This window comes from Streptomyces nigra, from assembly GCF_003074055.1.
GTDB lineage: Bacteria > Actinomycetota > Actinomycetes > Streptomycetales > Streptomycetaceae > Streptomyces > Streptomyces nigra.
In genome coordinates this window covers 6,163,690-6,219,860 of record NZ_CP029043.1, presented here as the reverse complement: position 1 = coordinate 6,219,860, position 56,171 = coordinate 6,163,690, and the positions used below count along the sequence as shown (strand labels likewise).

Below are 56,171 nucleotides of genomic sequence, written 5' to 3'. Positions count from 1 at the left end.
GCGGCGCCGCCCTGCCCGGCCGGATGCCCGTACCCCCGGAGTGAGACACCTGAGACCTGCGCGGGAGGGACGCTCTACCGCGGGGTGATGCTGTACGACGCCGACAAGGTACGGGCCGCCGCGTCGGCCGGCCGGGAACAGGACCTGTACGAGGCGCAGTTGGGCGTCTTCCTCGATCCCGAGGACGCCCGGGTGCGGCTGGCCTGCGAGCGGGCCGGGATGGCGGAGGACTGGCTGGACGCGGCCCGCCGCTCCCCCGTACGCGCGTTGATCAGCACGTACCGGGTGGCGCTGCCGCCGCACCCGGAGTACCGGACGCTGCCGATGGTCTGGTACGTCCCGCCGCTGTCGCCCCTCGTGGACGCGCTCGCGGAGCAAGGTCACGACGGTGACGTCCTGTTCGGTGCCGTCGACACGCTGCGCATCCCTCTGGAGCGGCTGGCGGACGTGTTCACGGCCGGTGACGTGGGCCCCGTCCGATCGGCGCTGGAGCGGCTCACCGCCATGCGGTCCCATCTGCGCGCGGTCGACCTCGGGGAGGAACCCGACCCGTCGGTGCCCGCCGCCGTGGGCCTGGGCGCCTACGCGCTGGAGGAGCTGTACCGGCTGCTGGCGACCGCCCCGGACGAGGAAAGGACCGTGGTACCCGCGACGGCGGAGCCCTCCGCCGTCCTTCGTACGACCCGCACACCCGAGGCCGAGGAGAAGTGATGTCCTCCTACGAGGTGCTGTACCAGGCGGCCGCGCTCTGCCTGACCTACCCGGACGACGACTTCCGGGCACGGCTGCCCCTGTTGCGTGAGGCCGCCCCCCAGTTGCGCGCGTTCACCGACCACGCGGCGGTCACCCCGCCCCGCGAACTGGCCGCGCACTACGTCGAGGTGTTCGACCTGGCGCACGGGCACAGCCTGTATCTGACGTGGTGGCGCGACGGGGACGCCCAGCGGCGCGGGATCTCGCTGGAGCGGCTGAAGGAGCTGTACCACGCCAACGGTCTGGAGTTCACCGGCGAGGAGCTGCCCGACTTCCTGCCCGCCGTCCTGGAGTTCTCGTCCCGCACCGGCACCGACGACCTGCTGCGGGAGCACCGGGACTGTCTGGAGCGGCTGCGGGCCCGCCTCACCGAGGCCGGCACGCCGTACGCGTCCGTCCTGGACGCGGTCTGCGCCACCCTGCCGACCGCGTCCAGTCACCTCTAGGTCGTGTCCGTAAAGTCGCGTCGTCCGCCCGTAGGGCGGGCCGAGCGGCGTCCGGTGCGTGCTCTGGGGGTACCCCCTGCTCGAAGAGCTGGGGGGAGTGCCGGACGGGCTCCCGCGTACTGGTTGTACGCGGGTGGCCGGCCGGTGCGGCGAGTGGGCGTGCCGGGCGTCGCCCGGCAGGCGGGACTTTGCGGACACGGCCTAGGGCGTGTCCTTCGCGTCCTTGTCGTCGTCGACGATCTCGGCGTCCACCACGTCGTCGTCCTGCGGCGGGCTCTGTTCCGTGCCCGGTCCCGGGCCGCCGCCGTCGGTGGGGGTCTGCGCGGTCCGGGCGTACATGGCCTGGCCCATCTTCTGGCTGACGGTGGCGAGTTTCTCGACGCCGGTGCGCAGGTCGTTCGTGTCGGCGTTGCGCTCCAGCAGCTCCTTGAGCTCGGTGACCGCCGGTTCGACCTCGGCGCGGATCTCGGCGGGGATGCGGTCCTGGTTGTCGCCGAGGAACTTCTCGGTCTGATAGACGAGTTGTTCGGCCTGGTTGCGGGTCTCCGCGGCCTCCCGGCGTTTGTGGTCCTCCTCGGCGTACTGCTCGGCCTCCCGCATCATACGGTCGATGTCGTCCTTGGGCAGGGCCGAGCCGCCGGTCACGGTCATCTTCTGCTCGCGGCCCGTCGCCAGGTCCTTCGCGGAGACGTGCATGATCCCGTTGGCGTCGATGTCGAAGGCGACCTCGATCTGCGGCACGCCGCGCGGGGCCGGGGGCAGCCCGGTGAGGTCGAAGACGCCGAGCTTCTTGTTGTACGCGGCGATCTCGCGTTCGCCCTGGTAGACCTGGATGCCGACGGAGGGCTGGTTGTCGGCGGCGGTGGTGAAGATCTCCGAGCGCCGGGTCGGGATCGTCGTGTTGCGTTCGATGAGCTTCGTCATGATGCCGCCCTTGGTCTCGATGCCCAGGGACAACGGGGTGACGTCGAGCAGCAGGACGTCCTTGACGTCGCCGCGGATGACTCCGGCCTGGAGGGCGGCGCCGAGGGCCACGACCTCGTCGGGGTTGACGCCCTTGTGCGGGTCCTTGCCGGTGAGTTCCTTGACCAGGTCGGTGACGGCCGGCATCCGGGTGGAGCCGCCGACGAGGATGACGTGGTCGACGGCGGACAGCTTGATGCCGGCGTCCTTGACCGCCTGGTGGAAGGGGGCCTTGCAGCGGTCGAGGAGGTCCGCTGTGAGCTCCTGGAACTGGGCGCGGGTCAGCTTCTCGTCGAGGTGCAGGGGGCCCGCGGCGGAGGCGGTGACATACGGAAGGTTGATCGTCGTCTCGGTGGAGCTGGACAGTTCGATCTTGGCCTTCTCGGCGCCCTCGCGCAGCCGCTGCAGGGCCATCTTGTCGGTGCCGAGGTCGATGCCGTTCTCGGCCTTGAACTTCTTCACCAGGTACTCGACGATCCGCTGGTCCCAGTCGTCGCCGCCGAGATGGGTGTCGCCGTTGGTGGCCTTGACCTCGATGACGCCGTCGCCGATCTCCAGCAGGGACACGTCGAAGGTGCCGCCGCCGAGGTCGAAGACCAGGACGGTCTGCTCCTCGCCACGGTCGAGGCCGTAGGCGAGGGCGGCGGCCGTCGGCTCGTTGATGATCCTGAGGACCTTCAGGCCGGCGATCTCCCCGGCCTCCTTGGTGGCCTGGCGCTGGGAGTCGTCGAAGTAGGCGGGCACGGTGATCACCGCGTCGGTGACGTCCTCGCCGAGGTAGGACTCGGCGTCCCGCTTCAGTTTCTGCAGGACGCGGGCGGACAGCTCCTGCGCCCGGTACCGGGTGCCGTCGACGTCGCCCTTCTCGGGGAAGCGCCAGGACGTGTCGCCCATGTGGCGCTTCACGGAGCGGGCGGTGCGGTCGACGTTGGTCACCGCCTGCCGTTTGGCGACCTCGCCGACGAGCACCTCGCCGTTCTTGGCGAAGGCCACGACCGAGGGGGTGGTCCTGGCCCCCTCGGCATTGGCGACGACCGTGGGTTCGCCGCCCTCCAGGACGGCGACCACCGAGTTCGTGGTCCCGAGATCGATCCCGACCGCGCGTGCCATCGCTGTCCCCTTCCGCCCGGGAGCCCCCTGAACTCCAGCACAAGGCGCGAGCGGGCCCTTGTCAATGGGACGGGGACCCGGGCGGAAGAGCGCCGCACGGCACTGAGCGGGCGCTCAGCGCGGTGTCAGGCCAGCTTCGCCGACAGCGTGATCGTGGTGCCGGTCAGCGCCTGGCTCACCGGGCAGTTGGCCTTGGCGTCCTCGGCGGCCGCGACGAAGGCGTCGTTGTCGATGCCCGGCACGGTGCCCTCGACGGTGAGGTGGATGCCGGTGATGCCCTCGCCCGGCTGGAAGCTGACGTCCGCCGAGGTGACGAGCTTGGTGGGCGGGGTCCCGGCACCGTTCAGGGCGTGCGAGAGCGCCATCGAGAAGCAGCTGGAGTGCGCGGCGGCGATCAGCTCCTCGGGGCTGGTCTTGCCGTTCGCGTCCTGGGAGCGGGAGGCCCACGTCACCGGCTGCGCCGCGATGGCACCGGACGAGTCGAAGTTGACGACACCGCTGCCCTCGGTCAGGCTGCCTTCCCAGACGGTGTGTGCGGAGCGCGTGGTAGCCACGGTTCTTCCTTTCGCGTTTGGGCCCGCGTTCTTCCGGGGCCCGTGGCCCCCATCCGATCACACTCCGGCTCAACTCACTCGGAAGACCGGTCCACGGGGGGTGAACGGCAGCCGCCGCCCCGGCGGGATCAGATACGCGTGCTCGCGCCGCACCCGCAGCACATCGCAGTCGGCGTCGGTGATGACGAGCAGGGGCGCGCCGGGCGGGAAGTCGTCCGCGCGCTGCAGCAGATCGATCCCGGGCTGCAGGACCGTGCCGCCCCGGCCGCGCACCCGGACCCGGCCCGCGATCTCGGTCACCGCCAGATACCCGGCGTCGTACGGCCCGGCGTCGCAGAAGACGACCCGGGCCGCCGGGACGTCCCGGGCCTCGGCGTACGAGGCGATCGCGCCGAGCGCCTTGCCGAGCAGGCCCGCGCTCATGGAACCCGAGGTGTCCAGGACGACACCGAACGTGCACCGGGCGACCTCCTCGGGCGGGAACCGGCGTCCGGCGCGCGGGATGTCCGGGGTGGACGCCTGCCGGCGGGCTGGGCGGGCATAGCTGCGCAGCGGCTCGGGGCGGGGCACGAACTCGTCGAACCAGCGGGCGAGCCGCGCGTCCCACGGCAGCGGCGGATGGCTGAGCGCGCGGATCTCCTGGACCAGGTCGCCGGGGAGGAAGCCGCGTTCCTGGCGCTGGTGCAGGTCGAGGCCCTGCGCGAGGCCGCGCCGGTAGAACTCGTCGAGGTCGCAGTACGCGCCGGGCGGGCCGAGCGGGGCGCCGAGCACGTCACCGGCGCCCTTGCCGCGCAGGGTGGCCATCCGGCGCATCCGGCGCGGGTCGCCGGCGATCCGGTCGTACACCTCCTCGGCGGACTGGCCGGCGAACCGGGCGTCGTACAGCAGCCCTTCGGGCATCCGCCCGACCCGCATGTCCCGCAGCCAGCCGTTGACGACGTAGTCGCAGGCGACGTTGAACAGGTAGGGGTCGCGGGGGCCGCAGCGGTCGCCGTGGCGCAGGGCGGCGTGCAGCATCTCGTGGGCGAGGATGAACCGCCACTCCTCGTCCTCGAACGTCCGCAACGGGTTGACGTAGATCTCGCCGGCCTCGGCGTTCACGGCGGCGACGGAGATGCCGTGCGCGCGGGCGAGTTCGGCGTCGGCGACCAGCTTGATGCCGGCCGCGAGGCCGCCGAGCAGCGGGTAGGAGCTGATGAACCACTCCAGGGCGCTCTGCCAGGGCCGCTTGACGGCCGGTTCGCCGTCCATGGAGTCGCGGCGGCCGCCCGCCACGTCCATCGCGGTGGCGACGGTCCGGGTCAGGGCGGTGGCGAAGGCGAGCTGGTGGTCGGGGGGTGAGCCGAACCAGCCGGTCCACTCCAGGAGCAGCAGGTCGGGTTCGGGGCCGGCCGTGCCGCAGCGCTCGTAGGCGGGCGGGACGCCGTCGCGGCGCCAGCGGGCGGCCAGCTGCTCCTCGTCGCCGTCCGGGTAGGCCGCCGGCAGCTCGTCGGGGGCGGTGCCGACGGGGAAGCTGAGCAGGAACCGGTTGACGACGGTGCAGCGGGCGGCCAGATCGGCGCGGTCCGGCTGCACGGGCCTGCCCTTCCTGGACGGGACGTGCCCGAAGCCGAGGTGCAGGACGGCGTGCGCGATGGCCCAGGCCCAGGCGGCGGGTTCGGCGAGCCGGTCGGGGTGGGCGTGCAGAGCTCCGTCGGAGTCGATCCGGACGAGGCCGTCGCGGGGCGCCAGGTCGCAGTTCTCCAGGCGGCACACGGCGAACTCGACGGCGGCGAGCGCCGGGTTGGCCCGCACCAGGCGCAGGCCCTCGGTGAACGCCTCCGCGGCGAGGTCCCGTTTCTTCCTGGCCTTCGCCTTCTGCCGTTCCTGGGGGCGGCTCACCGCCGCGCCTCCACCAGCCGGGGCATGTCCCGGGCCGCCTCGACGAGGAACCAGGACGGCAGGACGGGGTTGCCGTCGGCGTCGGAGGCGATGACGGTCTGGGCGACCTCGACGGAGATCTCCGCGAGCTGCACGAGGAGCGCCTTGGCGCGGTAGGCGGTCTGGCGGCCGGTGGCCGACATGTGGTCCTTGCCGGCCGGCAGTTCCTTGATCAGCCGGCCGCGGAAGGAGTCGGCGAGGTAGTAGAGCAGGTCGCGGTCCTGCGTACGGTGCGGCCAGCGGGCGTCGCCCTTGATGATGGCCTCGATGCCGTAGCGGCTGCGCACGATCTTGACGTAGCCGCAGAACGCGGTGGCGTGCGTGGGGGTCAGGGTGCCGTGCGCCAGGACCTTCAGGGTCTCCTCGTCGAGGTCCTCGCCGAAGGAGCGCAGCGCGTCGGAGAGCATGTGCCAGGAGCGCGGCGTGGAGAACGGCTCCTCCGTCTTCGGCGGCTTGGACCACAGGTGGTCGGGGCGGTCGGTGAGGTGGTCGAGGATCCACGGGTGGATGCCGTTGCCCGCGGCCCAGGCCAGCCAGTCCTTCGCGGACGCCTCCAGGTGGATGTGGGTGAGGCGGTTGACCAGCGCTGAGGCGATGGGCCGGGCGAGCGCGTTGTCCGTGGCGCGGTTCCCGGCGCCGATGACGATGGACCCGGCGGGCAGCTCGTAGTCGCCGATGCGGCGGTCCAGGATCAGCGAGTAGAACGCCTTCTGCACATCGGGGGTGGCCGCGTTCAGCTCGTCCAGGAACAGGCAGTACGGCTCGTCGCGGGCGATCGCCTCGGGCGGGCAGAACACCGAGCGCCCGTCCCGGATCTGCGGCACGCCGATCAGGTCCTCGGGGGCGAGCTGGGTGCCCAGCAGACTCACGCACTCCAGGCCGAGGGATTCGGCGAACTCCCTGACCAGGGAGGACTTTCCGATGCCGGGGGCGCCCCAGAGGAAGACGGGCCGCACGGTGGCGAGGCCGAGGAGAAGGTCCGGGACACGGGAGGGCGTGACGGTGACGGCTGCCTGCAAGGCAGAGGCTCCTTGGGGATGTTCGAGGGAGGCGACTCGAACAGTGTGTGGCCCGGCGCCCTCGTACGCAGCCGGTTTTTCAGGCGGCCCGCTCCTCCGGCGCGGTCGTGAGCGGCACCTGGGGGCCGTCCGACTCCCGCAGCCAGCGCCGCAGTACGCGGTGCACCCGCTCGGCGCCGACCAGCTCCTCCCCGTCGCCGGCCGCCGGGGAGAAGGCCAGCGGGGACAGCAGGAACGGCTCGCCCTGCGCGCCGCCGAGCCCGCCGTGCGAGCCGATCTGCTCCTCGAAGGCGAGGACCTCGCCGTCGGCCGGGTCGTACGCGGAGTTGACCATGATGTCGGCGGTGTTCGGGAAGGAATGCGTACGGCGGACGGCGTCGGCGGCGTGCGGTCCGAAGACCTCCAGCGGGCCGGGGTCGTCGTCCAGCCGGTCCAGCGGGATCTCGGCGCCGTACGCGCCGAGCACGACACCGCCGTGCCGCTCGCTGCGCACCAGGAGGAAGCCGACGCCCGGGTGGTTGGCCAGGGTGGTCAGCAGGGCCGGGTGGCGGGCGTCGATCTCCTCCTTGGTCATGCGGTGCGGCACGTCCGGGAAGGAGACCAGGCCGAGGTTGCCGGAGGCCAGCACGATCGGCTCGGAGCGGCGCGGCGGGCGGTGCTGCCCGGCGCCCTCCTCGACGGGCCGGCGCAGCGCGGCGCGCACGGCGGCGCGGGCCTCGGCGCCGCTGTGGGTGCGCCGGGCCCGGCGGGGCACTGGCAGCCCGCAGCCCGCCCGCACCAGGTCTCCGAGGCCGAGGCCGTAGCGGGAGCGGAAGGTCTCGCCGGGGCTCTGCCCGTGGTCGGACAGCACGACGATCCGGTACGGGCGCGGAGCGTGCTCGGCGACGTTCTCGATGAGGGCGAGGGAGCGGTCGAGGCGGGCGAGGACCTTCTCGGCGTCGCCGCTGTGCGGTCCGGAGTGGTGCGCCACCTCGTCGTAGGCCACGAGGTCGGCGTAGACGGCGGTGCGCCCGGCGAGCATGTCGCCCATGACGGCGGCGACGACGACGTCCCGCTCGACGACGGTCGCGAAGGCGCGGATCAGCGGGTAGAGGCCGCCGCGGCCCACCCTGGGGCGGACCTTGCGGGCGCGGGCGCGGGTCGACTGGCCGATCTCGCGGCCGACCTCGGCGACGAACGACAGAGCGGTGCGCACGGCGTTGGCCGGGTCGGAGAAGTAGGCGAAGTAGCCGGCGCGGGAGCGGTTCTCGCGGCTGCGGCGCCGGGTCGCGATGGACAGCACGAGGGCCTGTTCGCCGGCGCCGCCGCTGAAGAGGTTCCCGCGGCTGGCGCCGTCGGCGGCGAGCAGGCCGGGGTCGCCGGTGCGGTCGACGGCGCGGCGCTGGAGCTCGGCGGCGCTGGTGGGGCGGTTGCAGACCATGACCTCGCGGCCGGCCTTCTCGTACCAGCGGAACGCGGGGACGTCGAAATTGCTGCCGTGCAGGATGCCGAGCTGGCTGGCGCCGGTCTGGCTGGACCAGTCGGTGTGCCAGCGGGTGAGCCGGTGGGAGGCGCGGGGGCCGCCCAGCCAGCGGGCGACGGTCGGCATCAGGCCCTTGTCGACGGCGGCGAGGAGGACGTCGTGGCCGACGCCGTCGAGCTGCACGAAGACGGTGCCGGGGCTGGACGGGCCGGGCGGCAGGGTGCGTCTGCGGCGGTCGGCCAGCCGGTACAGGCGCCGCCGGTAGGCGTCGTCGTCCCGGACGGCGAGGGCGGCGCCGGTCGCCGAGGCCACCGCGGACATGACGGCGGCGACGATGACGGCCGTCTCGGGGGCGGCCTCGCTGTCGCCGGAGGGCACCAGGCGCAGGGCGACGCTCAGCAGGACGCCGTTGAGCACGAAGACCAGCAGGCCGAGGACGAGGGCGGGCACGAGCAGAAGCAGACGGACGAGGAGCGGCCAGAAGACGGCGGAGAGCACACCGAAGGCGCCGGCGCCGAGGGCCGCGGTGACCGCGATGTCGGTGGCGCTGTCGCCGTCGGGCGACTGGAGCTGGAAGTCGGGCAGGATGCCGGCGAGCACGAGCATGGTGACGGTGGAGACCGCCCATACGGCGACGCTCCGCCCGATCTGACGGGCGATCCGCCGCCAGCGCCCACCACGCACGTCCCGTTCACCTCACGTCCGGCCCACCCTGGCCCCCAGCCTGACACAACGGACGTACCACCCCGCGGGTTCCCTGGTCAGCGCCGGTGCGCGGGCTCAGCGTCCGTCGTAGCCGGCCGTCGGCATGGAGAGTCTGCGGTGCACCCGGGCCTTCATCTGGGCGTCGTACGACGGCTCCGCGCCGCCCACGGTCTCCACCCGGACCCCGCGCCGGGCGCACTCGGCGGTGAACTCCTCGACGGAGGACAGGGCGCTCTCCAGGACGCGGCGGCTGGGCGCGACGAACAGGTCGAGGCCGGGGCGCACGCCCTCCCACAGGACGGTGTGGTCGGTCCGCAGCCGGCGCACCAGCAGCTCGCGCGCGACGACGTATCCGTGCTGGGCGGCCCAGTGGGCGCACATGGCGTGCTGGCTGCGGGAGTCCACCAGGAAGGGGTCGGCGTCCAGCTCCTCGAGCGGCGTCAGACTGGCGATCGCCGTGACCCGCACCGCGGTCGGCCCCATGGGCGTCCCCCCTCACCTCCGGGTTTCGCCGCCGACCCTACTCCAGCCCGTACGCTTCGGGGAGGCGCACGAAGGAGGCAAAGAGGTGCCGGTGGAGATCACGTGGTGGGGGCACGCCACCTGCACGGTCGAGGATGCGAACATACGCGTCCTGACCGATCCTCTGTTCGCACGCCGGCTCGCGCATCTGCGCCGGCGCCGGGGCGCGCCGCCACCGCCGGACGCCTTGCGCGCGGACGTCGTCCTGGTCTCCCATCTGCACGCCGACCATCTCCATCTGCCGTCGCTGGCCCGGCTCGCGCCCGGCACCCGGCTGCTCGTGCCCCGGGGTGCGCCCCGGTCGGTGCCCGGACTGCGCCGACTCCGGCATCTGCGGCTCACCGAGATGGCGCCCGGGGATGTGACGGGCGTCGGTGACCTGGCCGTACGGGCGGTGTCCGCACGGCACGACGGGCGGCGGCTGCCGGTCGGGCCGCATCGCTCACCCGCCCTCGGTTATGTGATCGAGGGCCACGCCCGCACCTACTTCGCCGGGGACACCGGGCTGTTCGACACGATGGCGAAGGAGGTCGGCCCGGTCGACGTGGCACTGCTGCCGGTCGGCGGCTGGGGGCCGTATCTGGGGGACGGGCATCTGGACGCCGGGCGGGCGGCCGAGGCGCTGGCCCTGCTCGGGCCGCGCAGCGCGGTGCCGGTGCACTACGGCACGTACTGGCCGATCGGGATGGACGCCGTGCGCCCCCATGAGTTCCATGCGCCGGGCGAGGAGTTCGAGCGGCTTGCGGCGGAGCGCGCGCCCGGAGTGTCGGTGCATCGCCCGGCGCACGGCGAGAGCGTGCGCCCGGAGGTGTTCCGGTGACGTTCCTCGCCGCTGTCACGACCACCGTGGCACCCGGCTCGACGCAGCAGGCGCTCGGCTATCCCTCGCTGTTCCTGCTGGTGCTGGTCGGGGCGCTGGTGCCGGTCGTGCCGACGGGGGCGCTGGTCAGCTCGGCCGCGGTGGTGGCGTTCCACCAGGGGTCGCCGCTGTCGCTGGCCCTGGTGTTCCTGACGGCGTCGACGGCCGCGTTCCTCGGCGACGCGACGCTGTACTGGCTGGGGCGGCGCGGCATGGGCTCGAAGAACGGCTCGCGCTGGCTGGAGGCGATCCGCTCACGCGCCCCGGAGGACCGACTGGAGCAGTCGCAGCGCAAGCTCGCGGAGCACGATGTGGCGGTGCTGGTGCTGTCCCGGCTGGTCCCGGCGGGCCGGCTGCCGGTGATGCTGGCGTGCCTGCTCGCCGAGTGGCCGATCCGGAGGTTCGCCCGGGGCAACCTCCCGGCGTGTGTGGCCTGGGCGGTGACGTACCAGCTCATCGGCATCCTCGGGGGTTCGCTGTTCCCCGAGCCGTGGGAGGGTGTCGTCGCGGCGGTCGCGCTGACGGTGCTGATCAGCGCGGCGCCGAGCGTGTGGAAGCGGCTGCGGTCGGCGGGCTGACGTCAGCCCTGGGACTCCCTGTGCGCCTCCGCCGTCCGGACGGCGGGCTCCCCCTCCAGCACCCGTGAGCCGCCCACCGGCAGGTCCCACAGGTCGGCCCGGTCGCGTCCCGCCCGCTCCCACGCGGCACGCACGCGTGTGAGCGGTTCCAGGACGGGCTCGGCCGACAGCACGAACGTGCCCCAGTGCATCGGCGCCATCCTGCGGGCGCCCAGGTCGCCGGCGGCGCGGACGGCCTCCTCCGGGTCGCAGTGGACGTCGCTGAGCCACCAGCGGGGCTCGTAGGCGCCGATCGGGAGCAGCGCGAGGTCGATGCCGGGGTAGCGCTCGCCGATACGGCGGAACCAGTGGCCGTAGCCGGTGTCGCCCGCGAAGTACACGCGCTGCCCGTCGGGCGCGGTGAGCACCCAGCCTCCCCACAGGCTGCGGCAGGTGTCGAGCAGGGTCCGCTTGGACCAGTGGTGCGCCGGTACGAAGTCGATGCGGACGCCGGACAGTTCGGCCGCCTCCCACCAGTCCAGCTCGGTGACCCGGGTGAACCGGCGGCGCCGGAACCAGGGGCCGAGGCCGGCCGGCACGAACACGGGGGTGTCGCGCGGGAGCCGGCGCAGGGTGGGGGCGTCCAGGTGGTCGTAGTGGTTGTGGCTGATGACGACGGCGTCCACGCGCGGGAGGGCGTCCCAGGGGATGCCTACGGGGGTGACGCGGGCCGGGGTGCCGAGGATGCGGCGCGACCAGACGGGGTCGGTCAGGACGGTGAGCCCGCCGATCCGTACGACCCAACTGGCGTGCCCGGCCCAGGAGACGGCGATCGTGCGGGCGTCGACGCGGGGCAGCGGGGCCGGCGCGAAGGGCAGCCGCCGGATGTCGGCGAGGCCCTCCCGTCCGGGCCGGATCGCGCCCTCTCGGGCGAAGCGGGCGAAGGCGCGCAGGCCGGGCAGCGGGGCGGTGAGCCGGTCGTGGAAGGTGCGGGGCCACACCCGGCGCTCGGCGAGCGGGCGGGGCGCGGCCAGCCGGGGAAAAGGGGAAGGGGTGGGCGCTGTGGCTTCCTTCAGGGGGGTGCGCGAGGGGATCGGGGCGGCCGAGTCGGACTGCTGCGTCATCGAGGGGTCTCCCATCGCTCGGCATCGTCACGGAGTTCGTCGAAGACCGACTTGAGGTGGGTCAACGCGCGTCGCACGTGCGGCAGTTCCAACGGCGTGGGGGACGTGAGACATTCCGCGCGCTCCTCGTCGGTACCGGAGAGCAGCGCTCCGGTGGACAGCCGGACACGCAGCTCCCCGAGGGCGTCGCCGAAGCGGTGACCGCCGGGGGCGGGCATGCCGAGCCGGCCGGCGAGAAAGTCCTCGAGGTCCTGGGCGTCCCCCACGTCATGGCCGGACAGCCCGGCGCGCAGTGGTCCGAGGTCGACGTACAGATGCCGTCCGGCCTGCGGGGGCCGGGCGACGGCACCGGCGTCCACGGCGACCGCGTACGCGACGGCGGCGAGCCGCGCGTGCAGCCGTACGGTCGCGGTGATCCGGGCGGTGACCGGCTCGGGCTCGGTCAGGGCGTACCCGGCGGCGAGCGCGACGGGGCCCGCGACGCGGGCGCCGAGGGCGGTGAGCACGTCGAGCACGCGCGCGTGCAGGCCGTCCCCGGCGGCGCCGGCGGGGAACCGGGCGACGGCCGCGGGCCAGCCGGTCGGGAGGTGGGCGCCGGCCAGGTCGGTGACGACCGTGACCCGGTCGGGGAGCATCTCGGCGGGGCTGAGCAGCACGGTCTCGTGGGGGGCGTGCACGGTGTCGCGCCAGGTCTCGTCGCTGACCAGGTGCAGTCCCTCGCCGGTGGCGGCCTCCAGGGCCTCGTGCAGCACCTCGGGCGGGGCCACGGTGGCGGCGGGGTCGTCGGCGGGCGACAGCACCAGCAGCCGGGGGTCGCCGCCCTCCGCACGGACCCGGCGGACGGTCTCCAGCAGCGCGTACGGATCGGGGACGCCGCCGGACTCGGCCGGGGTGGGCACATGGAAGACGGGTCTGCCCAGCAGCCGGGCGTACGGCGCCCACCAGGCGGCGCAGGGCCGGGGCACCAGGACGTCCCCGCCGAGCGCGGCGGTCAGGGCGAGCAGCAGCGCGGGGGCGCCGGGGGCGGCGACGACCTGCTCGGGGGCGGTCGGCAGGCCCCGCCGGTCCCAGTAGCCGCAGGCGGCCTCCAGGAGCGCGGCACCGCCGCCGACGGGCTCGCTCGCGGCGCGGCCCGCGGCGGCGGCGAGCACACCGGCCAGTTCGGGCAGGACGGGCAGCCCGTCGTCGGGCAGGGGCGGCCCGAAACGCACGGGGCCGTGGCCCTCGAGGTCCGTCCGGCGCATCCGTACCTCCGTGCTGTGCCAGCCGCCGTATGAGCCGCACGGTGTGTCGTGTACCCGTCGCGCTCTGCGTACCCATCGTCATCCGTCCCATGACCGCCGCCGGAGGTTGCGCCCGTCACACCGACGCAGCCGCCTCCGCCGGGCCGGCCGTACGGTCACTTCCGCCCCGGCCGACACCCTCCGTCCGGGCCGCCCGTACGGTCACTTCCGCCAGGCCGGCGCCCTGCGGCGCAGCCGGTACACGGCCCCGCCGGCCGCGCCGGCGATGAGGACGCCGCCGCAGACCAGGGCGGGCACGGAGTCGGTGAAGACCCCGCCCTGCCCGGCCTTCACACCACCCGGAACGGCGGGGTCGACGGGGACGGCGGAAGACTCGCAGGGCTCGGGCTGGTGGGTCTTACCGCCCTTCCACTCCCCGGAATCCTCCGTCCGCGGCCGGCTCGACGACCCCCCGCTGTCCCCCCACTCCCCGCCCCCACCCCACGAGGACCCGCTGCAACGGCCCTTGTCCCCGTCGTCGGTCTCGCGAGGCACGCTGAGTGTGGCGGCGGCGGGGTCCTCTCCCCCGCTGTCCGCCGCGAGGGTGTCGGCCTCGGACCCGCTCTCACCGGCGCCCGCCGCGAGGGCCACGTCGAACGTCGCGCTCCAGTCCGACCCCTCGGTCCCGCCCGTCGCCGGGCAGGTGCCGTCGACGGTCCAGGCGGACTCGGGCCCGGCCGCGTCGGGGTCGCCCTCGAAGTTCTCGGCCGGGGAGATCTGCGCGGCCCCCCGGTAGACGGGCGCGGCGTCCGCGCCCGCACCCCCGCTGACGCGCCGGAGCTGGACCGTGCCGTCCTCGAACGCCTGGGACACGGCGTCGAGGGTGTCGGGCGCGGTGCCGTCGACCGGATCGCAGGTGACCGAGACGGTGACGGACTCGCCGGGCGTGACGGTCGCGGGCCCGACCTCCGCCGTGGGGTCCGCGAGGGCGGCCTGGACGCCGGTGCCCAGGGCGGCACCGGCCAGTGCGGCGACGGACAGGGCGCGGACGGTGCGGCGCATGGGGTGGACTCCTTCGGCCGACGGCAGCGGGGTACGGACACTCGTGCCCCTCCGCCATGACAGCCCGCCCCCCACGCGGCCGCGCGCGGCCACACGCCATTCGCGGGACGCGACGCGTCCGAGCGGGTGATGTGACGGGAGGGCGGGCGGGGAACGGGTAGTGGGCCTCGCAGGCCACGAGGTCGGCCGTGGCGGTGAGCGTCCCAGGGGGACCCGGCGTCTCAGGAGCCGTCGTTCAGGACCTGGTCGCGGACTCGGGAGCAGCAGCGGTTGATCAAGCGGGAGACGTGCATCTGGGAGATGCCGAGTTGTTCGGCGATGCGGCTCTGGGTCATGTCGCCGAAGAACCGCATGTAGAGGATCGCGCGCTCGCGTTCGGGCAGGGCCGCCAGGCGCGGGGCGACGGCCTCGCGGTCGACGACCGTGTCGAGGGCGGGGTCGACGGATCCCAGAGCGTCGCTGAGCGAGTAGCCGTCGTCGCTGCCGGGCAGCTCGGCGTCGAGGGACAGGGCGGTGAAGCTCTCCAGTGCCTCCTGGCCGACGCGGACGTCGGCCTCGCTCAGGTCGGCGTGCGCGGCGATCTCCGCGACGGTCGGCCGGTCGCCGGAGACGGTCTGCAGGTCCTGCACGGCGAACCGGACGCGGTTGCGCAGATCCTGCACCCGGCGCGGGACGTGCAGCGTCCACATGTGGTCGCGGAAGTGCCGCTTGATCTCGCCGGTGATGGTCGGCACGGCGTAGCTCTCGAAGGCGTTGCCGAGTTCCGGGTCGTACCGGTCGACGGCCTTGACCAGGCCGAGCGCGGCGACCTGGCGCAGATCGTCCAGGCTCTCGCCGCGGCTGCGGAAGCGCCCGGCCAGCCGGTCGGCCATGGGCAGCCACGCCTCGACGATCCGGCCGCGCAGCGCGTCGCGCTCCGGGCCCTCGGGCAGCGCGGCCAGCGTGCGGAAGTCCGCGGCGGTGTCGGGCGCGTCGTCGTGCGGGTGCTTGCGGGCTTTCACTGTGGTGGGCATGTCCCCTGGCAACTCCCTAGGTCACGTGCTCCGGTGGACGGTCACCGCGGGAACCCCGAGCGCTCCGGTACCGGGCACACCCGTCCGGGACGCAGCGGTCCCACGGACGTGCCTCCGGTCCGAAGCACTGATGGTCCGCCTGCCCCCACGCGGGGTGCCCAAACGCCCGCCGCAGGTTTTCCCCCCGGGTCCGGGGTCACTCGTAGCGGTGCCGCGCCGTCCCCGGAGTCCTCTGGAGGTCCCGTATGAGCACCACGGTCGCCGACCACATCCTCGAGCGTCTGCGTGCCTGGGGGGTGGAGCATGTCTTCGGCTACCCGGGCGACGGCATCAACGGTCTGCTCGCCGCCTGGGGCCGCGCCGAGAACCGGCCGCGGTTCGTGCAGTCCCGGCACGAGGAGATGTCCGCGTTCCAGGCGGTCGGCTACGCCAAGTTCAGCGGCCGGGTCGGTGTCTGCGCCGCGACCTCGGGGCCGGGCGCGATCCACCTGCTGAACGGCCTGTACGACGCCAAGCTGGACCATGTGCCCGTGGTGGCCATCGTCGGCCAGACGCATCGCACCGCGATGGGCGGGTCGTACCAGCAGGAGGTCGACCTGCACACGCTGTTCAAGGACGTCGCCTCGGACTTCGTGGAGACGGTGACCGTCCCCGAGCAGCTGCCGAACGTCCTCGACCGGGCGATCCGTACGGCGTACGCGCGCCGCGCCCCCACGGCGATCATCGTCCCCGGGGACGTCCAGGAGCTCGAATACTCGGCGCCCACGCACGAGTTCAAGATGGTGCCGTCCAGTCTGGAGTCCGGCGCGTGGACGACGGTCCCGTCCGAGGACTCCGTCCGGCAGGCGGCCGAGATCCTCAACTCCGGTGACAAGGTGGCCATCCTGGTCGGCCAGGGCGCTGCGGGCGCGCGCGCCGAGGTCGAGCGGATGGCCGAGCTGCTCGGCGCCGGCGTCGCGAAGGCCCTGCTCGGCAAAGACGTCCTGAGCGACGAACTGCCGTACGTCACCGGCTCGATCGGTCTGCTGGGTACGCGTCCGTCGTACGAGATGATGCGGGACTGCGACACGCTGCTGACGATCGGTTCGTCGTTCCCCTACTCGCAGTTCCTGCCGGACTTCGGCAAGGCGCGGGGCGTGCAGATCGACATCGACCCGCACATGGTCGGGATGCGCTACCCGTACGAGGTGAACCTGATCGGTGACGCGAAGGCCACCCTGGAGCGGCTGATCCCGCTGATCCGGTCCGAGGAACGCGGCCGGGAGTGGTCCGAGACGATCTGCGACAACGTGACGCGCTGGCACGAGGTGATGGAGCGGCGGGCGGGGCTGTCGGCCGACCCGGTCAACCCGGAGTACGTCACCCGCGCGCTGGACCCGCTGCTGCCCGCCGACGCGATCGTCACCTCGGACTCGGGGTCGATGTCCAACTGGTACGCCCGCCATCTGACGTTCCGCCCGGGCATGCGCGGTTCACTGTCGGGGACGCTGGCGACGATGGGCTGCGCGGTGCCGTACGCGATCGGCGCGAAGTTCGCCCACCCGGACCGCCCGGCGATCGCGCTCGTCGGGGACGGGGCGATGCAGATGAACGGGCTGGCGGAGCTGATCACGGCCGCGAAGTACCGGGACCTGTGGGAGGACCCGCGGCTGGTGGTGGCCGTCTACAACAACCGGGACCTCAACCAGGTGACCTGGGAGATGCGCGCCATGGGCGGCGCCCCGTCGTTCCTGCCGTCGCAGGAGCTGCCCGACGTCCGGTACGCCGACTTCGCCCGCTCCCTCGGCCTGACCGGCATCCGGGTGGAGAAGCCGGAGGACGTCGAGCCGGCCTGGCGTACCGCGCTGGCCGCGGACGGTCCCGCGGTCGTGGAGTTCGTGACCGACCCGGCCGTGCCGCCGGTCCCCCCGCACGCCACCTGGGAGCAGATGGAGGCGACGGCGTCGGCGATCCTCAAGGGCGACGCGGACCGCGGCTCGATGGTGAAGCAGGGCGTCAAGTCGAAGCTGCAGGAGTTCCTGCCGACGCGGGAACGGCAGGACAAGGGGGACTGAGGCCGGTCGCCCCACTACCCTGGGTCCTGCGCGCACGAGGGGGCTCGAGGGATGGAAATCGAGGCGGACACCGCGACGAAAAGGGCTAGACCGAGGGTCTTCATCTCGTACGCCCATGACGACGCGGCCCACGTTACGCAGGTGGAGACGCTCTACGAGCTACTGCGCGTCAAGGGTGGTGTCGATGCCAAGCTCGACTCCTTCGCAGGCGTGCAGTCGCAGGACTGGCCCTGGTGGATGCACCGGGAGTACACGGACGCGGACTACGTCCTGGTCATCGCCTCCCCCGAGTACAAGGTTCGCGGCGAACGCGCGGAGCCGCTGGACGGGGTCGGCCGCGGAGTCTACTGGGAGACCCGCAAGATGATGACGGAGATGTACGTCGCCCCTACACGATGGCTCCACAGAGTCCTGATGGTCGTGCTGCCGGGGCGTTGCGAAACGGAGTTTCCCGATTTCCTGGGCGCAGAGCGCATCAGCCGCATCCCCGTACCGACCTTGGACGAGCGGGGCATCGAAAAGCTGGTTCGCCGCATCACCGGTCAGCCGGAGCGGGTGGAGCCGCCGATGGGTCCGATCCCGGTGTACCCACCGCAGTCGTCCTTGCTTTCGGCCCCTTCGCCCGGTCCGGCGGGCGCGGCCGGCGTACCGGACGTCGCAGGAGGTGCGGACGACGGTGCCCACGGCCTGGACGCACAGGCGTGGCGCCTGCTGGCCGACATCCTGGAGGACGTCGCTCCGCCGAGGTGGGCCGAGCAGGCCTACCAGTGGTCGTTCGGGGAGACGGGCAGCCTCGGGTGGGCCGCCGCACCGCCCGCCCCTGTGGGTGACGTCGACCTGTACGCCTGGGCACGGGATCTCGGCGAACGTCGCCACCCTCCGGGGACGGTGCCCAAGGCCGTCACCTTCGTGCACGCCCTGGCGGCCGGATTCGCGGCGGGCGAGAACCCTGACGAGCGCCGCAGGGCGCGTGAACTGAACGCCTGGGTGACCCGGTTCCTGAGTGACTGTGAGCTGCCCGCCCTGCCCGCCGTGCCGCGGATCGAGCGCACCGAAGCCACACTCACGGTCCGACTCGCGGAGCACCCCCAGCAGCAGGACAGTTTCTACGCCGAGATCTGGCGGCGCACCACGGACGGCCGGCGCCCCGAACGCCTGCGCCCGGAGCCGTCCTCGGCCCCGATCGTGGTGGACGTGGAGGGCGCCCGCCTCCTCCTGGAGGGCTGTCTGCGTCCCGACACCCTCGGTCCGGGCGTAAGACTCCAGCGGGTCGAGTTCGCCGTGTCCGACGGCCTGCTGGAGGAGGGGTTCGATCAGTGGGAGGTCCGGCTGCGCCGAGACTCACGCGCCCTGGGCAAGGTGTACGAGGTGGTGGTCCGCTGTCTGGACCAGCGCTGGGGTGCCGACCTCGTGGAGCGATGGTCCAGCCGGTGGCGGTGGCTGACCCGGCAGCGAGACGGCAGCGGCCTGGCCACTGTCTGGGTCGGGGACGAGCACGTCGACCAACTGGACGATCTCGTCGGCGAGTGGTACGAGACGGATCACCCGGTGTGTGTCGCGGTCTCCATGGCTCGAGCCCGGCCCGGTGTGGACGCCGCCCTCGACGCCGGGATGCCGGTCGTGGTGTGGCAGCGCGCATGCGACCGGGAGGATCCCACCGTGCCGGGACTGCCGAAACTGCTGGACGTGTCGAACGTGTCGCGCCTCCCCCTTGACGTCAAGGCTCTGCGCCGCGACAGGGATGTGGCCGACCGCGCGAGGGCCAGTGTGGTCCTTCTCTGGGACGACCCGGACCACCCCGTGGGCGTGGATCCGCTGAGCGACACGAACCTCATCGCCTGATCACGATCAACCGGCGTGTGCCGGACCTGACCGGAGGTGCAGTGAAAGACTGGTGGATCTACAAAGGCGCTCCCCAGGCGTCCGCCGGGGAGCGGCTCGACCGGCTGGCCCGACTAAGCCCGCCATGGCGGCAGTTCGACGGCCGGATCGACTCCGACTACCGCATCCCGTCCTTGGACGACGAGCGGTACACGGCTGACCGTCGGCGCGGAGCCGGTTACATCGCCGAAGACCATGAGATCGATCTCGTCAATACGGCGCTCCATCTGCGTCGTCCTCTTCTGGTCACGGGCGTCCCCGGGGTCGGCAAGTCGACCTTGGCGTACAGCATCGCCGAGGACCTCGGACTGGGCCCCGTGCTGCGCTGGCCCATCACGAGCCGGGCGACCCTGCGCGACGGGTTGTACCGTTACGACGCGCTGCGTCGCCTGGAGGACGCCAACCTCAACCGGCTGGGCTCCGCGACGGCTCGCCCGGCGGCGCGACGCCCCCGCTCTCACCCTGGAGGGAGCCCGACGGTCGCCGGTATCGGTAAGTACCTTCAACTCGGACCCCTGGGAACGGCGTTCCTCCCCTCGGAGCGGCCACGCGTGCTTCTCATCGACGAGATCGACAAATGTGACATCGACCTGCCGGGTGACCTTCTCACCGTGCTGGACGAGGGGCGCTTCGAAATCCCCGAGCTGGCCCGGCTGGCAGATCACCAGCGGGTGGTGACCGTCGGCACCGACGATCAGGGCGTCGGCGCACGCATCACCGCAGGGCGCGTGCAGTGCCGGGCATTTCCCGTGGTGATCCTGACGAGCAACGGTGAACGGGAGTTCCCACCCGCCTTCCTGCGCCGCTGCGTCAGGCTGACCATCGGCCGTCCCGGCGAGGACAAGCTGCGGCGCATCATCGCGGAGCGCATCGGTGCCGAGGCGACCGAGGTGGCCGGCGGCCCGGACGGTCTGATCTCGTCCTTCCTCAAGCGGCGCGAGCGGGGCGAACTGGGCACGGATCAGCTCCTGAATGCCGTACAGCTGCGGCTGGCGGGCGCGTGGACCGCTCCGGAGGACATCGATCAGCTGGTCGGGGCGACGCTGCATCCGCTCAGCGGGCCGGACGCCACGTGATCACCCAGCTGTTCCAGCTCCTGCACGAAGGTGGGGCGGACGGGGCAGGTCCGGAGGAGCTGGCGGACATCCTCTGGCTCGCCCGTCACGTACTGAGAGAGGGAGAGGAGCAAGTGGGCGAGGGCAGGGGGACGGCGACGACGGCGCCGTCCACGCCGCTGCAGGACGACGACACGGCGGAGGACTCCGAGCCGAACGGGCCCGCCAGGCGTCACGAGGCCGCTCTCCACATCCGAGCCCACTCCGAGGACGGCACCGGGGTCCCCGCCGTCCCGATCCACGTTCCCGCCGAAGCCGCTCTTCCGCACTCCCTCGAACTGACGAGGGCGCTCAGGCCACTCACGCGTAAGGTCCCCTCCCAGACCGCGTTCGAACTCGACGAGGAGGAGACGGTCGCACGGCTGGTGGACGAGAAGGTCATGGTTCCGGTCCTGCGCCCGCAACCGAGCCGATGGCTCACCCTCACCCTTGTCGTCGACACCGGCCCGTCGATGCACCTGTGGCACCAGGAGGTACGCGAGTTCCACGAGGGCCTCTCACGCCTGGGCGCGTTCCGCGACATCAGACGCTGGAACCTCTCTGGTGAGGAAGGCGGCCAATCGGTCGCACTGCGCCCGCACCCGTCGGTGGGACGCCCTCCGCGGCATCATCGGGAGATCGTCGACCCGACGGGTGATCAGCTCATTCTCGTTCTGAGTGACACGGTGGGATCGATCTGGCGTACGAGGGCGGCTGAACGTCTTCTGGTGGACTGGGCCCGGCGGTCGCAGGTGGCGCTCGCCCACCTCCTGCCCGCGAGGCTGTGGAACCGGGGCGGCGCGACACCGACACCGGTCTCCCTGCGCATCCCTCACCTCGGCGCTCCCAACGCCCGTTGGAAGACGTCCCCATCGAGCCGTCGGTCCGTGCCCACGCCGCCCGTGGTGCCCGTGCCGGTGGTCGAACTCGAACCCCGACCGCTGCGTGACTGGGCCGAGATGACGACCGGCGACGGCTGTTGGAGGCCGGCTTCGTCCCTCCTGTTGCCGCTCAATCCGAAGACGGTCCTTGAGGACGCCCGGGACCGGCCGCAGCGGCGGCCCACAGCGACCGCGCCCCTCCCCGCCGAGGAGGCGCTCCTCCGTTTCCGACTGTCGGCGTCTCCCGGCTCCTGGGAACTGGCGGGCCTCCTCTCGGCCTTGTCGACCGTGACTCTCCCCGTGGCGCGGCTAATCCAGACGGCCATGCTGGACGAGCCGTCCCGCGGCGACCTGGCGGAGCTGTTCCTCGGAGGCATCCTCCGCCGCGTCCCCGTCCCGGACGCCTCCGACGGCGGCGAACCGCGGTTCACTTTCCCGCCCGGGGTGCGGGACGCCCTGCTCAATGCCCAGTACGACGACGACGTACGTACCGTTCACGCCCTCGTACGGGATCGGGTGTCCGAGTATCTGGAGCCTCGGTACGGCAGCGCACGTGACTTCACCGCCGCGCTGACGGGTGTGGCGGACGGCCGCGTGTCGTACGCCGGGGAGCCGTTCGCCGTGCCGTCCGCCGCGGCACTGACGCGTCTCGGGCATGCGACGCGCGGTGACAGGGCGCCACGAGGTACGCGCGCCGACACGGCCGAGCGCTTCCTCCTGAGCTATGCGGCTGCGGACCGCGCCTGGGCGGAGTGGGTCGCCTGGCAACTGAAGGACGCGGGGTACACCGTCATGCTCGACGTCTGGAGTTGGGAGGCCGGCAGCACCATCCCCTCACGTCTGACCCAGTTCGGGGACAGCGACGTCGTGGTGGTCCTGCTCTCGACCGCGTATTTCGAAGCAGCGCGCTGGACCGTGCCGGAGTTGGGTGCTGCCCTGGCCGCGGGCCAGGGCAAGGTCATTCCCTTGCGCCTCGACGACACCACACCGCCGACGGTCCTGCGGTCGCTGCTGACAAGAGACTTGTTCGGGCTCGACGAGGAGGCCGCGCGACGGGCGCTTCTGGAGGCAGTGCGGGGGCCGGAGCGCCCGATCGCACCTCCCCGCTTCCCGGGCGTGGGCGAACGGCTTCCGTCCGGGAAGGCAGGCCCGCCTCTGCCAGGGGCGCTGCCGCCGGTGTGGCACCATCCGCCGCGCAACCCCCACTTCGTGGGGCGCGACGAACTCTTGCTGAAAATAAGAAAGTTGCTGGCCGATGCGGCCGCTCCGGCCGTTGTGGTGGTGCATGGCCCCGCTGGTGTCGGCAAGACGCAGCTCGCCAGCGAATACGCCCATCGCTTCGCCGGGGACTACGACGTGGTGTGGTGGGTGTCCGCGGAGGACTCCGGGACAATCCACGACGGGCTCGCCAGGCTGGCCGCAGCCATGGGACTCACGGCGCCGGCAGCACTCGGCGAGGAACTGCGTGCGCGGGGCCGCTGGCTCCTCGTCTTCGACGACGCCGAGGAACCCGGAGCGGTGGAGCCGTACCTGCCGGCCGACACCGGGCATGCGCTCATCGTCTCCCGGTCGGGCCGGTATCCCGGCGCCACGGTCCGCGTCGGCCCGCTGCGTCGTCGGGAGGCGGTGGCGCTGTTGCGCCGCAGAGTCCCCACGTTGTCCCGGAGCGACGCCGAGCGGCTGGCCGAACGGTTGGACGACGATCCGCTGTCCCTGGCTCAGGCCGTCGCGTACCTGGCCACGACCTCCGTCACCGGGGAGCAGCTTCTGACACTGCTCGGGGACGCCGAGGGGACGTTCACCGGGGCGATCCGCGCCCTTTGGGACCGCCTGGACGCAGAGGACTCGGTTGCGCTCGACTTCCTGAAGGCGTGTGCCCTGTTGGCTCCGGAGCCTTTACCCCTTCCGAGCATCACGGACGGCCCGCGCGTCCCCGGCGCACCCGTCCTGTCCAGTCGACGGGCGCGAACGCGGGTGCTCAGGGTGCTGGAGAGGCACGCACTGGCGAGAGTGTCGGACGACGGCGTCGAGGTGCACGGCCTCGTGTTCAGCGCCCTGCGCGAGGCCCTCACTCCCACTGAGCACGAACGCGCCGCGGCCTATGCCTGCCGCTTGCTGGAGGCGTCGTATCAGGAGCGTGCCGGCCGCACTCGTCCCCAGCCGCTTCCTGAGGGACTGCTCCCCCACCTGCTGGCGATCGCCCCTGCGGACCTGGTCACCAGCGGCGCCCGCCGTGCCGCATGCGAGGCGTGCCTGTCCCTCCGGGAGCTCGACCCCGTGGCCGCCCTCTCCCGATTGCGGGATCTCCACCTGTCCTGGCTCGAACGCCTCGGACACGATCACGCGGACACGCTGCTTGCCGCATCGGGCCTGGTCGGGGCCCTGACGGACAACGGTGAGACGGGACAGGCACTGGCCCTAGCCGAGGACCTGCTCGCTTCCCAGCAGAGGCTGCTGGGCGAGGACCACCCGGACTCTCTGAATCAGGCGCTCGCCGCCGCATCGCTCCTGGTCACCGTGGGCCAGGTTCAGGAGGCCGCCGACCTGCACAGGGAAACCGTGGAAAGGCTGCGGCGCGTGCTCGGAGCCGACCATCCCCTCTCTCTGGACGCGGCGCATGCCCTGGCCGAGAACCTGATCGCCCTGGGCCGCACGGGTGAGGCGAACTCGCTGGTCAGAGACACACTGAATCGGCGCAGGCGCGTACTGGGCCTCGACCATCCCGACTCGGTACGCACCGCCCGACTGTTCATGTCCCTGAACGAGTAGCGCCCTCACTGCCCAGGCTTCGGCCCTCCGACGGGACGGGGACGGGGTCCTCCGGCAGGAGCAAGTCCTCAAGGCGCCCGAGCGCCAGCATCACGCAGAGCATCAGGATCGGCAGCAGCACGGCGAGCAGTGCCATGACAGGGTCCTTCCCCAGAACGTCGCGCGGGGGGTGACTCGGGGGGTGAGACGTCCGAGTCACCCCGCTTCCGGTTCGCAAACCCCTGTGTCGGCCCCCGGTGGACGGGTACGCGGTGCGCAGCCCCGAGGATCTGGAGGGAGTCATGCAGCGAGGCAGCGACCGGCTGAGCGTCCACCGTGACGACGAGATGAAGCACGAACTACAGGGGTTGCTGCGGTCCGGGCATCCCACCCGGGCCGAGGAGTGGCACGACCCGGAGCCGTCCGCCGAGGACGATCCGCAGGTCGCGGGCGGTCCGGTGGCCCCGGGGTCGTCTGCGGCGTCCCTGGAGACGGTCCGGCTGGAACTGGCGCGCATCCTGAGCCGCCATTCCTTCCCGGCCGGCCCGCGGGAGCTCGTGGGCGAGCTGCGGCGCAGTCATGCGCCCGACGTCCTGGTGGACCCGGTGGGGCGGCTGCCGCGCTCCGAGCGGTACGCCAACGTGCAGCAGCTGGCCGAGGCGCTCACCGGCGAAGGCAGCGGCGGCGAGCGACGCCAGGGCGCGTAGCGGTCCGCCCGGCCGTGAGTGAAGGACGACGACGAGAACGTGGAGACCGTATGCGCATCGCATTTCTGACCGCACCCGAGGGCGTCGAGCAGGTCGAGCTGACCGAGCCCTGGCAGGCCGCGAAGGACGCCGGGCACGAGCCGGTGCTCGTCTCGACGCAGTCCGGTGAGATCCAGGCGTTCGACCATCTCGACAAGGCGGACACCTTCCCCGTGCAGGAGGTCGTCGGGGAGACCTCGGCCGGGGACTTCGGCGGTCTTGTCCTGCCCGGCGGGGTCGCGAACCCGGACTTCCTGCGGATGGACGAGAAGGCCGTCGCCTTCGTCCGGGACTTCTTCGACCGGGGCCTGCCGGTCGCGGCGATCTGTCACGCCCCGTGGACACTGATCGAGGCGGACGTCGTACGCGGCCGGGTCCTGACCTCCTGGCCGAGTCTGAGGACCGACCTCCGCAATGCCGGCGGCACCTGGGTCGACGAGCAGGTCCAGGTCTGCGACCACGCGCCGAGCAAGCTGGTCACGAGCCGCAAGCCGGACGATCTGAAGGCGTTCTGCCAGACGTTCCTGGAGGTGTTCGCCGCCGAGTCGCGGCAGGCCGCCTGACCGCCCCACCGGCCCGCCCCCGCTACAAGGGGCGGGCCACAGGCGCCGGAGCGAGGACGACGGGTCCCGCCCCGGCGCTTTCCGTGTGCTCAGCCGCCGGGTGCGGCGGGCGCGGTGCCGCCGTCGCGGTCACGGGCCCCCTCACGGGTGCGTCCGGCGGCCACCAGGCGGCCGGGATTGCGGCGCAGATACTCGCCCTCCAGCTGTGCCATGCGTTCGTTGTGGGCCCGCAGCGCGTCGTTCGAGCCGTACAGCAGCGTGTCGTGGCGCGTCCGGTGGATCGTCTCCAGCTCCTTCATGAGCTGCTGATCGTCCAGCCGGCCGGGGTCGACTCCGGTCATCGTGGTGCCCCGCTCGTCGTGTCCAACCATGCCGTCCGGGTACCCGCCCGCTGAGCACACAGCCCCCGAGGCGCACGGGAGACAGTCATGGACCTCGCCTTTCTGCATCCACTGTACGAACACCCCGGCCCCTGGGCCTCCGTGTACGTGGGGACCTCCCGGCATACGGAGGACACACCGCACGAGCGGCATCTGACCGCGCGGGCCCTGACCGACGACCTCGCCGAGCAGGGCTGCGACACCGCGACCTGCGCGGCCGTACGCGGTGCGCTGGAGGCGCTGGAACACTCGTCCGAGCCGAACGGGCGGGCGATCTTCGCCCATGCGGGTGAGGTGGTGCTCCAGGCGTCGCTGGCCCGTCCCCCGCAGCGCGACAGCGCCCACTGGGCGCCGCTGCCGCACACCGCTCCCCTGCTGGAGCTGGCCGGTGAGGACCCGGTCTGCGTGGTGGCCTACGTCGACCGCAAGGGCGCGGACTTCGAGCTGCGCGACGCCCTGGGCGGGCGGGACGCCGGCTCCGTCACGGGCCGTGAGCACCCCATCCACCGCACCGCGTCGTCCGACTGGTCCGAACGGCACTTCCAGCTGAAGGTCGAGAACACCTGGGAGCACAACGCGGCGGAGGTCGCCGACGCGCTGTCCGTGTGCCAGGAGGAGACCGGCGCCGACCTGGTGATCCTGGTCGGTGACGACCGGGAGCGGCGGGCCGTGCACGAGCGGCTGCCGCGGCGGCTGCGGGACGCGGTCGTCGAGGCCCCGCACGGCTCGGGCAGCAGGCTGCTGGACGACGACGTGGCCCGGATCCGCGAGGAGCACGTACGTGGCCGGGCGGAGACCGAGATGGACCGGTTCCTGGCGGCCCGCACCCCGGACGACGAGGGCCGTGCCGGAGCCGTGGAGGGCGTGCCCGCGCTGGTCGAGGCCGCCCGTGAGCACCGGATCGACGAACTGCTGATCCGCCCGGACGGGCCGGACGCGCACCGCGAGGTGTGGATCGGCGAGGACCCCGACCAGGTGGCCGTGCGCCGCACGGATCTGCGGATCCTCGGCGAGCAGAACTCCTGGTCGGCCCGTGCCGACGACGCGCTGATCCGGTCCGCGGTCGCCACGGGCGCCGCCGCGGTGTCGGTGGGCCCGGCGGACGGCGCCGCCCGCGAGGAGGCCCCGGCGGGCGGCCTGGGCGCCCTGCTGCGCTGGGCGTGAGCCCGGGTCGGGAAAACACCTGGGCCGGGCGTGGAAACCCCTAGCGCGCCCGCTCCACCCGGCGCTCGTCCCACACCGGCTCCGGTGTCTCGCGGACACGTCCGTCGCTGCCGAAGACCAGGTAGCGGTCGAAGGAGCGGGCGAACCAGCGGTCGTGGGTGACCGCGAGGACGGTCCCCTCGAACGCCTCCAGCCCTTCCTGGAGCGCCTCGGCGGACTCCAGGTCGAGGTTGTCGGTGGGCTCGTCGAGCAGCAGGGCCGTGACGCCCTCCAGCTCCAGCAGCAGGATCTGGAAACGGGCCTGCTGGCCGCCGGAGAGCCGGTCGAAGGCCTGCTCGGCCTGCTGGGTCAGCTCGTAGCGGCGCAGCCGGGACATGGCGGCGCCCCGGTCCTGCGAGTGCTCGGTCCACAGGATGTCGAGGAGCGTGCGGCCCATCAGCTCGGGGTGCGCGTGGGTCTGCGCGAAGTGGCCCGGCAGCACACGCGCCCCGAGCTTCCACCGGCCGGTGTGCGCGACGTCCTCGCCGGCCAGCAGACGCAGGAAGTGGGACTTGCCGGAGCCGTTGGACCCGAGGACGGCGACGCGTTCGCCGTAGAACACCTCCAGCGAGAACGGCTTCATCAGACCGGTCAGTTCCAGGTCCTCGCAGGTGACCGCCCGGACGCCGGTGCGGCCGCCCTTGAGGCGCATCCGGATGTCCTGCTCGCGGGGCGGCTCGGGCGGCGGGCCCGCCTCCTCGAACTTACGCAGCCGGGTCTGGGCCGCCCGGTAGCGGGAGGCCATGTCCGGGCTGTTCTCGGCGGCCTGACGCAGCGTCAGCACCAGCTTCTTCAGCTGGGCGTGCTTCTCGTCCCAGCGTCTGCGCAACTCCTCGAAGCGGGCGAAGCGCTGCCGGCGGGCCTCGTGGTACGTCGTGAAGCCGCCGCCGTGCACCCAGGCGTCCGCGCCGGCCGGGGAGGGCTCCACGGAGACGATCTTCTCGGCGGCGCGGGCCAGGAGTTCACGGTCGTGGGAGACGAAGAGGACCGTCTTGCGGGTCTCCTTCAGGCGCTCCTCCAGCCAGCGTTGGCCGGGCACATCGAGGTAGTTGTCCGGCTCGTCCAGCAGCAGGACCTCGTCGGTGCCGCGCAGCAGCGCCTCCAGCACCAGCCGCTTCTGCTCACCGCCGGACAGGGTCCGCACCTGCCGCCACTGCGCCTTCTCGTAGGGCACGCCGAGCGCGGCCGTGGTGCACATGTCCCACAGCGTCTCGGCCTCGTAGCCGCGCGCCTCCGCCCAGTCGGCGAGCGCCTGCGCGTACCGCAGCTGGGCGGCCTCGTCGTCGACCGTCATGATCGCGTGCTCGGCGGCGTCGACGGCCCGGGCCGCCTCCCGGATCCGGGGCGGCGCCACCGAGACCAGCAGGTCGCGTACGGTCGTCTCGTCCCGCACCGAGCCCACGAACTGGCGCATCACCCCGAGGCCGCCGCTGACGGTGACGGTGCCGCCGTGCGGCTTCAGCTCGCCGGAGATCAGCCGGAGCAGGGTGGTCTTGCCGGCGCCGTTGGGCCCGACCAGCGCCACCACGGCGCCTTCGCCGACCCGGAACGAGACATCGCCGAGCAGCGCCCTCCCGTCGGGGAGGTGGTACTCGAGGTGCGCGGCTTCCAGATGTCCCATGGGACCGCATTCTCCGGGGCGCCCCGGAGCGGGGGCAAACCGTTATCGCGGTGCCGGTGCGCGACGCCGGGACGATCCGAACGACAGGCCCTACACCTGCGGGTCGTCGACGGGCCGGCCGGTGGGGCCGCCGTCGCCCGCCGGGGCCACCACCGCGCCCGCCCAGGACAGCGCCTTCCAGCCCTCGCCGGGCGCGCCCTCCAGGATCACGACCCCGGTGTTCTCCAGCGGGTGGGAGGCGGCGAAGGCCACGTCGACGTTGGCGGCGCGGGCCGCGGTCCACATGCGGATCGCGGCGCCGTGACTGACCATGGCGACCGTCCCGGCCCCGCTCGCGGCGGCCTCCGCGATCACGGCGTCGTAGCGGCCGAGCGCCTCGTCGCCGCTCTCGCCGCCCGGCATGCGCAGGGCCGTGTCCCCGGCGGCCCAGGCGAAAACGGTCCGCATATAGGGCTCGGCCTCCTCGGCGTGGCCGTCCAGCAGCTCCATGTCTCCGGCGGACACCTCGCGGATGCCGTCGCGCACCCGCACGTCCAGGCCCCGCGCTGCGGCCAGCGGGGCGGCGGTGGCCTGGGTGCGGATCAGGGTGGAGGCGTAGACCGCCTCGATGTCCTCGTCGGCGAGCGCGTCGGGCAGAGCGGCGGCCTGCTGTTCGCCGAGGGGCGTGAGGGGCGCCCCTGGAGGTGCCGTGTCGAGCAGGTAGTCCACGTTGGCGGTGGTCTGGCCGTGGCGGACGAGCAGCAGGCGCATCGGGGTTCCTTCGTGTGTCGATCCGCGCGGACCGGACAGCTCGGGGCCGGTTCAGGGTACCCAGGGCTGTATGAGCCCAGACGTCGACCTCACGGTCCCCCTGCCCGGCCGGCACGCGCTGCGCGACCGCTTCCTCGCGTTCGACTCCCGGCTGTTCGAGTTCGCGGCGGAGCGGAACTGGCCGTTCGCCGAGCCCGTCCTGCCGAGGCTGAGCCGGAGCGCCAACCACGGGGTGCTCTGGTTCGCCGCGGCCGCCGCGATCGCCGCCTCCCGCTCGCCCCGGGGCCGCCGGGCCGCGGCGCGCGGTCTGGCCTCGCTGGGACTGGCGTCGCTGACCATCAACACGCTCGGCAAGCGGTCGGTGCGCAGGCCCCGGCCGGGGCTGGAGGCGGTGCCGCGGGTGCGGCAGCTGAAGCGGCAGCCGATCACCACGTCGTTCCCGTCGGGTCACGCGGCGTCGGCGGCGGCGTTCGCGACCGGGGTGGCCCTGGAGTCGCCGAAGTGGGGTCTGGCGGTGGCGCCGGTCGCCTGGTCGGTGGCGCTGTCCCGGGTCTACACGGGGGTGCACTTCCCCAGCGACGTACTGGTGGGCGCGGCGCTCGGGGCGGGTGCCGCGTACGCCGTACGAGGGCTGGTGCCGCCCCGTGATCCACAGGTGCCGCCGGCCCGCCCGCGCGCGGACGTGCCCGCGCTGCCCGAGGGCGACGGCCTGGTGATCGTCGCCAACAAACGCGCGGGGAGCTCGGATCGGGTGCACGCCCTGCTGGACCTGCTGCCGCGCGCCGAGGTCGTCGAGTGCGAACCGCGCGATCTGGGCGCCGAGTTGGAGCGGGCGGCCGGGCACGCCCGGGCGCTCGGGGTGTGCGGCGGCGACGGGTCGGTGAACGCGGCGGCCGAGGTCGCGCTGCGGCACGGGCTGCCGCTGGCGGTGCTGCCCGGCGGCACGTTGAACCACTTCGCGCTCGACCTGGGTGTGGAGGACGAGACCGATCTGAGCCGGGCCGTGGCACGCGGCGAGGCGGTGCGCGTGGACGTGGGCCGCTTCCGCAGCCCCGGGCAGGAGGGCGTCTTCCTCAACACCTGCAGCCTCGGCGTGTACCCGGAACTGGTGCGCGAGCGGGACCGGTTCGCGTCCAAGGTCGGCGACTGGCCCGCCGGGGTGCTCGCCGCCGCGCGCGTCCTGCGCCGGGACCGGCACCCGCTGCGGGCCGAAGTCGGGGACGGCGCCCACCCGTTGTGGCTGCTGTTCGCCGGGAACGGCACCTATCACCGGCTGGGGCTCGCGCCCGCGCGCCGGCCGGACCTCGCGGACGGGGTCCTGGACGTCCGGGTCGTGCACGGCGGGCGTCGGCCCGCGCTACGGCTGCTCGCCGCGGCCGTCGCCGGTCCGCTGAGCCGCTCCCCCGTCCACGCGGCCGTCCAGGTGACCCGGCTGCGGCTGACAACCGTCGACCCGGGCACCCCACTGGCGTACGACGGCGAGGTGACCGAAGTGGGCGGCGAGGTGACGCTGGAGAAGTTGCCGGAGGCACTGACGGTCTACCGCCCCCTGCCGGGCTCATAGAAGCGATCGTCCCGCATGGTGGTACGCGGGTCTCATCATGCGACACGACGGCGTACGGTGACGCTCACCGTCCGGTGCGGCCCCGCGGGTCGCCGGTACGCCGACACGAGGGGATCAGCCATGCCCGACAGGCCGTCGCAGACGCGGGAGACCGCCGTCTACACCCATGGTCATCACGAGTCCGTCCTGCGCTCGCACACCTGGCGCACCGCTGCCAACTCGGCGGCGTATCTGCTCGGGCACCTGAAGCCGCACACGCGTGTCCTGGACGTCGGCTGCGGCCCGGGCACGATCACCGCCGACCTCGCCGCCCTGGTCCCCGACGGGCAGGTCACCGGGGTCGACCGGGAGCCGGCGATCCTGGAGCGGGCGCGGGCCACCGCCGCCGAACGCGGCCTGCGCAACGCCGACTTCGCACCCGGCGACGTACACGCCCTGGACTTCCCGGACGGCACCTTCGACGTGGTCCACGCACACCAGGTCCTCCAGCACGTCGGCGACCCGGTGGCGGCGCTGCGCGAGATGCGGCGGGTCATCCGGCCCGGCGGCCTCGTCGCCGTACGGGACTCCGACTACGCGGCGATGACCTGGTACCCGGAGTCCGCCGGCCTGGACGGCTGGCTGGACCTGTACCGCCGGGTCGCCCGGGCCAACGGCGGCGAACCCGACGCCGGGCGCCGGCTGAAATCCTGGGCGCTGGCGGCCGGGTTCACGGACGTCACCTGCACGTCCAGCACGTGGACGTTCGCCACGGCCGGGGAACGGGCCTGGTGGAGCGGCCTGTGGGCGGACCGGACGGTGGCCTCCGCCTACGCGGAGCAGGCCACCGGGGGCGGGCACGCCTCACCGGCGGAGCTGCGCGAGGTGGCGGAGGCCTGGCGGGCGTGGGGACGGCGGGAGGACGGCTGGTTCAGCGTCCTGCACGGGGAGATCCTGTGCCGTAAGAACGCCTGAGCCAGGCCTCTGAAGGATCACTCCCGGGGCAGCAGCGGGCCCAGCGGGCCGAGGTCCAGGTTCAGGTCCTCGGGCCGCAGCCCGTACCGGTCCCGCAGCTCGGTCATCCGGTCGTCGAGCAGCATCAGCGTCAGGCCGATCCGCTCCTCCTGTTCCTCGCTGAGATCGCCCTCGTCGAACCGGCGCAGCGCCTGGCGCTCCATGAGCTGGCGCAGCAGTTCCACGACCGTCAGGACGAGCTTGACGAGGTCGCGCTCCACGGTGTCGGGTTCGAGGTCGAGGCGGTTGCGTCGTTCGGTCACGGCTGGTCCCCCCAGGGCGACGGGACCTGCTCGTTGACCGAGCTGATCAGCGCGTTCAGGTCGATACGGACGAGGTCGACGTCGGCGATGCGCAGTGTGATGTCACCCTTGACGACCACACCGCCGGCGAGCAGCCGGTCGAGCAGGTCCACCAGGGCGATCTCACGCCGTTCGACGACGGTCACGACTCCACCCCCGGGTCCTCGGCGAACTCGCCGGCGAAGGAGTACGCGGCCCACGGCCCGGTGAGTTCGACCCGGATGCCGGGCACGTCGTCCTTCTCCCGGTCCACCAGCTCCACGAACTCCTCGGAGTCGGCGCGCGACACCAGGTAGGCGGCGTTGAGCACGTTCTGGCCGGTGGCGCCGGAGAGCGCGGAGTTCTGCGGGGCGTGCAGCCGGGAGTCCTCGGCGAACGCCGCGAGCGTCCCGTGCAGCCGCTCGGAGAACTCCGAGGCCCGCTGCCACACGTCGTCGTGGGCCCGCGTCTGGTCGCGGCGGCGGCGCAGATAGTCGCGGCCCGAGACGGGCTTCGCGGCGGGCCGCGCGGCGCCCTCCGCCTCGGCGGAGGACTCCGGCGGCCGCTCGACGTACACCTTCACGCCCCACTCGACCCGGCCCGCGAGCCGGTCCAGGACGCGCCGCAGCTCCTCCTCGCGGGCCTCGATCATGCTGCGTACGCCGCTGTCGTCGCGGAACACGGTCGCCATGCGCAGCGGCAGCGGGGTGGTGACGGCCGTGAGGGCGTCGATCACCTGCTGGTGCGCGCGGGCCGTGGCCGTGAGCCAGTCGAGGTCCTCCAGGTTGGCGCGCAGCGCCTCCTCGGTGAACTCGTGCTCGGGCACGGTGCTGAGGACGGCGACCAGCCCATGGTGGGTGAGCCGCTTCGGCGGGGCACCCGCGACCCCCGACAGCTGGCGCTGGAGGGGGGACTCGTAGGGATGGCAGACGGCGTACACATAGCGCAGACCGCTCATGGGGCCTCCTCCCGCTGGGGCCCGGCCGGCTCCAGCTGGGCCAGTCGCTCACGCAACTCGGCGTTCTCCCGGGCGAGTTCGTTGTGCCGGGCACGGGAGGACAGGGCGGGGTCGTCCTCCCACCAGTCGATGCCCATCTCCTTCGCCTTGTCGACGGAGGCGACGATCAGCCGCAGTTTGATCGTGAGCAGCTCGATGTCGAGCAGGTTGATCCGGATGTCGCCCGCGATCACCACGCCCTTGTCGAGCACCCGCTCGAGGATGTCGGCGAGGTTGGCTCCGCCGCCCTGACCGTAGGGATCCGGGAGCCTGCTCGGCGTGGTCATCGCCGGCTCCTGCCGCGCGCGGGCTCCTCGTCGTCCTCGGGCTGGTCCTCGGGCTCGTCCTCGTACTCGGCCTCCGGCTCCTCCTCGTCCTCGTAGCCGTCCTCCGGTTCGCCCTCGTCCTCGTAGGCGTCCTCGGGCTCCTCCTCGTAGGCCTCGTCGTCCTCGGGCTCGTCCTCGTACTCGCCCTCGGGCTCCTCCTCGTCGGCGTGTTCGCCGTCGTCCTCGGAGTCCTCGGCGTACGCGTCGGGCTCGTCTTCCTCGTCGCGGGCCTCGCCGTCCTCGCGCTCCTGCTCCTGCTCCTCCTCCTCGACCGCGTCCTCGTGGCTGCGGACGACCTCGCCGTCGCTGATCTCGCCGCGCCAGCCGTCCTCCGCCTCTCCCTTGAGGGTGATGAAGCGGACGTAGTTCTTCAAGTCGAGCCGGACCCGGCGGCCCTGGGCCCGCCAGATGTTGCCGGTCTTCTCGAAGAACCCGGAGGGGTAGTACTCGATCACGAGCAGGACGCGGGTGAGGTTCTCCGCGAGCTGGTGGAAGGTGACGACGCCCTTGGTCGTGCCCTTGGCGCCCTCGGAGGTCCAGGCGATCTTCTGGTCAGGCACCTGCTCGGTGGTCTGCGCCTTCCAGCTGCGGCTGGACCACCAGATCTTGCCCTGCCAGTCGGAGTGGGTGTCGTCGGCGCGGTTGGCGCTCTTGACGCCCTTGGCGAAGGTGCTGAAGTCCTGGTACTGCGTCCACTGGTCGTAGGCGGTCCGCAGCGGCACACCGACGTCGACGTACTCGATGATGACGGTGGGCTTGTTGCCGGCCTTCTTGCCCTTGCCCTTGCCGCCCTTGCCGCCGAGGTTCTTGAACGCGCCGACCACGCTGTCCTTGGCGCGGCCCGCGCCGACCTCCAGCGCGCTGCGCACCGGGCCCTTGCCCTCGGCGAGCTTCTTGCCGCCGTCGAGGGCAAGCTTGGCGAAGCCCGGGCTGTTGCCCTCGGCGATGTCGTTGAGCTTGCCGGTGGCCTCGCCGAGCTTGCGGCCGGTGCCGACGAGCAGACGCTGGGCCTGGGCGGCGAGGTAGTCCTGCACCTCGCTCTTGAGCCGGTCGGCGGCCTCGCTGTGCGCGAGGTCGGACAGGGGCTGCTTCTTGGCCGCCCCGCCGGCCGCGGAGCCCGCGGATCCGAGTGTCTCGGTCATGCTGCGTCACCACCCTCGGACCGCCGCGCGCCGCCCGACGTCCTGCGGGCCGCGGACCGCGCGGAGCCGGTCTTCTTCGCCGCCGTCTTCTTGGCGGGAGCGGTCTTCTTGGCCGCCGCCTTCTTCGCCGGAGCCTTCTTCGCGGCCTTCTTGGCCGGCGCCTTCTTGGCTGCCTTCCTCGCCGGGGCCCGCTCCTCGCGCTCCCCGTCGTCCCCGGCCTCGTCGTCGTGCTCCGCCTCGTCGTCGTCGGCGCGCGGCTCCTCGTCCTCGGGGGCCTCGTCCTCGTCGTCGTAGGCGTCCTCGTCACGGTCGTCGTCGGAGCCGCCGCCCGCCAGCTGCTCGCGCACCTCGGCGGTACGGCCGTGCAGTCGATCGGCGAGCGCTGCGATCTGCCGCTCGACGAGAGCCCCGGAGGCGGCCTTGCCGACCCCGCTCAGATCCTGCCGCAGCTGGTCGCCGAGCTCCTTGAACTGCGGGTTGCCCGCCAGCTGCGTGGTGACCAGCTCGGCCAGCGCCTTCGGGGTGAGGTTCAGCTTCTTGCCGGCGACGAGACTGCCCACCGCCAAGGCCATCTTGGCCTTCTTCGTCCGTCCGAGGACGTATCCGGCCCCTATCGCGAGGCCCAGTCCAACTCGGTTCATCATGCCGTCCTGTCGCCGTTCCCGTAGCCTGCGCGGAGTCCTGTGTCGAGCCGGTCGAGCAGTTCGTCCTCCCGGCGGTCGAATTCCTCCTCATCGATCTCGCCCGACGTCAACTGCTCCTCCAGCCGTGCCAGTTCGGCCCGCACGGCACTCGGGTCGTAGTAGAGGCGTTCGGCCTCCTCCAGCACCTTCTTGATGACCCAGCCGCTGCCGCGCGCCGGAGCGAACGGCAGCAGCAGGATCTCTCCGATGAGTCCCATGGCTCACTCCCTGGCGACCTCACCCGCCCCGGCGCCGCCGGCGGCCTCGGCGAGACCGGAGTCACCGGGACCCGGCTCGACGAAGCTGTAGGGCGGCAGCGGGCCGTTGAGCCGTACCTCGAGGTGCGGGTGGCCCTTGCGCAGCTGCTCGACCGCGGCGAGGAAGACGTCCGCCTCGTCCCGGGCGACCAGGAAGGACACGTTGGCGAGCCAGCCCGAGGAGTCGGGGCCCACGTTGACGGCGGCGGCGGCCGGTTCCAGCGTGTGCCGCACATCGGTGGCGTCCCGTGCCTCCTGTTCCTTGACGGCCGCGGCCACCATCTCGCCGAGCCGCAGCCGGTCGTCGTAACTGCCGCCGCCCGCCTGCCGGTTGGCCTCCGTCATGGCTCGCAGCTGGGGGTTCTCCGACAGGACGCGGTGCAGGACCGCCTCCTCCGCGTGGTTGGCCTTGACGTTGTACTCGTCCTTGCCCTCCAGCGCGTCCAGCCGCTCCGCGTAGTGCTCGGCGCGCTCCTCGAGCACGGAGACGACCGCGTCGTCGTCGGGCGCCACGCTGCCGAAGCGCATCGGCAGCACACACCCCGCGGCGCCCGTCTCGGCGAGCACGTTGGAGTGGGCGAGCAGTTCCCTGCGCTTGGGCCGCAGCCCCTCGGGGGCGTCGCTGACCACGGCGGCCAGCCGGCCCGCCTCGAGGATCCGCACGGGCCGTGCCGGGTCGCCGACGCCGCCCATGTCCTCGGGGAGGTCGGGGTGCGAGCTCGCGGTGATGCCGTACACGTACGTGCTCACTCCTGCTCCTCCTTCCGGCGCGAGGCCGTCGACTTACGGGCGCGCCGCGGGCGCTCCTCGGTGTCTTCCTCGCGGGCCTGCTTGAAGGCGTCGGAGATGGTCTCGGCGGCTCCGGAGAGAGCGCCCTTGGACTTGCCGCGCGCGCCGGACTCGGTGACCTCACCGACGATCTCCGGCAGGCCGGGGCTCTTGTTGGGGCCCGACTCCAGGTCGAGCCGGTTGCACGCCTCGGCGAAGCGCAGGTAGGTGTCGACGCTGGCCACGACGACCCGGACGTCGATCTTCAGGATCTCGATTCCGACCAGGGACACCCTGATGAACGCGTCGATGACGAGTCCCCTGTCGAGTACAAGCTCAAGTACGTCGTAGAGGCCGCTGCTGCCGCCTCCGCCGCCGGTCTGCTGTGCCGGGACAACGGTCATTCGGACCGTTCCTCCTTGTCTCGGGGACGGTGTGCTGGGCGTGGGTGCGCGGGCCTAGCGGCCACCGCGCCGGGCGTCGGAACGCCCCCGCTCGTACCGGCCCAGACGCCGGTATCCGGTGAGCTGCCCCTCGGAGTCCAGTTCGACCTGGTAGCTCGCCATGAGGCTCATCGTGTCGGGGACGCGGGACAGCTCCAGGACCTCGACTTCGAGGGTCCAGCCGTCCTCCGTGCGATCGAAGGACGTCACGGTCTCCGCTTCCATGCCGGTGAGCTCGGCGAGCTGGGCCCGCGCCTCGCGCAGGACCTCCATCGGGGTCGGCCCCTTGCCCGTCCCGTCCGTCTGCCGTCTGGATGACTTGGATGTGTTCTGTGAATCATTCATGGGCGCCTCCTACGCCGTGTGGCCCGGAAAGCGCTCGGTAAACCGGCTCGGTTCGAACAGTGACGGTGCGTCCGGTGGTCAGTCACGCAGGGTCGCGAGCCGGCGGCGGGCCGGGCCGAGGGCGCGGGCGCGGCCGAGCTCCGCCCAGGGCTCGGTGGCGGCCTGCTCGACGGCGTCGGCGATGGTCCAGCGGCGGGCGTGCAGCTCCGGGTCGTCGACGGCGTCCCAGGCCACGGGGGTGGCGACGGGGGCGCCGGGCCGGGCGCGGACGGTGTAGGGGGCGACGGCGGTCTGCGCGTAGGCGTTGCGCTGGACGTCCAGGTAGAGGCGGTCGCCGCGGTCCTTCTTGCGGGCGGCTGTGGTCAGCCGGTCCGGATGGGCCGCGACGAGCGCCTCGGCGACCTCGTGCGCGAAGTCCCGGACGGTGTCGAAGTCGTCCCGGCCGTCGAGCGGGACGACGACGTGCAGTCCGCGGGAGCCGGTCGTCATGGGCGCCGACGGGAGCTCCAGTTCGTCCAGGAGCCCGTGCAGCGCGTGGGCGGCGGCCCGGACCTGTTCGAAGTCGTCGCCGGGCGGGTCGAGGTCGAACACGAGCCGGTCCGGGTGGTTCACGCCGCCCGCGGTGTCGGTCCGCGACAGCCAGCGGTGCAGGGTCAGACACGCCTGGTCGGCGAGGAACACGAGGGTGGCCGTGTCGTCGCAGACGGTGTGCGTGACCGTGCCGTCCTCCTTGGGCACCTCGACGCGGGTGATCCAGTCCGGGTAGTGCTCCGGCGTGTTCTTCTGCATGAACGTGGGGCCGTCGACGCCGTCGGGGTGCCGTTCCAGCATCAGGGGACGGCCCCGCAGATGCGGCAGCATGTACGGGGCGACGGCCCGGTGGTACTCGATCAGATCGCCCTTGGTGTACTCCTTCGCTCCCCCGCCGCCGGGGAAGAGCACCTTGTCGACGCGCTTGACCTCGACGGTGCGGCGGCCCGCCCGCACCGTCGTCGCGCCGTCACCGTCGCTCACCGTACGACCGCCTCCTCGACGAGGAGGGTGACGGCCGAGGCGATGGACGCGGCGTCGATGCCCGCAGCGTGCAGCTGCTCGTCGGGCGAGGCCGAGCCCGGCATCGTCCGCACGGCCAGGCGCACCAGCCGGGGCACCGGGCGCCCGTCGGAGAAGGCGTCGAGGACGGCGTCGCCGAGCCCGCCCTCCTCGCGGTGGTCCTCCACGGTGACCAGGCAGCCGGTCTCCTCGGCGGCCCGGCGCAGGGTCTCGCGGTCGACGGGCTTGACCGAGTACAGGTCGACCACCCGTACGTCGATGCCCTCGCGGGCCAGTGTGTCGGCGGCGGCGAGCGCCTCGTGGACGGTGACGCCGGCCGCGACCAGGGTCAGCCGGTCCTGTTCGCCGGAGCGCAGCACCTTGCTGCCGCCGACCGGGAACTCCTCGTCGGGGCCGTACAGCACGGGTGCGGCGCCGCGCGAGGTGCGCAGGTAGCGCACTCCGTCGAGGCCCGCCATGGCGGCGACGAGCTTCGCGGTCTGGTTGGCGTCGCACGGGTACAGCACGGTCGAGCCGTACACGGCCCGCATCATCGCCAGGTCCTCCAGGCCCATCTGGCTGGGCCCGTCCTGCCCGATGGAGACGCCCGCGTGCGAGCCGACCAGGTTGACGCAGGCCCCGCTCACGGAGGCCATGCGGACGAAGTCGTAGGCGCGGGTCAGGAACGCGGCGAAGGTCGACGCGTACGGCACCCAGCCGCGGGCCGCCAGGCCGACGGCGGCGGCGACGAGCTGCTGTTCGGCGATGTAGCACTCGAAGAACCGCTCGGGGTGTTCCTTGGCGAAGAACTCGGCGCGCGTGGAGTCGCTGACCTCGCCGTCGAGGGCGACGACGTCGCCGCGGCCGGAGCCGAGCGCGGCGAGCGCGTGCCCGTAGGCGTCGCGGGTGGCGACCTTCTCCCCCAGCTCCCAGCGGGGCAGCTCGGTCTCCGCGGACGGTACGACGCGCGGCTGGCCCGAGGTGTGCGGCTCGTGGACGTGGAAGGTGCGGTCGCGGCGCCCGCCGAGTTCGGCGATGGCCTCGTCGGCCTCCGGCAGCGGCTTGCCGTGCAGGCCCTCGCGGTCCTGGACTGAGGCGACGCCCTTGCCCTTGAGGGTGCGGGCGAGGACGACGGTGGGCTGGCCGGTGGTGGAGCGGGCCTCGCCGTAGGCGCGGTCGACGGCGTCCACGTCGTGCCCGTCGACCTCGATGGTGTGCCAGCCGAACGCCTGGAAGCGGCGGGCGTAGGCGTCGAGGTCGTGGCCGTGCCGGGTGGCGCCGCGCTGCCCGAGCCGGTTCACGTCGACGATCGCGGTGAGGTTGTCCAGGCCCTCGTACGCGGCGTGCTCGGCGGCCTCCCAGACGCTGCCCTCGGCGAGTTCGCTGTCGCCGCACAGCACCCACACGCGGTAGCCGGTGTGCTCCAGCCGCCGTCCCGCGAGGGCGATGCCGACGCCGATCGGCAGGCCCTGCCCGAGCGAGCCGGTGGCGGTCTCCACGTACGGCAGCCGGCGGGGCGTGGGGTGTCCTTCGAGGCGGCTGCCGAGCTTGCGGAAGGTGAGGAGTTCGCCGTCCTCGATGGCTCCGGCGGCCTTGTAGGCGGAGTACAGCAGCGGCGACGCGTGGCCCTTGGAGAGGATGAAGCGGTCGTTGCCGGGGTGCTCGGGCCGGTCCATGTCGTAGCGCAGATGGTTGGCGAACAGGACGGCCACGAGGTCGGCCGCGGACATCGACGACGTCGGGTGCCCCGATCCCGCAGCGGCGGAGGCCCGCACGCTGTCGACGCGCAACTGCTGCCCGAGCTCGACGAGTTCATCGGTGTTCATGGGTCCCCTTCCGGGAGGTCGCGTGGGCGGACTTCTTGCGGTGCTGCGCCTTCTCCTCGCGCTCCGCCGGGCGTTCGGGCCGCTTCACCGGTCCGGGTGGTTCGGGGTGCTTGACGGCGTCGGGGTCCAGCACGGGGTCGGACGCCCTGTCCTCGCCCTGCCCCTGCGCCGGTGCGTCAGCGGTCTTCGCCGGCTCCTCCGCCCGGTCCGGGCCGCCCGGCATCCGGACCAGCTCCGGCGAGGCGGTGTCCAGCGGCACCGACCAGGACCGGACGAGCCCCAACTGCACGGCCTGACGCGGCAGTACGGCGTCCAGGACCCAGTCGGCGGCGACCCGCACCCGGTTGCCGGGCATCGCGGCGAGGTGGTAGCCGCGGGTGACGGCACCCGCCACCGCCCCGGAGAGATGCACACCGAGCGGGTTGGCGGCGGCCTTGACACCGCCCAGGTCGACGACGAAGCCGAGGTCGCGGTGCCGGTAGGCATGCCGCTCCCCCATGCCCAGAGAGGCTGCGACGTTGTGGGCGACGGTCTTGCCCTGCCGCCAGGCGTGCTGGGCGGTCATCGGCGTGTACGAGCCGGGCTTCTCCAGGTCCGGTACGGCGGCCGCGTCCCCGGCGGCGAACAACTCGTCGCGGCCCGGCACCCGGAGGTGCGGGTCGACGAGCAGCCGGCCGCGTTCCAGGGGCAGTTCGAGGGCGGCGGCGAGCGGGTCGGGCCGTACGCCGACGCACCACACGAGGGAGCGGGTCGGGACGAACTCGCCGTCGGTCAGCAGGACACCGTCGTGCGTGGCCTCCTTGACGGAGGTGCCCATCCGCACGTCGACGCCGCGTCGGCGCAGCACCTCGTCGGCGGTGCGGCCCAGCCGCTCGTCCAGTTCCGGCAGGACGCGGTCGGCGATGTCGAGCAGCATCCAGCGCGGCCGCATCCCGGCGCGCAGCGGGTGCTTGCGCACCTGGGCGTCGGTGAACAGCTGCCCGTGCGCGGCGACCTCGGTGCCGGTGTACCCGGCGCCGACCACGACGAAGGTGCACCGGGCCTGGCAGCGCGCGGGCTCGTCGGTGTCGGCGGCGAGTTCCACCTGCCGGGTGACGTGGTCGCGCAGGTACAGCGCCTCGGGCAGGCTGCGGAAGCCGTGCGCGTGCTCGGCGACGCCCGGGATGGGCAGCAGCTTGTTGACGCTGCCGGCGGCGAGCACGAGGCGGTCGTAGGTGAGGGTGCCGCCATCGCCCTCCGGGCCGGTGTAGTGCACGGTTCGCCCGTCGAGGTCGATGGCGTCGGCCTCGCCCAGCACCAGCCGGACGTGCGGCAGGGTCCCGGACAGGGAGACGGTCACCCGGCGGGGCTCCAGGATGCCGGCGGCGACCTGGGGCAGCAGGGGCAGGTACAGGAAGTAGTCGGTCGGATTCAGCAGAGTGATGTCGGCCTGGTGCCGGGTGAGCCGGGACAGGGTGCGGGCCGCCCGGTACCCGGCGAATCCGGCGCCGACGATCACGATGCGGGGTCGACTCACGGTGGGCCTCCGGCCTTGTCGATCGCGTGTCGCAAACATCGGAAGCCTTCCGCGTCCCCCTGCCCCGCCCCGCCAAACGTCCGCGCGGGCCCACCGGCGTATTACCGGTGGGCCCGCGTCACCGGTGGCGGCGGCCTACCGCCGGTCGTGGGAGCCGGGCACCGTCGGCGGCGTCGACGGCATCGGCGGCACCGGCATGTCGGTACCGGGGCCTGCCTGGTCGGCGCCGTGGGCCGGGGCGGTGGGTCCGTGGTCGGGGCGGGCCGCGGCGCGCAGGGCGTAGGCCACCGCCCCCAGCACCGCCGCCGTGATCAGCGCGGCCGCCCAGTCGGGCAGCCCGGCCGCCAGGCCGAGGCCCAGGGCCACGGTGAGGGCCGCTCCGGCGTACAGTGCGGCGGCGCCCGACCCGGCGTAGAGCGCGGCGCGGCGGCGCTGCCGGCGCGTCTGCTCGCGCAGTTCGTCGCGCACGGTCTCCCGTGCCACCTGCGCCAGTTCGTCGACCAGGTGCTTGTCCAGATGCTCAAGGTGATCCAAGCGGTCCATGACCGGCGGGTACCCGAACGGACCGTCGGGTAACGGAGAGTGAGGGGATCGCGTGAAGTGATCAACAACCCCGCGGGTGCCCTACTAGGCTTTCGGCATGGAGATTCTGGGAGCCACGCTGCGCGTGTGCGTCGACGACCTGGAGGCCGCGGTCCCCTTCTACGAACGCCTCGCCGGCGGCACCGCCCTGCGCTTCGAGCGCGGCGGTGTGCAGGTGGCGGCGGTCGGGTGCTTCCTGCTGATGAGCGGGCCGCAGGCGGAGTTGGAGGTGCTGCGCAAGGTCGCGGCGACGATCGCGGTCACCGATGTCGAGGAGGCCCAGAAGGTGCTCAGCGAGATGGGCGCGCACATCGTGGCGGGCCCGGTCCCGACGCCGGTGGGCCGCAATCTGATCGCGATGCACCCGGACGGGGCGATCTACGAGTACGCGGACCGGAAGGCCTGAGCGGGGTCAGCGGGGGCGGCGCCGGGAGTGCATCTCCGTGGTGATCGCCCAGCGTTCGTGGTCCCGCCAGGCGCCGTCGATGAACAGCATGTCCGGCGAGTAGCCCTCCAGCCGGAACCCGCAGGCGCGGGCGAGGCCGATCGAGGCGGCGTTGCCGGGCTGCACGTTGATCTCCAGCCGGTGCAGGCCCATCATCCCGAAGGCGTGCCCCACGACGAGGTCGAGGCCTTCGCGCATCAGTCCGCGCCCGGCGGCGTGCGCGAAGGCGCCGTAGCCGAGCGCTCCACTGCGGAAGGCGCCCTGGACGATGTTGTTGATGTTGACGTAGCCGGCGAGGGCCCCGTCGTCCTTCTTGGCGCAGACGAGGAAGCCGGCCTTGGTGCGGTCCTCGATCAGTCGTCCCGCGTACGCGGTGTACGCGGCGGCGGTGTCGGGCGGGAAGAGCCAGGGCCGGTGCAGTTCCCGGCTCTCGCGGACGCGGGCGGTGAACTCGGCGCCGTCCTCGTAGGTGAAGTGGCGTATGCCCACACGGGGGCCCTCGGCGAGGTAGGGGGAGGCGGGGTGCGGCATCCGCTCAGCCTAAGTCAGGCTAGCGGCGCCGGCGTGCGACGAGCAGGGCGCCGATCAGCGCGCCGATGACGCCCATGCCGAGCAGCGCGACCCACAGCGGCATGGTCACCACGGGGACCAGCAGCCGGATCTCGGTGTCGTCGGTGTTCTCGAAGATGAACACCAGGGCGAGGGCGACGAGCAGCAGCGCGGCGATCCGGCGCGGGGTCAGCGACCCGGCCAGGCCGCCTCGCCGGCCATCCGTGCCCGGTTCGCGGCGCGACGTCTTCGGGGCCATGCCTCCAGCATGCGCCCGGCCCCGGGCGCCCGCACGGCGAGTGACCGCAGGGGCTTCCGCCGGTCACCCGGTGTGACCGGCGGTCAGCGCAGCGCGGGCTCGTCCAGCGTCAACGTGCCCGCGTCCGCGTCGAGTTCGGCGGCGAGCCCGAACGGGATCGTCAGCGCCCCCGCGCCATGGCCGAACCCGAACTCCTCCGCGACCGGCACGCCGAGACCGCCCAGCCGGTCCTCCAGCACCGCCCGCACCTCGTCGTACGGCCCGCAGTCCTCCCAGGACCCGAGCAGGACGCCGCGCACCCCGTCGAGCATCCCCGCGCGCAGGAGTTGGGTGAGGGCGCGGTCGAGCCGGTACGGCTCCTCCCCCACGTCCTCCAGGCAGAGCAGCCCACCGTGCGCCGAGGCGCGGGCGTGCGGGGTGCCCAGTTCGGCGGTGAGCAGGGTGAGGCAGCCGCCGAGGGTGACGCCGTGCGCCCGGCCCGGCACCATGGCCGAGCCGCCGGAGGCGATGGTGCGCACCGACTCGGGGGCGAACAGGGTGGCCCGCAGATGGTCCCGGGCACGGTCCTGCTCGAGGAAGTCGACGCCGGCCGCCATCGGCCCGTGCAGCGTGGCGAGCCCCAGCCGGACGGCGAAGGCCTCGTGCAGCGCGGTGATGTCGCTGAAACCGACGAAGACCTTGGGCCCGGCGGCCGCCATGGCGTCCCAGTCGAGCAGGTCGACCATGCGCTGGACGCCGTAGCCGCCCCGCGCGCACAGCACGGCGTCGACGGACGGGTCGCACCAGGCGTGCTGGAGGTCGGCGGCCCGGTCGGCGTCGCCGGCGGCGAGATAGCCGAACCGCTCGTGCCGGCCGCGCGCGTGCGGTGCCACGACCGGGTCGAGTCCCCAGCCGCGCAGCACCTCGACCCCGGCGTCGATCCGCTCGCCGGGCACGGGCCCGCTGGGCGCGACGACGGCCACACGGGCACCGGCGGCGAGTCGGGTGGGCCGCCGCAGCGGCCGTATCGGCCGGCTCACTCGCTGAGCTCCAGGGCGGGGACGCCGGGCGGGTCGAAGCCGAACACCTGGGCGTACAGGGACAGCTCGGCCTCCAGGGCGCGGATCATGGTGTCCGCGCGGCGGAACCCGTGGCCCTCCCCCTCGAAGGCGAGATAGGCGTGCGGGACGCCGCGCCCCTTCAGCCGGGCGAGGAACCGGTCGCACTGGGCGGGCGGGCAGATGACGTCGTCCAGGCCCTGGAGCAGCAGGAAGGGCACGGTGAGCCGGTCGGCGCGGGTGACGGGCGAGCGCTCCGCGTACCGGCCGGGCACCTCTGCGAGCGGTCCGACGAGGCTCTCCAGGTACTGCGACTCGAAGTCGTGGGTCTCCCCGGTGCCCCAGCCGGTCAGGTCCAGGATGGGGTAGATGATCGTGCCGCAGGCGTAGACGTCCGTGCTGGTCAGGGAGGCGGCCGTGGTCCAGCCGCCCGCGCTGCCGCCGCGGATGGCGAGCCGGTCGCGGTCGGCGGTGCCCTCGTCGGCGAGAGCGAGCGCGACGGCCGCGCAGTCCTCGACGTCGACGACGCCCCACTGCTCGCGGAGCCGTTCGCGGTAGGCCCGGCCGTATCCGGTGGAGCCGCCGTAGTTCACCTCGGCGACACCGATGCCGCGCGAGGTGAAGTAGGCGACGGTCAGGTCCAGCACGAGGGGCGCCCGGGAGGTGGGGCCGCCGTGCGCCCAGACGACGTACGGCGCCGGGGTGTCCGGGGGGCCGGTGACGTCGGGGTGGCGGGGCGGGTAGATGTGCGCGTGGATCTCCTGACCGGCGGGGCCGGTGAAGGTGCGGACCTGCGGTTCCGGGTGGTAGGCGGGGTCCACGGCGTCCTCATGGGCGGCGCCGATCACCCGGCAGTGGCCGGTGCGGGTGTCCAGTTCGACGACCTCGTGGGCGGTGTGCGGACCGGCGCCGACGGCCACGACCCGTTCCCCTAGCGCGGCGAGCGTCGGCGCGTACTCGGTCCACGGCCCGGCGGCGTCGACGATCTCGCCGGTCTCCGGGTCCAGGACGCCGAGGGCGAGGGCGCCGCGGCCGTGCAGCACGGCGACGAGTCCGCCTTCGAGCGGCGCGAACCAGCGCAGCCCGACCTGCCACAGGGGACCGCCGAACTCCTCCTCGCACGGGCACAGCGGCTCGCCGTCGCGGTACAGGTTCCACCAGCCGCCGGCGTCGCTCGAGTGCAGCAGCCGGCCGTCGTGCGTCCAGTCCACCTGGGCGACGGACTCCTCGGGGCCGCCCGCGACGGTCCGGGTGTTCTCGAACGTCCCGTCGGCGGTGACGTCGGCGACGAGCAGTTCGGTGCCGTCCCATGGCATCCGGGGGTGCTCCCAGGCCAGCCAGGCGGCCCGCCGCCCGTCCGGTGAGAGCCGCGCCCCGGTGACGAACCGGTGCCGCCCGTCGGTGAGTTCGCGTACGGCACCGCGGTCGTCCGCCGCGGAGCCGTCGAGCGGGACGGCGGCCAGGACGCGCCGCACATCGGTGGGCGCCTCCCCGGTGAACTCCTCCAGCACGCACCACACTTCGCCCAGGTCGGCCCGCACCAGCGGCTCCGCCCAGCGCAGTCCGCCGCCCACCGGGGACACCGGGGTGAGGGGGCGAGGCTCGGCGCCCTCCTCGTACCGGTAGAGCCGCTGGTCCGCGAAGTTCACGAAGACGACGAGCGGCCCGCGGTCGGTGCTCGCGCCGGCCCACGGCTGTCCGCCGTACTCCATGACGCGGCTGCGTACGTTCCACGGCGGGGGCAGCACCGGCTCCTCGTGCCCGTCTGCGCGGCGGCGTACGAGGGTGCGCCGGCCGCCCTCCTCGGGCCGCGGTTCGGTCCACCACGCCTCGTCGCCGACGAAGCCCACGAAGTCGGGCCGCCCGTCGTGCGCGGCGGCGAGGGCCGCGTCGATCGGCGAGGGCCAGGATCCGTACGCCGGTGTCCGCACTGTCTCCCCCAGGTCGTCTAGGCGTTGCGCAGGAAGCGGTCGAGCACCCGGACGCCGAAGTGGAGCGCCTCGACGGGCACCCGTTCGTCGACGCCGTGGAACATCGCCGAGTAGTCGAAGCCCTCCGGCAGCTTCAGCGGCGAGAACCCGTAGCCGGTGATGCCGAGCCGGGAGAACTGCTTGGCGTCCGTGCCGCCGGCCATGCAGTACGGCACGGTGTGCCCCTCGGGCGCGAACTCCTCGACGGTGGCCCGCATCAGCGCGTACGTCGGCGAGTCCAGCGGGGACTGGAGGGCGACCTCCCGGTGGTGGAACTCCCAGTCCACGTCGGGCCCGGTGAGCTCGTCGAGGGTGGCGCGGAACTCGTCCTCCTGGCCGGGCAGGAACCGTCCGTCGACGAAGGCCACGGCCTGGCCCGGGATGACGTTGACCTTGTAACCGGCCTCCAGCATCGTCGGGTTGGCGCTGTTGCGGACGGTCGCCTCGACGAGCTTGGCGGCGGGGCCGAGCTTCTCCAGCAGGGCGTCGACGTCGTCCAGGCTGGTGTCCAGGCCGTACAGCTCGGCGAGTTCGGTGAGGGCGCCGCGCACGGTCGGGGTCAGCCGCACCGGCCACTCGTGGTCGCCGATCCGGGTGATGGCGGCGGCGAGCCGGGTCACCGCGTTCTCCCGGTTGACCCGGGAGCCGTGACCGGCCCGGCCGCGGGCGGTGAGCCGCAGCCAGCCGGTGCCACGCTCGCCGGCCGCGATCGGGTAGATCTGCCGTCCGCTCCCGTCGTGGAAGGTGAACGCGCCGGACTCGCTGATGCCCTCGGTGCAGCCCTCGAACAGGGCCGCGTGCCGGTCGGCGAGGAAGCCCGAGCCGTCCTCGGCGCTGGCCTCCTCGTCGGCGGTGAACGCGATCACGATGTCCCGGCGGGGCCGTACACCGTGGCGCGCCCAGGCCCGGACGACGGACAGGATCATCGCGTCCATGTTCTTCATGTCGACCGCGCCGCGGCCCCAGACGACTCCGTCGCGGACCTCGCCGGAGAAGGGGTCGACGCTCCACTCGGAGGCGTCGGCGGGGACGACGTCCAGATGCCCGTGGACGAGCAGGGCGTCCGCCGACGGGTCGGTGCCCTCGATCCGGGCGACGACGTTCGTACGGCCCGGTGTGCGCTCCAGCAGCGTGGGTTCGAGGCCGGCCTCGGCGAGCCGGGCCGCCGCGTACTCGGCGGCGGGGCGCTCCTGGCAGTCGCCGCCGCCCCGGTTCGTGGTGTCGATGCGGATGAGGTCGGACGTGAAGGTCACGACCTCCTCGAGTGCCTGCGCGTCAGCCATACTGCTCCTCCACCGCGGCCGAGACGATCGTGGTGACCGCCTTGAAGGTCCGGATTGCCTCGTACATGCGCTCGCTGGTGTACGCCACCTTGCGCTCGCCGATCCGCGCCACGCCGGGGACGACCGTGGCCGCCATCGCGAGGTGCTCGGCGTCGAACTCGACGGCCACCGTGTACGGCCCCGCCTGCACGGGCTCCCGGCGGCCCGCGATGCCCATGGCGTCCTTGGCGGCCGCGCGGATGTCGGCTGCGGTCCGCGCCGGCGTACGGCACACGGCCGCGTACCGGGAGACATGGTCCTTGACGGCGACCTTCCGGGCCTCGGGCGCGTAGCCGAGGGCGTCCTCGCAGGCCAGGTCGTCACCGGTGACGAGGACGACGGGGACGCCGTACTCGGCGACGACGTGCGCGTTCAGCAGGCCCTCGCTGGCGCGGACGTCGTTCAGCCAGACCCCGGTGATCTGGTTGGCGAGGTAGGTGTGGGCGAGGACGCCCTCCATGCCGGCGCCCGTGTGGTAGCCGATGAAGGCGATCCCGTCGACGTCCCCGTGCTGGACGCCCTCCACCATCGACAGCGCCTTGTGCCGGCCGGTCAGCATCTCGGCCCGCTCGTCGAGCCGTTCGAGCAGCAGGTTCCGCATGCTCCAGTGGGCCTCGTTGACGAGGACGGAGTCGGCACCGCCGTCGAAGAAGCCGCGGACGGCCGCGTCCACGTCCGAGGTGAACATCCCCCGGCACCGCTCCCACTGCGGTGTCCCCGGCAGAACGTCCCCCGGCCAGGTCACGCCGGTCGCGCCCTCCATGTCGGCGCTGATGAGGATCTTCATGGGGCGCCACGTTACGCGTCCCCGCGAGAACCCGCCACGACCGGTCCCCGGCCCTCGGGGACACCCCCGCGCGGCCCCGGGCTGGGCACACGGGTGAGACATCCCGGCCGCGGGCGGCAAAGGCCGGGCGGTCCCGGCCGCTGCCTGTTTCATGAGGTCAGGCACGACCGAAGTGAGGCACCATGGCCGACGCCCGTACGGACACCCCCCAGCCGGACTCGTTGAAGCCCGACGCGATCGGGTTCCTCGACGCGCTCGTCATCGGGCTCAACGCGACCTCGCCCGCGTACTCGCTGGCCGCGGTCATCGGGCCGATCGTCGCGCTGGTCGGGGTGTACGCGCCGGGCGTGATGCTGGCGGCGTTCGTGCCGATGCTGCTGATCGCGTCGGCGTTCTACTACCTCAACAAGGTCGACCAGGACTGCGGCACGACCTTCTCCTGGGTGACCCGCGCGATGGGCCCGTGGGCGGGCTGGCTCGGCGGCTGGGCCATCACCATGACCGGTGTCCTGGTCGTCGGCTCGCTGGCGGACGTGGCGGTGACGTTCGCGCTGCTCGCGTTCGGCCTGGACAGCTGGGCCGACAACGAGTGGGTGCGGCAGATCCTCACCGTGCTGCTCATCCTGGTGATGACGGCGGTGTGCGTGATCGGCACCGAGGTGTCGGCCCGGGTGCAGAACGCGCTGATCCTCGCCCAGGTCGCCTGCCTCCTCGCGTTCGCCGTGGTCGCGCTGTACCGGGTGTACGCCGGCACCGGGGACCTCGACGCGGTGAAACCGGCGTTCAGCTGGCTGGACCCGTTGGGCGCCGGTGGCGCCTCGCTGACGGCGGGCCTGCTGCTCGGCGTGTTCATCTACTGGGGCTGGGAGTCGGCGGTGAACCTCACCGAGGAGACCGAGAACTCGGCGACCGCCCCCGGTGAGGCGGCCGTGTGGTCGACGGTCATCCTGCTGATCACGTATGTGGCGGTCGCCATCGCGGTCGTGGCCTACGCCGGTCCGGCGTTCCTGTCGGAGAACGCCGACGAGGAGGAGTTCATCTTCGCCCTGCTCGCGGGCGAGGTGATGGGCGGCTGGGACTGGGTGGTGCTGCTGGCGGTGTCGACGTCCGGTCTGGCGTCGACGCAGACCACGATCATCCCGGCCTCGCGCACCGCGCTGTCCATGGCCCGGCGGCGCGCGCTGCCGGCCCACTTCGGGCACATCCACCACCGGTTCCGCACCCCGGACGTGAGCACCTGGTGGGTGGCGGGCATCGCCATCGCCTGGTACCTGGTGGTCCGTCAGATCAGTGAGAACGCCCTGTTCGACTCGCTCACCGCGCTGTCCCTGCTGATCGCCTTCTACTACGCGCTCACCGGCCTCGCGTGCGCCGTCTACTACCGGCGCCACCTCACCGAGAGCGTCCGCAACTTCGTACTGATCGGCCTCGGCCCCGTGGTCGGCGCCGGGCTGCTGACCTGGCTGCTCGTCGAGTCGATCGCCGACATGTCCGACCCGGCGAACTCCTACAGCGGCGTCTCCTGGTTCGGGCTGGGACCGCCGCTGGTCATCGGGATCGGCATCACGCTCGCGGGCGTGATCCTGATGCTGGTGTGGCGGCTGATGGCCCCCACGTTCTGGGCGGAGCGCCCCCAGGTGGCCGATCCCGACCTCGTGCACGGCAAGGAGTCCTGACATGCCCGTGGTGTGCGGCTACGACGAGTCCCCGGGCGCGGTCCGCGCGCTCGCCGTCGCCGTCGAGGTGGCGGCCGCGTTCGACGACACCCTCGTCCTGGTCTACGGCGCGGCGGCGCCGGGCTCCCTCGGCGAGGAGTACGCCGCCCACCGGGACGCGCTCCGGGAGGCGGGCCGGACGGCGCTGGACCACGCGGTCGCCGTCGCCGACGAGGCGGGGGTGGCGACGACCGTGGAGGTCATCGACCGGAAACCGGCCGAGGCCCTGCTGGACGCCGCGTCCCGGCACGGGGCGCGCTGCATCGTCGTGGGCACCTGGGGCGAGAGCCCGATGCGGGGCGCCCTGCTGGGCTCCACCCCGCACAAGCTGCTCCACCTCTCCCCCGTCCCGGTGCTCTGCGTACCGACGAACTCCCCGGACTCGTAGAGCGATCAGGGCCGGCCCGCGACGATCCAGGTCGAGGGCAGTTCGATACGGCTGCCGTCGGGGCCGTACTCGGTGGTGGCGAGCGGCAGCGTGCCGCTCGCGAGGACGTCGAGCCCGGCCGCGCGCAGATGGCCGGGCAGCGCCTCGTCGGCGACCTCGCCGGGGGCGATGCCGTGCTTGAGGACCGGGGCCAGCTTGGGCGGCGGCCCGGCGGGCCCCCCGGCCAGCCCCATGAGGACGCCCTTGGCGGCCTCGGACGGCTCGACGAGGAGGACCCGGCCGCGCTCACCGACCAGCGTGGCCAGCCCGTCCGCCATCGTCTGCCGGTCACCGGGCTCGGCCTGGTGCAGGACGCCACGCACGTAGACGTTGGCGTCGCCGAGTTCGGTGTGCAGGGTCCGGACCTCCGCCGGGTCCACGACGTCGAGCAGCCGGTACGTCGCCTGCCCGGCCGGATCGGCCCTGCGGGCGTGGTCGAGGGCGGCGGCGGACAGGTCGGCCCCGACGACGCGCGGGAAGCGGTCGGCGAGGAACCGGGTCTGGGTGCCGTTGCCGCAGCCCAGGTCGATCATCACCAGGCCGGGATCGGTCAGATGGGGCTCCAGCAGGGGCAGATGGCGGCCGGCGGTCAGCGCCGGCTCCGCGTCCCAGAAGACGGCCCCCGGTTCCTCGGGTGCCTCGCGCCAGAAGCCCTCCCAGGCGTCCCGGTACCGACTCGTCACGCTCATGACCGACTCCCCCTGACGTACGACCGGCGACCGCCGGGTGACGGGCGGATCCGGTCTATCGCGGGCGGGCCGGGGCCGACAAGCGTCCGGCGCACACCTTCACGTCTCGTCCGGAACCTCTGCGGGACTTTGGGACTCCGGGACTCCGGGACTCCGGAACGTCAGCGGGGCGTGAGCGTCAGCTCGAACCAGACCGTCTTGCCGGTGCCCGTGCGGCTGGTCCCCCAGGCGCGGGCGAGCGTGCTGACGACGCGCAGACCGCGTCCGGCGGTGTCGTCGGGCCCGGCGTCCAGCAGGGTGGGCAGCTCATGGCTGTCGTCGTCCACCTCGCACAGCAGCGTCTCGCCGCGCACCAGCCTCAGTTCCACAGGGCGGTCGCGGGAGTGCCGTACGGCGTTGGTGACCAGCTCGGTCACCAGGAGCCCTGCGGTGTCCGCGAGCCGGGACAGGCCCCAGGCGCGCAGCTGTTCCTGGACGAGGGCGCGGGCGCGGCCCGCCTCGGCCGGGTCGAGTTCGAGCCGGTGCACGGCGACGTCCACGGGGGCGATGCCGTTGAGGCGGGCCATCAGCAGGGCGACGTCGTCCTTGCGGCCCTCGCGCGGGTTGAGGGCGCGGATGATCGTGTCGCACGCCTCGTCCATGGACGCGGCCGGGTGGGCGGCGGATTCGCACAGGACGGCGAGTCTGACACCGATGTCTTCGCCGCGCAGCTCGACCAGACCGTCGGTGCACATGACGATCCGGTCGCCCGGTTCGACCCGTACGCGCACCTCTTCGAAGGGCACGCCGCCGACGCCGATGGGCGCGCCCGTGGGCAGGTCGAGCAGTTCGCCGTGCCCGCTGTCGGCGCGGACCAGGACGGGCGGGATGTGGCCGGCGTTGGCGAGGCGCAGCTCGCCGGCCAGCGGGTCGTAGACGACGTACAGGCAGGTGGCGAGGTAGTTGTCGCCGAGACGCTGGGCGAGGTCGTCGAGGTTGCGCAGCAGCTGGGCGGGCGGCAGGTCGAGGGCGGCCATGGTCTGCACGGCGGTGCGCAACTGGCCCATCTTGGCGGCGGAGTTGAGGCCGTGACCCATCACGTCACCGACGACCAGGGCGGTCCGGGCCCCGGGCAGCTTCACGGAGTCGAACCAGTCGCCGCCGACCCGTCCGAGCAGCGTCCCCGGCAGATAGCGGGTGGTGATGTCGCAGCCCGCCATACGGCGCGGGATCTGCGGCAGCATGCTGTCCTGGAGGGTCTCGGCGACGCTCTCCTGGTAGGTGTACATCCGGGCGTTGTCGAGCACGAGGCCCGCTCTCGCGGCGAGTTCGGCGCCGGTGACCCGGTCCATGTCGTTGAACTCGACGCGCTCGGGGTGGCGCAGCAGGATCATGAAGCCGAGGACGACGTTGCGGGCCTTGAGCGGGACGACGAGCATCGAGCGGCCGGTGATCAGCGGGCGGATGTCCCGTTTCTCGAACTGGGACGCGATGGCGTGGCCCATCTCGGGGGTGATCCGCGGGACGAGCACGGGCTCGCCGGTGGTCATGCACTGGAAGAACGGGGTGTGGGCCGGAAAGGGCATGGCCTCGCCGACCGGTACGACGTCGTCCCAGCGGCCGGGTTCGTCGGTGTGCTCGAGGGCGACGCGGTGCCACATCGTGGTGGTGTCCGGCACCCCGTCGGGGAACCCCTCGCCGGCGACGACCTGTTCGCGCAGATAGGTGCCGGCGACGTCGGTGAAGCGGGGCACGACGGCCCGGCTGACCTCGATGATGGTCTGCGCCAGGTCGAGGGAGGTGCCGATGCGACCGCTGACCTCGTTGAGGAACTCCAGGCGCTCGCGGACGGCGACGTACTCCAGGTCCTCACCGTCGTCGGGGTCATCGGCCGGTGCCGGTAATCCGTGGGCGGCGGCCCGCGCGGCGCGTTCCCGGCGGGCCCGGCGTTCGACACGCCGGGGGACGCCCCAGTCGGGGGTGACGGGCACCCGGTCGTTCTGACTGAACTCCAGGACCGGGTAGCCGAGTTCGAGGATCTGGCCGACGATCCGGGCGCTTTCGTCGACGCTCATGCTGGGCAGGATCTCGGGGAGCCTGGAGGCGAGTTCCTCGGCGCCGGGGAAGTCGGTGTGCAGGGCGAAGGCGGGGGCGACCCGGTCGAAGCCGGGGTCCTCGCCCGCGGCGTCCTGCTGGAGCCGGCCGACGTCGGCGCCGAGCACGAGCAGCCGCTCGGGGCCGGGTCCGACGAGGGGGTAGGCCCACCACAGGACGTCGACGCGGTCCCGCTCGGGCACGGTCAGCCGGGCCCGCCCGGCCGTCGGGTAGTAGAGCCGTCCGTCCAGGGAGGTCTCGAGGTCGTGCCCCGCGTCGTCGTAGGCGCCGTACGGCCCGTACGGCGAGATGTCGTCGTCCTCGGGAAGCGCTCCCGAGACCGGCAGCAGATCGACGGCGGGGTGCCCGATCGCCTCCTCCTTGGTGGCGCCGAAGAGGCGGCGCGCGCCGGAGCTCCAGTGGGAGACGAGCCCCGCGCGGTCGACCACCACCACGGCGAGCGGGATGCGTCCGGTCGCGGCGTACTCCGTCGCCGCGCCGTCCCTTTCGGTGCCACGGTCCATGGCCCAGGCCCTCTCTCCCCACGGTCCGCAAGATCTGCGCGCCCCCACCACCGTACGGGTCCCCGCCTCGGGGATGTGTGGCAATAGGCGAATTGGATGTACCGGGTTCACGACGGCGCGCGCGGGGGCGGAAAGATCCGGCCGCGCTCCTTTCCCGCAGGACAGCGCCGGGTCGGGCGGCGGGGTCAGTCCTCGTGCCCGAGCTGGAGGTCGCGTTCCGTGCGCCCGCCGCGGGCGACCTGGAGCACGGTGGCGACCGGCGGGTAACCGGCGGCGATGACCGTGTACTCCCCGGAGGCGAGGTCGGTGAACCGGAAGGTGCCGTCGGGTCCGGTCGTGAGGGTGTCCACGACGTTGCCGGCCGCGTCGAGGAGGGTGACACGGGCGTCCTCCACGGGGCGTCCGCCGCCGGCCCGGACGGTGCCGCGCAGGGCGGCGCCGCCCGCGAGTTCGATGTCCTGCCGGGTCTCGCGGGCCGCCTTGACGGTGACGGGGACGGCTGCGGGCCGGAACGCGGCCGAGCTGGCGGCGAGGGTGTACTCCCCGGCGATCAGTTCGGTGATGACGTAGCCGCTCTCGCGTTCGCTGCGGGTGGTGGCGACGACCTCGCCGTGGACGTCGGTGAGGGTGACGGTGGCGTCCACGGGGGTGCCGTCGGGGCTGAGCACCCGTCCGGCGAGGCGCCCGGCGCCGCCGAGCAGGATGTCGAGGTCGACGGGCCGCTCGCCGACGGTGACGGAGACGGCCTGCGGCTGGTGGCCGCCGGCCGCGGCGATCATGACGTACGACCCGGGCCCTGGCGTGGCGAGCGCGAACCGTCCGTCCTCGCCGCTGCTCGCGCGGCCGACCTGCTGTCCGGCGACGTCGATCAGGGTCAGCGCGGCGCGGGGCACGACGGTGCCGTCGGCGTGCTGGACGGCGCCGCGGACGGTGGGCGATGTGCCGTGCGGCGAGCGGGCCTGCGGGACGGAGGCCGGGATCGTGGTCTCCTCGGTGGGGGCGTCATGGGTCACCAGGGGTTTCTCCTTGAGGAAGAAGGCGATGAGCAGGCCCAGCACGAGCACCGGCACGAGGTACAGGAAGATCCTCGGCATGGCGTCGGCGTACGCCTGGATGTAGGCGTCGCGCAGCGCCGGCGGCAGGCTGTGGACGAGCTGCGGGGTGATGGCCTCGGCGGCGGGCAGTGCGCCGCCGGTGTCGGCGGGGAGCCGGTCGGCGAGGGCGTCGGTGAGCCGGCCGGCGAAGAGGGTGCCGAAGACGGCGGCGCCGACGCTGCCGCCGATCTGCCGGAAGTAGTTGTTGGCGCTGGTGGCCGTGCCGAGGTCGGACGGGCGTACGGAGTTCTGCACGGCGAGGACGAGGACGGGCATCACCATGCCGATGCCGGCGCCGAGCACGGCCATCCAGAGGCTGTGGTGCAGCCGGGGCGTGTCGGTCTCCAGCCGGGACAGCAGCCACATGCCGACGGCCGACAGCGCGCTGCCGAGCAGGGGGTAGATCCGGTAGCGCCCGGTGCGGCTGATGAGCTGGCCGCAGACGATGGAGGCGCCGACGATGCCGCCCATCATGGGGAGCATGAGCAGCCCGGACTCGGTGGCGGTGGCCCCGTCGACCATCTGCAGATAGGTCGGCAGATAGCTCGCGGCGCCGAACAGCGCGACGCCGATCACCAGGCCCACCAGGCCGGTGACGTTGAAGACGGAGTCCCGGAACAGCCGCAGCGGGATCAGGGGTTCCACGGCGAAGCGCTCGGCGACGAGGAAGAGGAGCGAGGCGGCGGCGGCCCCGGCGGCCAGGCCGAGGATGACCCGGGAGTCCCAGGCGTGTTCGGTGCCGCCCCAACTGGTCAGCAGGACCAGGCAGGTGGAGGCGGCGGCGAGCAGCAGGGAGCCGAGCACGTCGAGCCGGGCGCGGCGCGCGGGCTTGGGGAGCTTGAGCACGACGGCGACGACGGCGAGGGTGACCAGGCCGAAGGGCACGTTGATGTAGAAGCACCAGCGCCAGGAGAGGTGGTCGGTGAAGTAGCCACCGAGCAGCGGTCCGGCGACCGAGGCGAGCCCGAACGCGGCGCCGATCAGGCCCATGAAGCGGCCCCGCTCCCGGGCCGGCACGATGTCCGCGATGATCGCCTGGACGCCGATCATGAGGCCGCCGGCGCCGACGCCCTGGACGGCCCGGTAGGCGATGAGCTGGTCCATGGTCGTGGCCCGGCCCGCGAGGGCGGAGCCGACGACGAAGACGACGATCGCGAACTGGAAGACGCCCTTGCGGCCGAGGAGGTCGCCGAGCTTGCCGTAGATCGGCAGTCCGACGGTGGCGGTGAGCAGATAGGCGGTGATCGCCCAGGACATCCGGTCGAGGCCGTGCAGTTCGCCGACGATCTTCGGCAGCGCGGTCGCGACGATC

52 protein-coding genes and 1 pseudogene (2 of these 53 only partly in view) are annotated in these 56,171 nt (G+C 73.0%); 16 read left to right on the top strand and 37 right to left on the bottom strand.

Annotation, left to right across the window (positions count from 1 at the left end; genetic code table 11):
• Both DC008_RS28675 and narJ read left to right on the top strand, forming a co-directional pair.
• A pseudogene (locus tag DC008_RS28675) lies at positions 1–657 on the top strand (nitrate reductase subunit beta) (its annotated part extends 336 nt beyond the left edge of the window); the annotation flags it as partial.
• A gap of 53 nt (positions 658–710) precedes the next feature.
• The gene (narJ, locus tag DC008_RS28670) at positions 711–1,199 is read left to right on the top strand and encodes a nitrate reductase molybdenum cofactor assembly chaperone (protein ID WP_108709436.1); all 489 of its coding nucleotides are present in this window, start codon (positions 711–713) and stop codon (positions 1,197–1,199) included.
• A 201-nt stretch (positions 1,200–1,400) separates the two neighbouring features.
• On the opposite strand, the gene dnaK is transcribed toward narJ, so the two are convergent.
• The 6 genes from dnaK to DC008_RS28640 all read right to left on the bottom strand — a co-directional run bounded on the left by dnaK (position 1,401) and on the right by DC008_RS28640 (position 9,415).
• On the bottom strand, positions 1,401–3,272 hold the full coding sequence (gene dnaK, locus DC008_RS28665; RefSeq protein ID WP_108709435.1) for a molecular chaperone DnaK: 1,872 nt from the start codon (positions 3,270–3,272) through the stop codon (positions 1,401–1,403).
• Positions 3,273–3,397: 125 nt separating this feature from the next.
• Positions 3,398–3,826, bottom strand: a complete 429-nt coding sequence (locus tag DC008_RS28660; protein WP_055619321.1) for an OsmC family protein — start codon at positions 3,824–3,826, stop codon at positions 3,398–3,400.
• 69 nt (positions 3,827–3,895) lie between these two features.
• Positions 3,896–5,707, bottom strand: a complete 1,812-nt coding sequence (locus DC008_RS28655; RefSeq protein WP_108709434.1) for a vWA domain-containing protein — start codon at positions 5,705–5,707, stop codon at positions 3,896–3,898.
• Entirely contained in the window at positions 5,704–6,765 is a 1,062-nt protein-coding gene (locus DC008_RS28650; protein ID WP_108709433.1) for an ATP-binding protein, read from the bottom strand. The genes DC008_RS28655 and DC008_RS28650 overlap by 4 nt, the downstream gene beginning before the upstream one ends.
• A 79-nt stretch (positions 6,766–6,844) precedes the next feature.
• A complete protein-coding gene (locus DC008_RS28645; RefSeq protein ID WP_108709432.1) occupies positions 6,845–8,911 on the bottom strand; it encodes a phage holin family protein in 2,067 nt (688 codons plus the stop codon).
• Positions 8,912–9,007: 96 nt separating this feature from the next.
• On the bottom strand, positions 9,008–9,415 hold the full coding sequence (locus DC008_RS28640) for a hypothetical protein (protein WP_055619325.1): 408 nt from the start codon (positions 9,413–9,415) through the stop codon (positions 9,008–9,010).
• Positions 9,416–9,500: 85 nt separating this feature from the next.
• Here DC008_RS28640 and DC008_RS28635 point away from each other — a divergent pair, with 85 nt between their 5' ends.
• A complete protein-coding gene (locus DC008_RS28635) occupies positions 9,501–10,274 on the top strand; it encodes an MBL fold metallo-hydrolase (RefSeq protein WP_108709431.1) in 774 nt (257 codons plus the stop codon).
• Positions 10,271–10,891, top strand: a complete 621-nt coding sequence (locus DC008_RS28630; RefSeq protein WP_108709430.1) for a DedA family protein — start codon at positions 10,271–10,273, stop codon at positions 10,889–10,891. The genes DC008_RS28635 and DC008_RS28630 overlap by 4 nt, the downstream gene beginning before the upstream one ends.
• A gap of 2 nt (positions 10,892–10,893) precedes the next feature.
• Here DC008_RS28630 and DC008_RS28625 read toward each other — a convergent pair whose 3' ends face one another.
• The 4 genes from DC008_RS28625 to DC008_RS28610 form a co-directional block, all read right to left on the bottom strand.
• Positions 10,894–11,994, bottom strand: a complete 1,101-nt coding sequence (locus DC008_RS28625; RefSeq protein ID WP_108709429.1) for an MBL fold metallo-hydrolase — start codon at positions 11,992–11,994, stop codon at positions 10,894–10,896.
• Entirely contained in the window at positions 11,991–13,238 is a 1,248-nt protein-coding gene (locus tag DC008_RS28620; RefSeq protein ID WP_108709428.1) for an aminotransferase class I/II-fold pyridoxal phosphate-dependent enzyme, read from the bottom strand. Before DC008_RS28620 ends, DC008_RS28625 begins: the two co-directional genes overlap by 4 nt.
• Before the next feature lie 201 nt (positions 13,239–13,439).
• A complete protein-coding gene (locus tag DC008_RS28615) occupies positions 13,440–14,279 on the bottom strand; it encodes a hypothetical protein (protein ID WP_108709427.1) in 840 nt (279 codons plus the stop codon).
• A gap of 221 nt (positions 14,280–14,500) precedes the next feature.
• Entirely contained in the window at positions 14,501–15,292 is a 792-nt protein-coding gene (locus DC008_RS28610; protein WP_108709426.1) for an RNA polymerase sigma factor SigF, read from the bottom strand.
• Positions 15,293–15,537: 245 nt separating this feature from the next.
• Between DC008_RS28610 and DC008_RS28605 the strand changes: the two genes are divergently transcribed.
• From DC008_RS28605 to fxsT, 4 genes are read left to right on the top strand one after another with little or no spacing between them, the layout of a single operon-like run.
• Positions 15,538–17,346 (top strand): thiamine pyrophosphate-requiring protein, encoded by a 1,809-nt coding sequence (locus tag DC008_RS28605; RefSeq protein ID WP_108709425.1) that lies wholly within the window; start codon positions 15,538–15,540, stop codon positions 17,344–17,346.
• A gap of 51 nt (positions 17,347–17,397) precedes the next feature.
• Positions 17,398–19,188, top strand: a complete 1,791-nt coding sequence (locus tag DC008_RS28600; protein ID WP_108709424.1) for a VMAP-C domain-containing protein — start codon at positions 17,398–17,400, stop codon at positions 19,186–19,188.
• Between the two features lie 17 nt (positions 19,189–19,205).
• Positions 19,206–20,303, top strand: a complete 1,098-nt coding sequence (locus tag DC008_RS28595; protein ID WP_244221433.1) for an AAA family ATPase — start codon at positions 19,206–19,208, stop codon at positions 20,301–20,303.
• A complete protein-coding gene (gene fxsT / locus DC008_RS28590) occupies positions 20,300–23,971 on the top strand; it encodes an FxSxx-COOH system tetratricopeptide repeat protein (protein ID WP_108709422.1) in 3,672 nt (1,223 codons plus the stop codon). The genes DC008_RS28595 and fxsT overlap by 4 nt, the downstream gene beginning before the upstream one ends.
• On the opposite strand, the gene DC008_RS35540 is transcribed toward fxsT, so the two are convergent.
• Positions 23,952–24,107, bottom strand: coding sequence for a hypothetical protein (locus tag DC008_RS35540; protein ID WP_164492391.1), 156 nt, complete (start codon positions 24,105–24,107; stop codon positions 23,952–23,954). The genes fxsT and DC008_RS35540 overlap by 20 nt on opposite strands.
• Positions 24,108–24,252: 145 nt before the next feature.
• On the opposite strand from DC008_RS35540, the gene DC008_RS28585 reads away from it, so the two are divergent.
• Both DC008_RS28585 and DC008_RS28580 read left to right on the top strand, forming a co-directional pair.
• On the top strand, positions 24,253–24,657 hold the full coding sequence (locus DC008_RS28585; protein ID WP_108710908.1) for a DUF2795 domain-containing protein: 405 nt from the start codon (positions 24,253–24,255) through the stop codon (positions 24,655–24,657).
• 50 nt (positions 24,658–24,707) lie between these two features.
• Positions 24,708–25,259 (top strand): type 1 glutamine amidotransferase domain-containing protein, encoded by a 552-nt coding sequence (locus DC008_RS28580; protein ID WP_108709421.1) that lies wholly within the window; start codon positions 24,708–24,710, stop codon positions 25,257–25,259.
• 89 nt (positions 25,260–25,348) lie between these two features.
• Here the strand turns inward: DC008_RS28580 and DC008_RS28575 are convergent, their stop codons facing one another.
• Positions 25,349–25,630 (bottom strand): DUF6158 family protein, encoded by a 282-nt coding sequence (locus DC008_RS28575; RefSeq protein WP_108709420.1) that lies wholly within the window; start codon positions 25,628–25,630, stop codon positions 25,349–25,351.
• A 57-nt stretch (positions 25,631–25,687) separates the two neighbouring features.
• On the opposite strand from DC008_RS28575, the gene DC008_RS28570 reads away from it, so the two are divergent.
• Complete coding sequence (locus tag DC008_RS28570; protein ID WP_108709419.1) at positions 25,688–26,803, top strand: baeRF2 domain-containing protein; 1,116 nt, start codon at positions 25,688–25,690, stop codon at positions 26,801–26,803.
• A gap of 40 nt (positions 26,804–26,843) precedes the next feature.
• Here DC008_RS28570 and DC008_RS28565 read toward each other — a convergent pair whose 3' ends face one another.
• Both DC008_RS28565 and DC008_RS28560 read right to left on the bottom strand, forming a co-directional pair.
• Positions 26,844–28,463: an ABC-F family ATP-binding cassette domain-containing protein gene (locus tag DC008_RS28565; protein ID WP_108709418.1), complete on the bottom strand. Its 1,620-nt coding sequence runs from the start codon at positions 28,461–28,463 to the stop codon at positions 26,844–26,846.
• Positions 28,464–28,553: 90 nt separating this feature from the next.
• A complete protein-coding gene (locus tag DC008_RS28560; protein ID WP_108709417.1) occupies positions 28,554–29,213 on the bottom strand; it encodes a histidine phosphatase family protein in 660 nt (219 codons plus the stop codon).
• Between the two features lie 70 nt (positions 29,214–29,283).
• On the opposite strand from DC008_RS28560, the gene DC008_RS28555 reads away from it, so the two are divergent.
• Together DC008_RS28555 and DC008_RS28550 are read left to right on the top strand one after the other, a co-directional pair.
• A complete protein-coding gene (locus DC008_RS28555) occupies positions 29,284–30,777 on the top strand; it encodes a bifunctional phosphatase PAP2/diacylglycerol kinase family protein (protein WP_108709416.1) in 1,494 nt (497 codons plus the stop codon).
• Positions 30,778–30,897: 120 nt separating this feature from the next.
• Complete coding sequence (locus DC008_RS28550) at positions 30,898–31,731, top strand: methyltransferase domain-containing protein (protein WP_108709415.1); 834 nt, start codon at positions 30,898–30,900, stop codon at positions 31,729–31,731.
• A 17-nt stretch (positions 31,732–31,748) separates the two neighbouring features.
• Here DC008_RS28550 and DC008_RS28545 read toward each other — a convergent pair whose 3' ends face one another.
• The 14 genes from DC008_RS28545 to DC008_RS28480 form a co-directional block, all read right to left on the bottom strand.
• On the bottom strand, positions 31,749–32,033 hold the full coding sequence (locus DC008_RS28545; protein ID WP_055619341.1) for a gas vesicle protein K: 285 nt from the start codon (positions 32,031–32,033) through the stop codon (positions 31,749–31,751).
• Positions 32,030–32,218, bottom strand: a complete 189-nt coding sequence (locus DC008_RS28540; RefSeq protein ID WP_108709414.1) for a gas vesicle protein — start codon at positions 32,216–32,218, stop codon at positions 32,030–32,032. Before DC008_RS28540 ends, DC008_RS28545 begins: the two co-directional genes overlap by 4 nt.
• Complete coding sequence (locus DC008_RS28535) at positions 32,215–33,009, bottom strand: GvpL/GvpF family gas vesicle protein (RefSeq protein ID WP_108709413.1); 795 nt, start codon at positions 33,007–33,009, stop codon at positions 32,215–32,217. Before DC008_RS28535 ends, DC008_RS28540 begins: the two co-directional genes overlap by 4 nt.
• Complete coding sequence (locus DC008_RS28530; RefSeq protein WP_108709412.1) at positions 33,006–33,335, bottom strand: gas vesicle protein; 330 nt, start codon at positions 33,333–33,335, stop codon at positions 33,006–33,008. The genes DC008_RS28535 and DC008_RS28530 overlap by 4 nt, the downstream gene beginning before the upstream one ends.
• Positions 33,332–34,516, bottom strand: a complete 1,185-nt coding sequence (locus tag DC008_RS28525) for an SRPBCC family protein (protein WP_108709411.1) — start codon at positions 34,514–34,516, stop codon at positions 33,332–33,334. The genes DC008_RS28530 and DC008_RS28525 overlap by 4 nt, the downstream gene beginning before the upstream one ends.
• On the bottom strand, positions 34,513–35,157 hold the full coding sequence (locus DC008_RS35535; protein ID WP_108709410.1) for a DNA primase: 645 nt from the start codon (positions 35,155–35,157) through the stop codon (positions 34,513–34,515). The genes DC008_RS28525 and DC008_RS35535 overlap by 4 nt, the downstream gene beginning before the upstream one ends.
• Complete coding sequence (locus DC008_RS28515; RefSeq protein WP_055619347.1) at positions 35,157–35,417, bottom strand: gas vesicle protein GvpG; 261 nt, start codon at positions 35,415–35,417, stop codon at positions 35,157–35,159. Before DC008_RS28515 ends, DC008_RS35535 begins: the two co-directional genes overlap by 1 nt.
• A gap of 3 nt (positions 35,418–35,420) precedes the next feature.
• Positions 35,421–36,206, bottom strand: a complete 786-nt coding sequence (locus DC008_RS28510; RefSeq protein WP_108709409.1) for a GvpL/GvpF family gas vesicle protein — start codon at positions 36,204–36,206, stop codon at positions 35,421–35,423.
• The gene (locus tag DC008_RS28505) at positions 36,203–36,628 is read right to left on the bottom strand and encodes a gas vesicle structural protein GvpA (protein WP_055619349.1); all 426 of its coding nucleotides are present in this window, start codon (positions 36,626–36,628) and stop codon (positions 36,203–36,205) included. Before DC008_RS28505 ends, DC008_RS28510 begins: the two co-directional genes overlap by 4 nt.
• A 54-nt stretch (positions 36,629–36,682) precedes the next feature.
• Positions 36,683–37,012 carry a gas vesicle protein GvpO gene (locus DC008_RS28500; RefSeq protein ID WP_079034101.1) on the bottom strand — a complete coding sequence of 110 codons (330 nt, stop codon included), beginning with the start codon at positions 37,010–37,012 and terminating at the stop codon, positions 36,683–36,685.
• 78 nt (positions 37,013–37,090) lie between these two features.
• A complete protein-coding gene (gene ligD / locus DC008_RS28495; RefSeq protein ID WP_108709408.1) occupies positions 37,091–38,026 on the bottom strand; it encodes a non-homologous end-joining DNA ligase in 936 nt (311 codons plus the stop codon).
• Positions 38,023–39,870 carry a transketolase gene (locus DC008_RS28490; protein ID WP_108709407.1) on the bottom strand — a complete coding sequence of 616 codons (1,848 nt, stop codon included), beginning with the start codon at positions 39,868–39,870 and terminating at the stop codon, positions 38,023–38,025. The genes ligD and DC008_RS28490 overlap by 4 nt, the downstream gene beginning before the upstream one ends.
• On the bottom strand, positions 39,857–41,425 hold the full coding sequence (locus tag DC008_RS28485) for an NAD(P)/FAD-dependent oxidoreductase (protein ID WP_244221432.1): 1,569 nt from the start codon (positions 41,423–41,425) through the stop codon (positions 39,857–39,859). The genes DC008_RS28490 and DC008_RS28485 overlap by 14 nt, the downstream gene beginning before the upstream one ends.
• A 96-nt stretch (positions 41,426–41,521) precedes the next feature.
• Entirely contained in the window at positions 41,522–41,929 is a 408-nt protein-coding gene (locus DC008_RS28480; protein WP_108709405.1) for a phage holin family protein, read from the bottom strand.
• 97 nt (positions 41,930–42,026) lie between these two features.
• Here DC008_RS28480 and DC008_RS28475 point away from each other — a divergent pair, with 97 nt between their 5' ends.
• Complete coding sequence (locus DC008_RS28475) at positions 42,027–42,374, top strand: VOC family protein (protein ID WP_108709404.1); 348 nt, start codon at positions 42,027–42,029, stop codon at positions 42,372–42,374.
• 6 nt (positions 42,375–42,380) lie between these two features.
• Here DC008_RS28475 and DC008_RS28470 read toward each other — a convergent pair whose 3' ends face one another.
• The 6 genes from DC008_RS28470 to DC008_RS28445 all read right to left on the bottom strand — a co-directional run bounded on the left by DC008_RS28470 (position 42,381) and on the right by DC008_RS28445 (position 48,337).
• Positions 42,381–42,944: a GNAT family N-acetyltransferase gene (locus DC008_RS28470; RefSeq protein ID WP_108709403.1), complete on the bottom strand. Its 564-nt coding sequence runs from the start codon at positions 42,942–42,944 to the stop codon at positions 42,381–42,383.
• 19 nt (positions 42,945–42,963) lie between these two features.
• Positions 42,964–43,221, bottom strand: coding sequence for a LapA family protein (locus DC008_RS28465; protein WP_108709402.1), 258 nt, complete (start codon positions 43,219–43,221; stop codon positions 42,964–42,966).
• A gap of 83 nt (positions 43,222–43,304) precedes the next feature.
• Positions 43,305–44,228, bottom strand: coding sequence for a S66 peptidase family protein (locus DC008_RS28460; protein WP_108710907.1), 924 nt, complete (start codon positions 44,226–44,228; stop codon positions 43,305–43,307).
• Between the two features lie 8 nt (positions 44,229–44,236).
• Complete coding sequence (locus DC008_RS28455) at positions 44,237–46,201, bottom strand: S9 family peptidase (protein ID WP_108710906.1); 1,965 nt, start codon at positions 46,199–46,201, stop codon at positions 44,237–44,239.
• A gap of 5 nt (positions 46,202–46,206) precedes the next feature.
• The gene (locus DC008_RS28450; protein WP_108709401.1) at positions 46,207–47,511 is read right to left on the bottom strand and encodes a M20/M25/M40 family metallo-hydrolase; all 1,305 of its coding nucleotides are present in this window, start codon (positions 47,509–47,511) and stop codon (positions 46,207–46,209) included.
• Positions 47,504–48,337, bottom strand: a complete 834-nt coding sequence (locus DC008_RS28445) for a M55 family metallopeptidase (protein ID WP_108709400.1) — start codon at positions 48,335–48,337, stop codon at positions 47,504–47,506. Before DC008_RS28445 ends, DC008_RS28450 begins: the two co-directional genes overlap by 8 nt.
• A 182-nt stretch (positions 48,338–48,519) precedes the next feature.
• Here DC008_RS28445 and DC008_RS28440 point away from each other — a divergent pair, with 182 nt between their 5' ends.
• Complete coding sequence (locus tag DC008_RS28440; RefSeq protein WP_108709399.1) at positions 48,520–50,013, top strand: APC family permease; 1,494 nt, start codon at positions 48,520–48,522, stop codon at positions 50,011–50,013.
• Position 50,014: 1 nt separating this feature from the next.
• On the top strand, positions 50,015–50,440 hold the full coding sequence (locus DC008_RS28435; protein WP_108709398.1) for a universal stress protein: 426 nt from the start codon (positions 50,015–50,017) through the stop codon (positions 50,438–50,440).
• Between the two features lie 5 nt (positions 50,441–50,445).
• Here the strand turns inward: DC008_RS28435 and DC008_RS28430 are convergent, their stop codons facing one another.
• The 3 genes from DC008_RS28430 to DC008_RS28420 all read right to left on the bottom strand — a co-directional run.
• Positions 50,446–51,168 carry a class I SAM-dependent methyltransferase gene (locus DC008_RS28430; protein WP_108709397.1) on the bottom strand — a complete coding sequence of 241 codons (723 nt, stop codon included), beginning with the start codon at positions 51,166–51,168 and terminating at the stop codon, positions 50,446–50,448.
• A 161-nt stretch (positions 51,169–51,329) separates the two neighbouring features.
• Positions 51,330–53,765: an ATP-binding SpoIIE family protein phosphatase gene (locus tag DC008_RS28425; protein WP_108709396.1), complete on the bottom strand. Its 2,436-nt coding sequence runs from the start codon at positions 53,763–53,765 to the stop codon at positions 51,330–51,332.
• Positions 53,766–53,950: 185 nt separating this feature from the next.
• Positions 53,951–56,171: the 3' portion of an MFS transporter gene (locus DC008_RS28420; protein WP_108710905.1), read on the bottom strand. Its footprint extends 158 nt past the window's final position; only the last 2,221 of its 2,379 coding nucleotides appear in the window; the start codon falls outside the window, past its right edge; it ends in the stop codon at positions 53,951–53,953.

What these genes read in the sequence shown, in the direction of transcription:
- DC008_RS28475 (WP_108709404.1), top strand. Translation starts at nt 42,027, where the DNA reads ATGGAGATTCTGGGAGCCACGCTGCGCGTGTGCGTCGACGACCTGGAG.
- DC008_RS28625 (WP_108709429.1), bottom strand. Translation starts at nt 11,994, where the DNA reads ATGACGCAGCAGTCCGACTCGGCCGCCCCGATCCCCTCGCGCACCCCC.
- DC008_RS28580 (WP_108709421.1), top strand. Translation starts at nt 24,708, where the DNA reads ATGCGCATCGCATTTCTGACCGCACCCGAGGGCGTCGAGCAGGTCGAG.
- DC008_RS28565 (WP_108709418.1), bottom strand. Translation starts at nt 28,463, where the DNA reads ATGGGACATCTGGAAGCCGCGCACCTCGAGTACCACCTCCCCGACGGG.
- dnaK (WP_108709435.1), bottom strand. Translation starts at nt 3,272, where the DNA reads ATGGCACGCGCGGTCGGGATCGATCTCGGGACCACGAACTCGGTGGTC.
- DC008_RS28445 (WP_108709400.1), bottom strand. Translation starts at nt 48,337, where the DNA reads ATGAAGATCCTCATCAGCGCCGACATGGAGGGCGCGACCGGCGTGACC.
- DC008_RS28575 (WP_108709420.1), bottom strand. Translation starts at nt 25,630, where the DNA reads ATGGTTGGACACGACGAGCGGGGCACCACGATGACCGGAGTCGACCCC.
- narJ (WP_108709436.1), top strand. Translation starts at nt 711, where the DNA reads ATGTCCTCCTACGAGGTGCTGTACCAGGCGGCCGCGCTCTGCCTGACC.
- DC008_RS28570 (WP_108709419.1), top strand. Translation starts at nt 25,688, where the DNA reads ATGGACCTCGCCTTTCTGCATCCACTGTACGAACACCCCGGCCCCTGG.
- DC008_RS28440 (WP_108709399.1), top strand. Translation starts at nt 48,520, where the DNA reads ATGGCCGACGCCCGTACGGACACCCCCCAGCCGGACTCGTTGAAGCCC.
- DC008_RS28450 (WP_108709401.1), bottom strand. Translation starts at nt 47,511, where the DNA reads ATGGCTGACGCGCAGGCACTCGAGGAGGTCGTGACCTTCACGTCCGAC.
- DC008_RS28465 (WP_108709402.1), bottom strand. Translation starts at nt 43,221, where the DNA reads ATGGCCCCGAAGACGTCGCGCCGCGAACCGGGCACGGATGGCCGGCGA.
- DC008_RS28490 (WP_108709407.1), bottom strand. Translation starts at nt 39,870, where the DNA reads ATGAACACCGATGAACTCGTCGAGCTCGGGCAGCAGTTGCGCGTCGAC.
- DC008_RS28600 (WP_108709424.1), top strand. Translation starts at nt 17,398, where the DNA reads ATGGAAATCGAGGCGGACACCGCGACGAAAAGGGCTAGACCGAGGGTC.
- DC008_RS28505 (WP_055619349.1), bottom strand. Translation starts at nt 36,628, where the DNA reads ATGACCGTTGTCCCGGCACAGCAGACCGGCGGCGGAGGCGGCAGCAGC.
- DC008_RS28525 (WP_108709411.1), bottom strand. Translation starts at nt 34,516, where the DNA reads ATGACCGAGACACTCGGATCCGCGGGCTCCGCGGCCGGCGGGGCGGCC.
- DC008_RS28605 (WP_108709425.1), top strand. Translation starts at nt 15,538, where the DNA reads ATGAGCACCACGGTCGCCGACCACATCCTCGAGCGTCTGCGTGCCTGG.
- DC008_RS35540 (WP_164492391.1), bottom strand. Translation starts at nt 24,107, where the DNA reads ATGGCACTGCTCGCCGTGCTGCTGCCGATCCTGATGCTCTGCGTGATG.
- DC008_RS28585 (WP_108710908.1), top strand. Translation starts at nt 24,253, where the DNA reads ATGCAGCGAGGCAGCGACCGGCTGAGCGTCCACCGTGACGACGAGATG.
- DC008_RS28550 (WP_108709415.1), top strand. Translation starts at nt 30,898, where the DNA reads ATGCCCGACAGGCCGTCGCAGACGCGGGAGACCGCCGTCTACACCCAT.
- DC008_RS28535 (WP_108709413.1), bottom strand. Translation starts at nt 33,009, where the DNA reads ATGAGCGGTCTGCGCTATGTGTACGCCGTCTGCCATCCCTACGAGTCC.
- DC008_RS28555 (WP_108709416.1), top strand. Translation starts at nt 29,284, where the DNA reads ATGAGCCCAGACGTCGACCTCACGGTCCCCCTGCCCGGCCGGCACGCG.
- DC008_RS28615 (WP_108709427.1), bottom strand. Translation starts at nt 14,279, where the DNA reads ATGCGCCGCACCGTCCGCGCCCTGTCCGTCGCCGCACTGGCCGGTGCC.
- DC008_RS28435 (WP_108709398.1), top strand. Translation starts at nt 50,015, where the DNA reads ATGCCCGTGGTGTGCGGCTACGACGAGTCCCCGGGCGCGGTCCGCGCG.
- DC008_RS28515 (WP_055619347.1), bottom strand. Translation starts at nt 35,417, where the DNA reads ATGGGACTCATCGGAGAGATCCTGCTGCTGCCGTTCGCTCCGGCGCGC.
- DC008_RS28530 (WP_108709412.1), bottom strand. Translation starts at nt 33,335, where the DNA reads ATGACCACGCCGAGCAGGCTCCCGGATCCCTACGGTCAGGGCGGCGGA.
- DC008_RS28620 (WP_108709428.1), bottom strand. Translation starts at nt 13,238, where the DNA reads ATGCGCCGGACGGACCTCGAGGGCCACGGCCCCGTGCGTTTCGGGCCG.
- DC008_RS28430 (WP_108709397.1), bottom strand. Translation starts at nt 51,168, where the DNA reads ATGAGCGTGACGAGTCGGTACCGGGACGCCTGGGAGGGCTTCTGGCGC.
- DC008_RS28500 (WP_079034101.1), bottom strand. Translation starts at nt 37,012, where the DNA reads ATGAATGATTCACAGAACACATCCAAGTCATCCAGACGGCAGACGGAC.
- DC008_RS35535 (WP_108709410.1), bottom strand. Translation starts at nt 35,157, where the DNA reads ATGAACCGAGTTGGACTGGGCCTCGCGATAGGGGCCGGATACGTCCTC.
- DC008_RS28425 (WP_108709396.1), bottom strand. Translation starts at nt 53,765, where the DNA reads ATGGACCGTGGCACCGAAAGGGACGGCGCGGCGACGGAGTACGCCGCG.
- DC008_RS28640 (WP_055619325.1), bottom strand. Translation starts at nt 9,415, where the DNA reads ATGGGGCCGACCGCGGTGCGGGTCACGGCGATCGCCAGTCTGACGCCG.
- DC008_RS28560 (WP_108709417.1), bottom strand. Translation starts at nt 29,213, where the DNA reads ATGCGCCTGCTGCTCGTCCGCCACGGCCAGACCACCGCCAACGTGGAC.
- DC008_RS28485 (WP_244221432.1), bottom strand. Translation starts at nt 41,425, where the DNA reads ATGTTTGCGACACGCGATCGACAAGGCCGGAGGCCCACCGTGAGTCGA.
- DC008_RS28480 (WP_108709405.1), bottom strand. Translation starts at nt 41,929, where the DNA reads ATGGACCGCTTGGATCACCTTGAGCATCTGGACAAGCACCTGGTCGAC.
- DC008_RS28610 (WP_108709426.1), bottom strand. Translation starts at nt 15,292, where the DNA reads ATGCCCACCACAGTGAAAGCCCGCAAGCACCCGCACGACGACGCGCCC.
- DC008_RS28470 (WP_108709403.1), bottom strand. Translation starts at nt 42,944, where the DNA reads ATGCCGCACCCCGCCTCCCCCTACCTCGCCGAGGGCCCCCGTGTGGGC.